General features: G+C 66.2%; 62 protein-coding genes (1 of these 62 cut by a window edge). 19 read left to right on the forward strand and 43 right to left on the reverse strand.

The window, feature by feature from the left end; genetic code table 11:
• Positions 1-441 precede the first annotated feature (441 nt).
• Positions 442-846: a helix-turn-helix transcriptional regulator gene (locus HFP15_RS22045; protein ID WP_168518621.1), complete on the forward strand. Its 405-nt coding sequence runs from the start codon at positions 442-444 to the stop codon at positions 844-846.
• Positions 847-875: 29 nt separating this feature from the next.
• Here HFP15_RS22045 and HFP15_RS22050 read toward each other — a convergent pair whose 3' ends face one another.
• The 12 genes from HFP15_RS22050 to HFP15_RS22105 all read right to left on the reverse strand — a co-directional run bounded on the left by HFP15_RS22050 (position 876) and on the right by HFP15_RS22105 (position 11,435).
• Positions 876-3,710: an AfsR/SARP family transcriptional regulator gene (locus HFP15_RS22050; protein ID WP_168518622.1), complete on the reverse strand. Its 2,835-nt coding sequence runs from the start codon at positions 3,708-3,710 to the stop codon at positions 876-878.
• Positions 3,707-4,141, reverse strand: coding sequence for a TadE/TadG family type IV pilus assembly protein (locus HFP15_RS22055; RefSeq protein ID WP_168518623.1), 435 nt, complete (start codon positions 4,139-4,141; stop codon positions 3,707-3,709). Before HFP15_RS22055 ends, HFP15_RS22050 begins: the two co-directional genes overlap by 4 nt.
• Entirely contained in the window at positions 4,138-4,587 is a 450-nt protein-coding gene (locus HFP15_RS22060) for a TadE/TadG family type IV pilus assembly protein (protein WP_168518624.1), read from the reverse strand. The genes HFP15_RS22055 and HFP15_RS22060 overlap by 4 nt, the downstream gene beginning before the upstream one ends.
• Positions 4,584-5,021, reverse strand: a complete 438-nt coding sequence (locus tag HFP15_RS43545) for a TadE/TadG family type IV pilus assembly protein (protein ID WP_312871685.1) — start codon at positions 5,019-5,021, stop codon at positions 4,584-4,586. The genes HFP15_RS22060 and HFP15_RS43545 overlap by 4 nt, the downstream gene beginning before the upstream one ends.
• Entirely contained in the window at positions 5,018-5,209 is a 192-nt protein-coding gene (locus HFP15_RS22070; RefSeq protein ID WP_168518625.1) for a hypothetical protein, read from the reverse strand. The genes HFP15_RS43545 and HFP15_RS22070 overlap by 4 nt, the downstream gene beginning before the upstream one ends.
• Before the next feature lie 22 nt (positions 5,210-5,231).
• Positions 5,232-6,128, reverse strand: coding sequence for a type II secretion system F family protein (locus HFP15_RS22075; RefSeq protein WP_168518731.1), 897 nt, complete (start codon positions 6,126-6,128; stop codon positions 5,232-5,234).
• Entirely contained in the window at positions 6,128-7,024 is an 897-nt protein-coding gene (locus HFP15_RS22080) for a type II secretion system F family protein (RefSeq protein ID WP_168518626.1), read from the reverse strand. Before HFP15_RS22080 ends, HFP15_RS22075 begins: the two co-directional genes overlap by 1 nt.
• Positions 7,021-8,451, reverse strand: a complete 1,431-nt coding sequence (locus tag HFP15_RS22085) for a TadA family conjugal transfer-associated ATPase (protein WP_210717692.1) — start codon at positions 8,449-8,451, stop codon at positions 7,021-7,023. Before HFP15_RS22085 ends, HFP15_RS22080 begins: the two co-directional genes overlap by 4 nt.
• On the reverse strand, positions 8,448-9,245 hold the full coding sequence (locus HFP15_RS22090) for a CpaE/TadZ family protein (RefSeq protein WP_210717693.1): 798 nt from the start codon (positions 9,243-9,245) through the stop codon (positions 8,448-8,450). The genes HFP15_RS22085 and HFP15_RS22090 overlap by 4 nt, the downstream gene beginning before the upstream one ends.
• Positions 9,245-9,748: a hypothetical protein gene (locus HFP15_RS22095; protein ID WP_210717694.1), complete on the reverse strand. Its 504-nt coding sequence runs from the start codon at positions 9,746-9,748 to the stop codon at positions 9,245-9,247. Before HFP15_RS22095 ends, HFP15_RS22090 begins: the two co-directional genes overlap by 1 nt.
• Positions 9,749-10,059: 311 nt before the next feature.
• Positions 10,060-11,034 carry a hypothetical protein gene (locus HFP15_RS42220; protein WP_210717695.1) on the reverse strand — a complete coding sequence of 325 codons (975 nt, stop codon included), beginning with the start codon at positions 11,032-11,034 and terminating at the stop codon, positions 10,060-10,062.
• A gap of 26 nt (positions 11,035-11,060) precedes the next feature.
• Complete coding sequence (locus HFP15_RS22105; RefSeq protein WP_168518733.1) at positions 11,061-11,435, reverse strand: hypothetical protein; 375 nt, start codon at positions 11,433-11,435, stop codon at positions 11,061-11,063.
• A 460-nt stretch (positions 11,436-11,895) separates the two neighbouring features.
• Between HFP15_RS22105 and HFP15_RS22110 the strand changes: the two genes are divergently transcribed.
• Positions 11,896-12,582, forward strand: a complete 687-nt coding sequence (locus tag HFP15_RS22110) for a prepilin peptidase (protein WP_168518629.1) — start codon at positions 11,896-11,898, stop codon at positions 12,580-12,582.
• A 24-nt stretch (positions 12,583-12,606) separates the two neighbouring features.
• Here HFP15_RS22110 and HFP15_RS22115 read toward each other — a convergent pair whose 3' ends face one another.
• The 4 genes from HFP15_RS22115 to HFP15_RS22130 all read right to left on the reverse strand — a co-directional run bounded on the left by HFP15_RS22115 (position 12,607) and on the right by HFP15_RS22130 (position 14,738).
• Positions 12,607-13,047 (reverse strand): NUDIX domain-containing protein, encoded by a 441-nt coding sequence (locus HFP15_RS22115; RefSeq protein ID WP_168518630.1) that lies wholly within the window; start codon positions 13,045-13,047, stop codon positions 12,607-12,609.
• Between the two features lie 91 nt (positions 13,048-13,138).
• The gene (locus HFP15_RS22120) at positions 13,139-13,861 is read right to left on the reverse strand and encodes a 7-carboxy-7-deazaguanine synthase QueE (protein WP_168518631.1); all 723 of its coding nucleotides are present in this window, start codon (positions 13,859-13,861) and stop codon (positions 13,139-13,141) included.
• Complete coding sequence (gene queD, locus HFP15_RS22125) at positions 13,858-14,238, reverse strand: 6-carboxytetrahydropterin synthase QueD (protein ID WP_168518632.1); 381 nt, start codon at positions 14,236-14,238, stop codon at positions 13,858-13,860. Before queD ends, HFP15_RS22120 begins: the two co-directional genes overlap by 4 nt.
• A complete protein-coding gene (locus tag HFP15_RS22130) occupies positions 14,235-14,738 on the reverse strand; it encodes a hypothetical protein (RefSeq protein WP_168518633.1) in 504 nt (167 codons plus the stop codon). Before HFP15_RS22130 ends, queD begins: the two co-directional genes overlap by 4 nt.
• Positions 14,739-15,033: 295 nt before the next feature.
• Between HFP15_RS22130 and HFP15_RS22135 the strand changes: the two genes are divergently transcribed.
• Both HFP15_RS22135 and HFP15_RS22140 read left to right on the forward strand, forming a co-directional pair.
• Positions 15,034-16,302 carry a helix-turn-helix transcriptional regulator gene (locus HFP15_RS22135; protein WP_168518634.1) on the forward strand — a complete coding sequence of 423 codons (1,269 nt, stop codon included), beginning with the start codon at positions 15,034-15,036 and terminating at the stop codon, positions 16,300-16,302.
• A 35-nt stretch (positions 16,303-16,337) separates the two neighbouring features.
• Positions 16,338-17,036, forward strand: coding sequence for a 2'-5' RNA ligase family protein (locus tag HFP15_RS22140; RefSeq protein ID WP_168518635.1), 699 nt, complete (start codon positions 16,338-16,340; stop codon positions 17,034-17,036).
• 256 nt (positions 17,037-17,292) lie between these two features.
• Here HFP15_RS22140 and HFP15_RS22145 read toward each other — a convergent pair whose 3' ends face one another.
• The 15 genes from HFP15_RS22145 to HFP15_RS22215 form a co-directional block, all read right to left on the reverse strand.
• Positions 17,293-17,988, reverse strand: coding sequence for a class I SAM-dependent methyltransferase (locus tag HFP15_RS22145; protein ID WP_168518636.1), 696 nt, complete (start codon positions 17,986-17,988; stop codon positions 17,293-17,295).
• Positions 17,972-19,063, reverse strand: coding sequence for a Gfo/Idh/MocA family protein (locus tag HFP15_RS22150; protein ID WP_168518637.1), 1,092 nt, complete (start codon positions 19,061-19,063; stop codon positions 17,972-17,974). The genes HFP15_RS22145 and HFP15_RS22150 overlap by 17 nt, the downstream gene beginning before the upstream one ends.
• On the reverse strand, positions 19,060-20,235 hold the full coding sequence (locus HFP15_RS22155; protein WP_168518638.1) for a DegT/DnrJ/EryC1/StrS family aminotransferase: 1,176 nt from the start codon (positions 20,233-20,235) through the stop codon (positions 19,060-19,062). The genes HFP15_RS22150 and HFP15_RS22155 overlap by 4 nt, the downstream gene beginning before the upstream one ends.
• Before the next feature lie 32 nt (positions 20,236-20,267).
• On the reverse strand, positions 20,268-20,903 hold the full coding sequence (locus tag HFP15_RS22160; RefSeq protein WP_312871686.1) for a PIG-L deacetylase family protein: 636 nt from the start codon (positions 20,901-20,903) through the stop codon (positions 20,268-20,270).
• The gene (locus tag HFP15_RS22165; RefSeq protein WP_210717697.1) at positions 20,900-21,751 is read right to left on the reverse strand and encodes a 5'-3' exonuclease; all 852 of its coding nucleotides are present in this window, start codon (positions 21,749-21,751) and stop codon (positions 20,900-20,902) included. The genes HFP15_RS22160 and HFP15_RS22165 overlap by 4 nt, the downstream gene beginning before the upstream one ends.
• The gene (locus HFP15_RS22170; RefSeq protein WP_312871687.1) at positions 21,751-22,875 is read right to left on the reverse strand and encodes a glycosyltransferase family 4 protein; all 1,125 of its coding nucleotides are present in this window, start codon (positions 22,873-22,875) and stop codon (positions 21,751-21,753) included. Before HFP15_RS22170 ends, HFP15_RS22165 begins: the two co-directional genes overlap by 1 nt.
• Positions 22,868-23,452 (reverse strand): phosphoribosyltransferase, encoded by a 585-nt coding sequence (locus tag HFP15_RS22175; RefSeq protein WP_168518639.1) that lies wholly within the window; start codon positions 23,450-23,452, stop codon positions 22,868-22,870. Before HFP15_RS22175 ends, HFP15_RS22170 begins: the two co-directional genes overlap by 8 nt.
• Positions 23,449-24,429, reverse strand: coding sequence for a radical SAM protein (locus HFP15_RS22180; RefSeq protein ID WP_168518640.1), 981 nt, complete (start codon positions 24,427-24,429; stop codon positions 23,449-23,451). Before HFP15_RS22180 ends, HFP15_RS22175 begins: the two co-directional genes overlap by 4 nt.
• Entirely contained in the window at positions 24,426-25,442 is a 1,017-nt protein-coding gene (locus HFP15_RS22185) for a glycosyltransferase family 2 protein (protein ID WP_168518641.1), read from the reverse strand. Before HFP15_RS22185 ends, HFP15_RS22180 begins: the two co-directional genes overlap by 4 nt.
• Positions 25,439-25,894 (reverse strand): DUF6884 domain-containing protein, encoded by a 456-nt coding sequence (locus tag HFP15_RS22190; RefSeq protein ID WP_246271938.1) that lies wholly within the window; start codon positions 25,892-25,894, stop codon positions 25,439-25,441. Before HFP15_RS22190 ends, HFP15_RS22185 begins: the two co-directional genes overlap by 4 nt.
• Entirely contained in the window at positions 25,891-26,481 is a 591-nt protein-coding gene (locus HFP15_RS22195; protein ID WP_312871704.1) for a formylglycine-generating enzyme family protein, read from the reverse strand. The genes HFP15_RS22190 and HFP15_RS22195 overlap by 4 nt, the downstream gene beginning before the upstream one ends.
• Complete coding sequence (locus HFP15_RS44180) at positions 26,444-26,779, reverse strand: RNA-dependent RNA polymerase family protein (protein ID WP_376768887.1); 336 nt, start codon at positions 26,777-26,779, stop codon at positions 26,444-26,446. Before HFP15_RS44180 ends, HFP15_RS22195 begins: the two co-directional genes overlap by 38 nt.
• A gap of 645 nt (positions 26,780-27,424) precedes the next feature.
• A complete protein-coding gene (queC, locus tag HFP15_RS22205) occupies positions 27,425-28,192 on the reverse strand; it encodes a 7-cyano-7-deazaguanine synthase QueC (protein WP_168518643.1) in 768 nt (255 codons plus the stop codon).
• Between the two features lie 862 nt (positions 28,193-29,054).
• Positions 29,055-29,639, reverse strand: coding sequence for a hypothetical protein (locus tag HFP15_RS22210; protein WP_168518644.1), 585 nt, complete (start codon positions 29,637-29,639; stop codon positions 29,055-29,057).
• Positions 29,640-29,818: 179 nt separating this feature from the next.
• On the reverse strand, positions 29,819-29,971 hold the full coding sequence (locus HFP15_RS22215) for a hypothetical protein (protein WP_168518645.1): 153 nt from the start codon (positions 29,969-29,971) through the stop codon (positions 29,819-29,821).
• Here HFP15_RS22215 and HFP15_RS22220 point away from each other — a divergent pair.
• From HFP15_RS22220 to HFP15_RS22235, 4 genes are all read left to right on the forward strand, one after another.
• The gene (locus tag HFP15_RS22220) at positions 29,951-30,667 is read left to right on the forward strand and encodes a hypothetical protein (RefSeq protein ID WP_168518646.1); all 717 of its coding nucleotides are present in this window, start codon (positions 29,951-29,953) and stop codon (positions 30,665-30,667) included. The genes HFP15_RS22215 and HFP15_RS22220 overlap by 21 nt on opposite strands.
• A gap of 257 nt (positions 30,668-30,924) precedes the next feature.
• Positions 30,925-32,100 carry a helix-turn-helix domain-containing protein gene (locus HFP15_RS22225; RefSeq protein ID WP_168518647.1) on the forward strand — a complete coding sequence of 392 codons (1,176 nt, stop codon included), beginning with the start codon at positions 30,925-30,927 and terminating at the stop codon, positions 32,098-32,100.
• A gap of 14 nt (positions 32,101-32,114) precedes the next feature.
• Positions 32,115-32,846 (forward strand): 5-formyltetrahydrofolate cyclo-ligase, encoded by a 732-nt coding sequence (locus tag HFP15_RS22230; protein WP_312871688.1) that lies wholly within the window; start codon positions 32,115-32,117, stop codon positions 32,844-32,846.
• 28 nt (positions 32,847-32,874) lie between these two features.
• Positions 32,875-33,444 (forward strand): kinase, encoded by a 570-nt coding sequence (locus HFP15_RS22235; protein WP_210717712.1) that lies wholly within the window; start codon positions 32,875-32,877, stop codon positions 33,442-33,444.
• Positions 33,445-33,661: 217 nt separating this feature from the next.
• Here the strand turns inward: HFP15_RS22235 and HFP15_RS22240 are convergent, their stop codons facing one another.
• From HFP15_RS22240 to istA, 4 genes are all read right to left on the reverse strand, one after another.
• Positions 33,662-33,928, reverse strand: a complete 267-nt coding sequence (locus HFP15_RS22240; RefSeq protein WP_168518648.1) for an arginase family protein — start codon at positions 33,926-33,928, stop codon at positions 33,662-33,664.
• A 559-nt stretch (positions 33,929-34,487) separates the two neighbouring features.
• Entirely contained in the window at positions 34,488-34,970 is a 483-nt protein-coding gene (locus HFP15_RS22245) for a hypothetical protein (protein WP_168518649.1), read from the reverse strand.
• Between the two features lie 184 nt (positions 34,971-35,154).
• Positions 35,155-35,985 (reverse strand): IS21-like element helper ATPase IstB, encoded by an 831-nt coding sequence (gene istB / locus HFP15_RS22250; protein WP_168518650.1) that lies wholly within the window; start codon positions 35,983-35,985, stop codon positions 35,155-35,157.
• Positions 35,982-37,238, reverse strand: coding sequence for an IS21 family transposase (gene istA, locus HFP15_RS22255; RefSeq protein WP_168518651.1), 1,257 nt, complete (start codon positions 37,236-37,238; stop codon positions 35,982-35,984). The genes istB and istA overlap by 4 nt, the downstream gene beginning before the upstream one ends.
• Positions 37,239-37,996: 758 nt before the next feature.
• On the opposite strand from istA, the gene HFP15_RS22260 reads away from it, so the two are divergent.
• The 4 genes from HFP15_RS22260 (at position 37,997) to HFP15_RS22275 (ending at position 40,880) form a co-directional block, all read left to right on the forward strand.
• Positions 37,997-38,869 (forward strand): helix-turn-helix domain-containing protein, encoded by an 873-nt coding sequence (locus tag HFP15_RS22260; RefSeq protein WP_168518740.1) that lies wholly within the window; start codon positions 37,997-37,999, stop codon positions 38,867-38,869.
• Positions 38,866-39,258, forward strand: a complete 393-nt coding sequence (locus tag HFP15_RS22265) for a DUF397 domain-containing protein (RefSeq protein WP_168518652.1) — start codon at positions 38,866-38,868, stop codon at positions 39,256-39,258. The genes HFP15_RS22260 and HFP15_RS22265 overlap by 4 nt, the downstream gene beginning before the upstream one ends.
• A 117-nt stretch (positions 39,259-39,375) precedes the next feature.
• Positions 39,376-40,233, forward strand: a complete 858-nt coding sequence (locus HFP15_RS22270) for an alpha/beta hydrolase (RefSeq protein WP_246271939.1) — start codon at positions 39,376-39,378, stop codon at positions 40,231-40,233.
• Positions 40,230-40,880 carry an acyltransferase gene (locus HFP15_RS22275; RefSeq protein ID WP_168518653.1) on the forward strand — a complete coding sequence of 217 codons (651 nt, stop codon included), beginning with the start codon at positions 40,230-40,232 and terminating at the stop codon, positions 40,878-40,880. Before HFP15_RS22270 ends, HFP15_RS22275 begins: the two co-directional genes overlap by 4 nt.
• Positions 40,881-40,908: 28 nt before the next feature.
• Here HFP15_RS22275 and HFP15_RS22280 read toward each other — a convergent pair whose 3' ends face one another.
• Both HFP15_RS22280 and HFP15_RS22285 read right to left on the reverse strand, forming a co-directional pair.
• Positions 40,909-41,655, reverse strand: coding sequence for a glycosyltransferase family 25 protein (locus HFP15_RS22280; RefSeq protein ID WP_312871689.1), 747 nt, complete (start codon positions 41,653-41,655; stop codon positions 40,909-40,911).
• The gene (locus tag HFP15_RS22285) at positions 41,652-42,872 is read right to left on the reverse strand and encodes a hypothetical protein (protein ID WP_168518654.1); all 1,221 of its coding nucleotides are present in this window, start codon (positions 42,870-42,872) and stop codon (positions 41,652-41,654) included. The genes HFP15_RS22280 and HFP15_RS22285 overlap by 4 nt, the downstream gene beginning before the upstream one ends.
• A 195-nt stretch (positions 42,873-43,067) precedes the next feature.
• Here HFP15_RS22285 and HFP15_RS22290 point away from each other — a divergent pair, with 195 nt between their 5' ends.
• From HFP15_RS22290 to fxlM, 6 genes are all read left to right on the forward strand, one after another.
• Complete coding sequence (locus HFP15_RS22290) at positions 43,068-44,249, forward strand: radical SAM family protein (RefSeq protein ID WP_210717699.1); 1,182 nt, start codon at positions 43,068-43,070, stop codon at positions 44,247-44,249.
• A complete protein-coding gene (locus tag HFP15_RS22295; RefSeq protein WP_168518655.1) occupies positions 44,246-44,863 on the forward strand; it encodes a 3'-5' exonuclease in 618 nt (205 codons plus the stop codon). Before HFP15_RS22290 ends, HFP15_RS22295 begins: the two co-directional genes overlap by 4 nt.
• 47 nt (positions 44,864-44,910) lie before the next feature.
• Positions 44,911-45,567: a dTMP kinase gene (gene tmk / locus HFP15_RS22300; protein WP_168518656.1), complete on the forward strand. Its 657-nt coding sequence runs from the start codon at positions 44,911-44,913 to the stop codon at positions 45,565-45,567.
• On the forward strand, positions 45,564-46,466 hold the full coding sequence (locus tag HFP15_RS22305) for an aldo/keto reductase (protein WP_312871690.1): 903 nt from the start codon (positions 45,564-45,566) through the stop codon (positions 46,464-46,466). Before tmk ends, HFP15_RS22305 begins: the two co-directional genes overlap by 4 nt.
• Positions 46,463-46,852, forward strand: a complete 390-nt coding sequence (locus HFP15_RS22310) for a hypothetical protein (RefSeq protein ID WP_168518657.1) — start codon at positions 46,463-46,465, stop codon at positions 46,850-46,852. The genes HFP15_RS22305 and HFP15_RS22310 overlap by 4 nt, the downstream gene beginning before the upstream one ends.
• Before the next feature lie 63 nt (positions 46,853-46,915).
• Positions 46,916-48,160 (forward strand): methyltransferase, FxLD system, encoded by a 1,245-nt coding sequence (gene fxlM, locus HFP15_RS22315; RefSeq protein WP_168518658.1) that lies wholly within the window; start codon positions 46,916-46,918, stop codon positions 48,158-48,160.
• Positions 48,161-48,492: 332 nt separating this feature from the next.
• On the opposite strand, the gene HFP15_RS22320 is transcribed toward fxlM, so the two are convergent.
• The 4 genes from HFP15_RS22320 to HFP15_RS22335 form a co-directional block, all read right to left on the reverse strand.
• Positions 48,493-49,287: a DUF2637 domain-containing protein gene (locus tag HFP15_RS22320; RefSeq protein WP_168518659.1), complete on the reverse strand. Its 795-nt coding sequence runs from the start codon at positions 49,285-49,287 to the stop codon at positions 48,493-48,495.
• Positions 49,287-49,658, reverse strand: a complete 372-nt coding sequence (locus tag HFP15_RS22325) for a helix-turn-helix domain containing protein (protein ID WP_312871691.1) — start codon at positions 49,656-49,658, stop codon at positions 49,287-49,289. Before HFP15_RS22325 ends, HFP15_RS22320 begins: the two co-directional genes overlap by 1 nt.
• A 107-nt stretch (positions 49,659-49,765) precedes the next feature.
• Positions 49,766-52,285 carry a heavy metal translocating P-type ATPase gene (locus tag HFP15_RS22330; RefSeq protein WP_168518660.1) on the reverse strand — a complete coding sequence of 840 codons (2,520 nt, stop codon included), beginning with the start codon at positions 52,283-52,285 and terminating at the stop codon, positions 49,766-49,768.
• Positions 52,282-52,503 carry a heavy-metal-associated domain-containing protein gene (locus HFP15_RS22335; RefSeq protein ID WP_168518661.1) on the reverse strand — a complete coding sequence of 74 codons (222 nt, stop codon included), beginning with the start codon at positions 52,501-52,503 and terminating at the stop codon, positions 52,282-52,284. The genes HFP15_RS22330 and HFP15_RS22335 overlap by 4 nt, the downstream gene beginning before the upstream one ends.
• Before the next feature lie 93 nt (positions 52,504-52,596).
• Here HFP15_RS22335 and HFP15_RS22340 point away from each other — a divergent pair, with 93 nt between their 5' ends.
• Positions 52,597-53,028: a MerR family transcriptional regulator gene (locus HFP15_RS22340; protein WP_210717700.1), complete on the forward strand. Its 432-nt coding sequence runs from the start codon at positions 52,597-52,599 to the stop codon at positions 53,026-53,028.
• Positions 53,029-53,130: 102 nt separating this feature from the next.
• Here the strand turns inward: HFP15_RS22340 and merB are convergent, their stop codons facing one another.
• Positions 53,131-53,775, reverse strand: coding sequence for an organomercurial lyase MerB (gene merB / locus HFP15_RS22345; protein ID WP_168518662.1), 645 nt, complete (start codon positions 53,773-53,775; stop codon positions 53,131-53,133).
• Positions 53,776-53,804: 29 nt separating this feature from the next.
• Positions 53,805-53,986 carry the final stretch of a mercury(II) reductase gene (gene merA, locus HFP15_RS22350; RefSeq protein WP_168518663.1) on the reverse strand. It continues 1,234 nt past the right edge of the window, so the window shows 182 of its 1,416 coding nt (coding positions 1,235-1,416); its start codon lies off the right edge, out of view; its stop codon occupies positions 53,805-53,807.

Below are 53,986 nucleotides of genomic sequence, written 5' to 3' on the forward strand. Positions count from 1 at the left end.
GAAACGCTGGACGATGCGGTGGAAACCCGCGCTGAACGCGTTCGAGATCGCCTTCGACGGCCGTCTGGCCGCCGGACGCAAGTAGTTCCCCTTCAACCCGAGTTACACCGCTCGTTTGACAGACCCCAGCGAGACAGCCAGGAACCAAGCAGGTTGCACAAGATCGACATGTCACACGCGGTGAGACCCTACAGTTGACTACGGAGAGTTACATTATGTGATCTGTGCTGCTCTGATCAGGTGGACTTGGTCACTGGGTTGGTGCGAGACCGTGTGGCCGAACGATCATCGGCTTACGTCGAGGTGACTATGGAGGGCAGAAGGGGGTGCCGCTGACACCACGATTGGCGTTGGCGGTATGGAAAACTGCCTCGCGCCTCACGAGGATACCGGGGACCTACGGGGAAAGGAAACCAGGGCATGGGGAGTGGCCCAGACGAGGTGCTCAAATGGTTCGATGCCGTGAATTGGCAGCAGGGGGAATGGGTTCCGGAGATCGTAGTCGCTCTCTGGGATGGCGAGAAGCGATTTCTTGATTTGTTGAAGGAGATCAGAGAGAGCGATACGCAGCACCGGTGGTCGACGCGGACCCGCCCACTAACGAAACAGAGCCTGGCCCGAACCTTGGATGCCATGCAACGAGATGAGCTGGTGTTGCGGCGCGAGGACAATTCCTCGGCGCCTCGGGCGGTTTATTACCAAATCTCACCGCTGCTTCGAGAATTCCTGGACCAGCGAGCGAGGCCGGCTGCGGAGTGGATCGACGACCACCAAGACCTGATCGAGCGGATTCGCGAGCGCAGGTTCCTGCCGGACGGCGATCGTCGCGATACCGACGACCCATGAACGGTGTGATCAGCTATGCCGACTCTGGGTTAGCTGGCAACGCGGTGCTGACGGGCCTGCAGGGCTCGGGCGAGGGTCAGTGTGTTCGGGTCAGGGCGCACGCCGATCTCGGCGAGCGTGGTGGTGAGCAGTTGGACTGTGCGGCTAATGGCATCGGTGAGTCCGAGTTGGGCTTGTACCCGCATGATGTCGCGGTAGATGTCTTCGTTCTCCGGGTTCAACAGCCTGGCGTGTTCGAGCAGTTGGAGTTGCCGCTGCGGGTCGTGTCCGCGGTAGTGGGCAGCCATGCCTGCCAGGGCGTCGACTACGGCGCGGTGGGCGGCTTCTCGCGGCCCGTCGAGCCAGAGCGCGGACATGCCGTCGGCGACCTCCCCACGGTAGGTGGCAGCGATGCGTGACCAGGCGAGCATCCGTTGCTCGTCGGTGGCTGCGATGTGGCGCTCGTGCTCGGCCTGGTGCAGGCGCCAGTAGTCCACCTCCACGAGGTCTGGAGTGAGCGCAACTTGCTCATCGTGCTGGTCGATTAGATCGACCACCTGTCCGTTGGTGGCCTGGGACAGCACTTTGCGGATCTGGGACAAGGACGCGTAGAAGGCGTTGAAGGGTCGGCGTCCCCTGGCCTCGGGCCAGAGCGCTTCCCGCACGGCCTCTCGGGTCGTCCCGGTGGGGTGCAATGCGAGGAAGACCAGTAGCGCCTTGTGCTTGGGTGCGAGCATCGAGGTGAGGTCGTGGTCCTCCCCGCTGGGGCTATGCCAGGTCATGGTGACTGAGCCGAAGATCGAGAGCGTCAACGGACATTCGGGAGGTTCGTCCGACTGCTTGGCTACGCCGATCAGCTCGGGAACCTCGGACGAGTCGGCTATGTCGGGCGGTTCGTCGGTGGCCGTAACCAACGAGCGTGGTGGCGAAACCGCGGCATTCGTGCCCTGCTCTGCTGGGTCTTCGGCGTTGTAGGGAATGTCGTGCTTGGGTGCGGCTGTCTCGTCGTCGAGGCCGTTCTCAGGTTCGGTGCCGGGTTGGCTGCCTTGGCCGTTGCCGCCGTGTTCGTCGACCGGGTCAGCGTTCGCTCCTGGTGGGGCGTCGGCAGCCGGCACTGGTTCCTCGATGAGTTCGGGGTCGTCGTGGTCGGGTTCGGCTGGGGTGTCCTCCGCTGCCATGTGCGAGCCAGGCTCGGTATCGGCGAGCAGCGTGAGCAGATCACGGGTGTCGGTGGCGCCGAGGCTGAACAGGCGGCTGTCGCGCAGGTCCTGGATGGTTGGGCTGGCGGCGGCCACGATGCCGTCGGCGCGGACACGCACGGTGGCCCCGGCAGGCCAGTGGCCGAGCAGGATGCCGGCCGTGCCGGTGGCGGAGCCGGTGTCGAGAACGGATTGCAGCTCGGCGTGCGGGCGGTCGGCTCGGGCGACCAGGACCGTGTGCAGGCTCGTGTCCTCGGATGCGGTGTCAACCGGCGCGGCTCGCGCGGCGAGTTCGGTGACCGCGGTGTCGAGATCGTCGGTTATGCGCAGCCGTGGAGAGTCGGGCAGGTCGGCTCCCATCAGCGCCTGTGCATCGTCGGCAGGGATGACGACAGTGGCGCGGGTGGTGGCCAGCAAGTGCACGAGCAGGGAACGGGCGGTGGCTTGAGCGCCCGCTCCGGTCAGGCCCAGTCCGTGCACGGCGGCGAGGTCGAGGGCGCGGGCGCGCTCATCGCGCACGCCGATCTCCACGGTCGTGCTGCCTGCTTCCTCGGCATCGAACGTGCTGGGAGCCTGCGGGGCGTCGTCGATGGTGACCGGATCGGCGCCGTCGTCGCCACCCCGGTCGGCCTCGTCGAGGCGCGCCTCGTCGTAGGCCAGCCGGAGTGCGTGCACGGCCGGCGCTGGTGCAGGTGGTGGCGTGCGGTCGCCGCTGCCGGGCGTGTAGGTCCGCATCCGCCGTCGGCGGCGGGTGACCATGGCGAGTGTGACCGCGCTGGCCAGGGCTGCGGCGACCAGGCCGCCGCTCCACAATGAGATCGCGGTGCCCGAGGTCGTGGTCACCGGTGCCGATGGCTGGTGTCGCTCCGGTGCCGCTTCGGGTGCTTGATGGTGCGGGGCAGGAACAGGTGCGGGAGGCTCGGCACGTGCGGGAGGTTGCGGTGTAGCCGGTGCCGGTGGGGGCGCCGTTGGCCGGGGAATAGCGTCGCCCGGCAGTTGCAGCACCCAGCCGGGCCGGATCAGGTGCGGATCGGTGAGGGCGCGCCCATCGGGTTGAAGACGCCCTTCGTTGAGGTGGAACAGTTCTGGCCAGCGGTTGCCGTCGCCCAGTTCGCGTTGGGCGATGCGATACAAGCTCTCGTAGATTCCGCCCTGCGGAGGCTGCACGACCACGGTGCCCTGCTCGGACGCCGTGGACTGCTGGGTTGTGGGAGCCGGTCCGCCAAGGCGTTCGGTCGGTCCTGCATCAAGCTGTGTGCTCACGGCGATGGAGACGGGGCGCACCGGGTGCAACGGATCTCCCGTAGCCGCTGGGACGCGTGGGTGAAGCAGGCCGAGAACCGCAGCGGCGACCAAGACGCCGGCCACAGCGTGCATGGGGCCGATCGCCGGGGGCCGCACGCCGCGTACGGCGTCGGGCACGCAGCGGGCCACGTCGAAGGCAAAGACGAGCCAGGTCGGCCACGCAATGCACGCGAGGATGTTTAGCAGCAGGGTGACCGACAACGGGTTGAGCAGTGTGGCCTCGATCTCATCACCTGTGGGGATGTGATCCGGCAGGGGCCACCCGATGAAGGTGATCAGTCCCCACGGCACCCCGATCAGCAGGGCGGCGAGTGCGACGATGGCTGCTAGGGCGGCAAGCAGGCGCAGGATGCGGGCCGCCGTGCGCGCGAGAAGGGTCATCCGCTGCCTCCGAGCGCTCCTTGGTCTGGGTGGGCTTGCCCGTCTCCGGAGACGGTGATGTCGGTGATGCCCACTGCGTTGAGCAGCTGGGTGCGTTGATGGCCGTCGACGTGCACGCGCACCAGGTCCCCGGTGGTGCTGACTGTGCCGGTGACGCCGACGGAGGCCAGGTAGCGTTCGGCGGTGGCCTGCGCGGCTGAGGGATTCAGCCGGGCTGGGCCGCCGCTGCGGTACGCGGTCAGGTCGAGTTCCTGCGCACCCGCGCGGGCGGCTTCCTGCGCCTGGCCAATGGCTCGCGTCTTCGCGGCCAGTGCAAGCCCGCCGTCGAGCACCAAACCCGCGAATAGCAGGCACGCGGTCGCGATGATCACGACGAACGCGGTGACTCGCCCCTGTTCGTCGGCGGTCAACCCACGCCAGCGGCGCCTCATGCCCCCGCACCTCCCGTCTGGGTGCCGCGCCACTGATCCACGACCGAGGAAGCTGTGGACTCGGCCGTCGTGGCGCCGGGAACCCCCAGCAGCGTCAAGTCCGACAGGCCGATGTCGCAGGTCACCGTGACCATGACGGTGCTCCCCGGTTGCAGGCGGCCGAGTTGGGCGGTGACGGTCAGGCTGCGGCAGCTGACGCCGGCTTGAGCGAGCGCGGCTTCGGCGGTGCTGCGAGCGTCGGCGTTGGCCTGAGTGCTGCTCCGGGCCAGTGTCGCCGCGCGGACGGCTTGGTGGGCGGCGTCGTCGACGCGCAACCGCGAGTCGGCCAGGCGTCCGCAGAAGACCACGAACAGCAGCAGGATGATCAGCAGCGGAGCCAACAGGGTCAGCTCGGTGGCCACCGAGCCCTGTTCGTCACGGCGCAATCGCCGCAGCAGGGCGATCATCCGCCTACCTCCGGGGTCACGAAGCGCTCGGTCGGTCCCGCCGCTCGGGCTCGGACCGGGAGATGGAGGAAGGGGACGACAGTCGCCGCTTCACCGGATATGTCCACAGTGGATTGCTCGGGGCCACGGACGACCGCGGCCTGTGGGTTGCGCAGTGGCCCATTCCCGAGCTGGGTTAGGACACTGTCGGCCTGCGTGTGTCCGCCCGCGTTGCTGCCGCCTTGGACCCGTGCGGCCGAGAGTGCTTGCGACGCTGCGGCTTGCGCGATGTGCTGGGCGTGCGCCCAGACGGCGAACTGCGCAATGACGAGCAGGAGCAACAGCAGGGCTGGCACCGCAAGCACCAGTTCTGCGGTGACGGAGCCCTGTTCATCGCGGCGGAGCCGGCGCAGCCGATCACGGGCTCGCCGGGACCCACTTCGGGCAGCAATCACATGGTGCCCCCGATCTCGTTTGCCTTGCGGGTGACGGCGGCGACGATGATCGCGATCACGGCCAGCGCCGCGGCGACCAGCAGTGCGGTCACTAGGACGGTCTCGGTGGAATAGCCGCGCTCGTCCGCCCGGATCTCTGCAATGCGGGCGCGGACGGTGACGACGATGACGGTCAGGTAGCTCAACATGCGATGGTCTCCTCCTTGCCGGTCACAAACTGCCGAGCACTGTCGACAGCGCTGGGTAGGCGATGAACACCAGGAAGCCCGCGAACAGGCAGATGACCGGCAGTGACATCCGCTCGGTGGCGGCCTGGGCCTCGCCTTCGGCCTCGGTCAGCTCGTGAGTGCGCATCGCCGAGGCTTTGGCCGCCAACGACGCGCGGACCTTGGCGCCTTCGGTCCCGGCCAGCGAGACCGAGGAGGACAGCTCGACCAGCTCGCGGATATCAAGTTCCTCGCCCAGCTGACGCAGCGTGTCCCACGGGGTGGTGCGAGTAAGCCGCGCAGTCGTGAGGGCACGGCGGATGCGCGCGAAGGCCCAGCCCTGGCCGATATTGGCCGCGTCAGTGAGTGCCCCGTCGACGCCAGCCCCGCCAGCCAGCGACACCCGCACCAGATTCAGGTACGCGCCCAGAGCGTGCCGGAAACTGGCCCGCTTACGGACGGCCTGCTGACGCACATCCAAGTCCGGCAGGAGGAAGCCGCCGACGGCACAGCCGAGGCCGAGCACGAACGGCACCTGCCACGGAAAAGACACGCCAGCGGCCCACAGCAGTGCCTGCACCAGGCTCGGCAGCAACAGCCCGGCCACGGCGAGCACGGCCTTCTCCGCGAGCAGGGTCTCCGACGAGCGTCCGAGCACCAACAGGTCGCGCTGCTGGCGGGCAGTGGGAAGCCCCAGCGCGGCCAGCGGGCGCACCGCTGGGCGGCCCCATTTCGCCGCCCAACCGCCGGAGTCCACAGCGGTGATCGTGGGTCGTGCCGCCGGGGCGCTGCGGGTGGCCGCGAGCGCGCTGGCCAGCGACGGGCGCGGCGGCAGCAGCCACACCAGCAACGCCCAGAGCCCGAGCCCGGTACCAGCCCCGAGTAGGAGGCTCGTGGTGATCACGACCGCACCCCCTGACCAGCGGTCGGAGCGGCGCCAGCCAGATGGGTCAAGAACCTCTCGGGCTCGCCCATGCGCGCGATGCGGGCCAACCACCAAAACGCGATTCCGAACAGCGCGCCGACCAGCAGCAACATGATTTGACCGAACGCCCCGTCGTAGGGGGCCAGGTAGCCGCGGTTCAGGAGCACCAAGCCGGCGGCGAAGATCAGCGTCGTGGTGACGATGACCCGGACGCTCGTGCGGGTGCGTGCCCGACCGGACTCCACGCGCAGCCGCATCGAGACCTGCTCGCGTGCCTCGGTCGCCAGCTCGCCCAGCAGGTCGGCCAACTGCCGAGCCTGGTGCTGAGAGGCCAGCACCAAGGCGCTGATGACCAGGTCCGCTGTCGGGTCGTTGAGGTCGTCGGCCAGCCCTTCCAGCGCGTCGGCGAGCTTGTCGCCCCGCTCGATACGCACCGACAGTTCGCCGATGTCGTCGCGGATTGCCACGGGCGCGGTGTCAACGGTGGCCTGGATCGCCTGTTCCAGCCCGGCCGCGGCCGACAGCGTGTCCCGCAGCATCTCGGTCCAGGCCGCGACTGCCTCGATCCGCGCGACCCGGCGGGCCTGGTCGGTGTCCCGGCCCAGCACGCGGGGCAGTACTCCGATGGCGAGCGCGGTCAGGATGCCGCCGACGACCCAGCCGGTGACCGTACCCACCAGCACGCCCGTAGCCACGCTCAGCGCGATCCAACGCGTCGACGTGGCGTGACGTAGCCGTTCGAACCGCTGCGCCCACCGGCTGGGCATCCTGGCTTGCTCGGGGTCCTGACCGCGCACCCCGAGGATGACTAGGAGCACGCCGAGAGCGAAGCCGACGCCGAGCACGCCGGCCAGGGCGCTGGTGCCAGTCATGGATGCCACCACCCCTCGGTGCGTTCCAGCACGTCCGGGTCGAAGCCGGCCTCGGCCAGGCGCTCGACGGTCTCGGTGCGCAGCGGCACACCAGGCACCGCGCGCCCGCCTGGGCCGGGGCGATAGACCTCGTTGGACACGATCTGCTTGTCGTCAGCGCCCACGACCTCACGAATCGAGGACACGACGCGGGTTTTGTCGTCGCGAGCCTCGGCCAGGTGCACGACGAAATGCACCGCGCTGGCGATCAGCAGGTTGGTCGCCTCCAGCCCCAGCCTTTCGGGACTTTGGGCGGCGTAGGTCGCCAGCTTGGTGAACGCGCCGCGCGAGTCGGAGGCGTGCACGGTGGCCATCGATCCGTCGTTGCCTTGGGTCATGGCGTTGGCCATGGGGATCAGCTCGGCGCCGCGGACCTCGCCGACGATGACCCGGTCCGGGCTCATGCGCAGTGCCCAGCGGACCAGGTCGGCCTGGGAGATCGCTCCTTCCCCTTCCACGTTGGGTTCTCGTGCCTGCAAGGCGACGGTGTCCGGGTGTTGCGGGTCGCGGTCCAGGCCCAGCTCGAAGTTGTCCTCGATGGTGACCAGCCGTTCCTGGGGCGGGATGGCCGAGGCCAGTGCGCGCAGCATGGTCGTCTTGCCGATCGCGGTGCCGCCGACGATCAGGATGTTGAATCGCGCTCGCACCAGCGCCGATAGCAGTGATTCGAGCCCGGCGTCGATCGTGCCGAGCTGTCGGAGCCGGGCGAGTGTGACGCGCTGGAATCGGTGTCGGCGGATCGACACCGAGGGCCGGCCGGTCACTGCCATCACGGCAAACATCCGGGACCCGTCCGGCAGCTCAACGCTGACCCCAGGTGAGCCGCGGTCGAACCGCCGTTCCTCCACGCCTGCGCGGGTGGCCAGGGAGCGCACGAGGTCGATCAGTTCGTCGTCGGAGGCGGCCACCGGCGGCATCTGGGCGCGCTCGCCGTTGGCATAGCGCACGAACACCCGGTCGCAACCGTTGACGTTGATGTTTTCGATGTCTTCGTTGGCCAACAACGGCTGCAGGCCGCCCATGCCAAAGATCTCGTCGAGCACCGACGCGGTGATCTGCCGCTCAAGCTCGTCGGGCACCAGGCCGGCGCCGGTCGGATGGGCCAACTCATCCGTGGCATAGGCATCGGCGGCATCGGCGGCCAGCTTCTCTGCAAGACCGCGCCGGGCTTGGTAGTCCAATGGTGGTCGGCCGTGCTGTTCATCCTCACGGATACGCTCGGCCAGCCCTTCGGAAACCGCGTGGCGTAGCCGTGTGCGCAGCGCTGCCGCACCGGGGTGCTCGCTGCGGAAATCTCCATAACCAGGCTGAGCCCCTGCAGCCTGCTTGGGCGGGGTCGGTAGGTGACGCACCTGAGCGGCGCGGTTCTCGTGGTAGTCGGTCGTCATCGGGGCACCACCCCATTCCCGTGGGACGACGCCTGCGGTGCGAAGTCGGGCGCCGTGGCGTGCGGGTTCTCCGGTTTGTTGTGGGTGTCGATGTGGGCGACGAGGGTGCGGGCGACGCGGCCGGCGGCGCGGCCCAACGGTGACCTGTCCGGCGTGCGGCCCCGCCCCTGTCCACACAGGACCGCTGCGCCTGGGCGGTCGTCGGGCAGCGTGCCCATCACCGGCACACGCAGCTCATGCTCGACCTCGGTGCGGTCGTAGCCGTCGCCGATAAGCACCAGACCGGGGGTTCGGGTCCAGGTCGGCACCTCGCCCAGCAGCGTCGCTACGTGGGACAGTTCGTCGGCGTGAGGACGGGCCATGACCAAGACCGAGTCCGCCCCGCGCAGCAGCGGGAGAGCCGGCGACGAGGCGTCCACTCGACCGACGTCGACCAGCACGGCCGCATCAGGCAGGCCGGCCGCCGCACGTACGGCCCGCACGCCGCGAGTGGTCAGCACACTCAACGCGGCGCGGGCCTGTTCTGCGGCCACCGGGCCAGGAACCACCCGTAGCCCCCCGGGCAGTCGCTGGCTGTGTTCGGCCAGCAGATCCGGGCCGGATTGTCGCCGCGCTGCTGCGGCCAGAGACACCAGACCCGGGGTGGCCGCCAGCCGGTGGCGTGCGGTGAGATCTCCACCCGCCGGGTCGGCTTCGATCACCAATGGGTCGCCGACCGGCCAGCAGGCGGCCAGCGCCAACGCCGCCGTCGTGACCCCGGGCGACCCTTTCACCGAGCAGACTCCGATCAGCATCACTGGCCTCCTGGCGGGACGGCGACCAACGCCAGCTGGCCAGGCGGGATCGCCGCGACCTGCCGTGCGTTGACGGTGGGCAGTTGCAGGGAGACGACGGTCGATTGGTCGTTGGTCTGCGGGGCGACGCTGGTGACCACCGCCGACCACGGGCCGCTGGAGGGCGTGCTCTGCGTTGATCCAGTGCTCGAACTGGCCCCGGCGCCGGACGTGACGATCACGGACACCGTGGTGCCAGGCGCGATGTCCGGCGGCACTTGGCCGGCTTTCACCGCCACAGCCACCGTTCCTTGTCCGGGCGGCGGGACCTGCGGGTGCCCCAGCGCTGAACGAGGCAGCAGTGTGCCGCTGGGCAGGGAATAGGCCACCGGTTGCCCGAGCACCGAGGATGCTTGGCTCGCAGGGACCACGTCGGTGCCTGAATCCGCGGACAACGGCACCTGCCGCAGATCTTGTGGGGTCAGTACGTGGCCGACGGTGACCGGGCGTGCCAGGCTCAGCATGGGTTCGCGTTGGCCGACCTGCAGGACCGTGACTACTGTTCCTGCGGCGCAGACCACGATCAGGAGCACGCCCAGGACCAGGTACGGTACCCGGCGTCGTCGCCCCGTTCCTGCGGCGACGCGGGAGGGCATTCCTGGTTTGCGGCCCGCCCAGGACCGTGGAGCGGTGGGCGGCCCCTGCTGAGGTTCGTGGGTCGATGTGGGTGTGGACATCCGGCGCCTCCAGGCAATGAGGTACCCACCACCCCATTCCGCGCAGGAATAGGGTGTTCCGTGGACGAATTTTCTGCTGTGTCTACAGTGGACTGTCGCTAGTTCGGCGCGTTGTTGAGCGCCTGCGATTCCGCCACTGCGAACGTTGCGTTCGACGTCGTTGTCAGGTCCGGGAAGGTGCCGCCTCGTCCGGCTCCGGACCACGTCACCGTCCAATGCACGGTGGCGTTCACCGGGTAGGTGTTGTTCGGTTGTCCTTGCGAGGTCTCGCGGTAGGTGTAGCCGCAGTCCGGGGAAGCCGCTCTCGGGTTAGCGCCTGACGGGAACGGACTGCCTGCACCAGGGCAGGTGATCGTGGAGCCATCTCCCATCGACCATGTCACTGACTGCGGGGTCGCGGTCGCCGTCACGGAGACCCCAGGTACCGAAGCGGTCGCGGTCTGCGGTTCCCACTGGCCCCGTTCCATCCACAACCAGGTCGGCAGGTTCACCAGCTGTGTCTGCGCCGGGGACGCGTGGATCTGCGGCGAGGGAAGGTGTAGCTGGTTGTATGCCTGCTGAGCGAGTTGTTCCGGCGACGGCGCAGGCTGCGCTCCATCGGGAATCCAGATCGGCGGTCGGTACAGCGCATCGGCGAATCCCTGACCCGAGCACTGGTACATGTACCACGCACCTGGTTGCCCCGAGGACGGCTGCTGTTGCTGGGCAACCCGAACCCGCGCCGCCGACGGCGCAGCCCGGTACACCGCCGGTGTCACCGTGATCGCCCCGCTATCGCTCGGCGGGTGGTATGCGATCGTGGTCGTGCCCTGACTCGGCGGCTGATAGTCGCTGCGCACGTACCGGCAATCCGCCAGGTTCGGATCGCCCAGGATCTGATCCCCCTGCGGCCGTGGAGGAGCTGAGCCATCACTGTCGGAACCCGGCTGCTGCGGACGGGCCGGTGGGCGTCTCGGCTGGCCGCCTTGTCCCGCCCCAAGCTGGCACCCTTGGTAGTTCACCTGACCGCAGTCGACGCCGCCCCAGATGTCCGCCAGCGCCGTGCCGGAACCACCAATGACCAATGTGGACACTGAGCCGAGGATGATCGCTGCACGCCTTAGCACGAGCCCACCCCCTGGACTGCGAACTGGTTCACCCGCCACGTCCCGTCGGCCTGCTTCTTGACCTCGGCAACGATGGCGCGTCGCCCACCCGGGGCGTCGTTGATCGGATCGTTGGTGCCCTCCCGGACCTTCGACGTGCCGCTGGAGTCACCGCAGTCCGAGATCATCACCGTCTCCGGCGCATTCTGCGGCTCTGCGGATGTGACCTGTGGGTAGTTCTTTGGGGTCCCGCGGCTGACGACGTGGTTGAAGTGGTCGGTGTAGATGCTGCGAGTGATCGTCGTGAGCGCGTTCGCTGTGGCGTACTGAGCCAGCTCCGGGGCCTGCCAGTTCGAGGTCTCCCCGGCCCGAGCCATCGACTGCCACATGCCCACGTACGCCGTCGTGGCTTGCTCCTTCGCCGCGTCGGCCGGTGAAGGAACTGACGACGGCGGGGGCGTTGCGCCCGCGCTCTGCGGCGGGCTCGCTGGTGAGGCGGGAGCCGAAGGGGTATGCGAGCTGCAGGCGACCGCCGCGACGGCGCAAACGATTACCCCAGCCGACAGAGCCGCGGACGAGACGGACTGACTACGCATACGACCCCCAGTACGGTGGGTTTCCTCCGCTGTGCGTGATCGAGGCACCCCACCACGTGTACAGCCGGTTGCCTCGGTCACATCAACCGGACCAAGGGGAAAAATCACGGTCTATGGCCATTGAGGGCGGAAATTCACTCGTTTGGCCCAGCGATTAGATGCATAAGGCTCTTGCAATACATCCAACGGGCCATTGCGTAACTACGCTCTGCAATAGCCTCTAGCAACGGTGCGTGTTGCTACCGTGCCCGGAGTGTTCACTCATGCGCCAGATGTCCCCGACCTCGCGATCGTGGCTGGCGGCACCCTACTCGGCGCCGTGATCTCCTTCGCTGTCTGGCATCGGGAAGCGCTGACGCGGCGATGGCAACCGGCGGCGCAACTGGCTCTCACTGGGGTGCTCTTGCTGATGCTCACGTGGCGGCACGGTGCGACCCCGGAGCTATTGATCCCCGTTGGATTCACGGTCGCGGCAGTGCCTCTAGCTCTACTCGACCTGCACACGGGCAGGCTGCCGAACTGGCTTCTCCTCGTGGCCTGCCTGCTCACCCTCACCGGAGCGCTCATCGCGACGCTCGCCTACCTACACACGAAGCCCTTGGTTGGACTTCTGTTGGGAGCTGCAGTGTTCGGTGGCTTCTACACAGCGTTGTACGTGTTCTTGCCGGGGCATATGGGTGGAGGCGACCTCAAACTGTCCGTGATCGCGGGTGCTGCGCTGGGCTGGCAGAGCTGGTCTTGGGCTGTGAGTGCTTCCCTTCCAGCAGAGGGTGTACGGCTGCTCGTCCAGTTCGTAGGGGTACTGCTGTTGATCTGGCTCCTGAACGCGGTTTCCTACCTCGTCGCGAGAGCAGTGACGGGCCGACGAGTGTCTGCGGTGCTTCGACACGGCCCGTTTCTGGCGCTCGGTACGGTCTTGGCGGTTCTACTCCAACCGTAGGGCGAGGGGTCTGGAACGACCCTATTACCCGCTGGTTTTAGCGGTCGCGATCCACGGTGCCCATACACGATTCTCCATGAGTGGATCACGAAGTTGCTCAGCGATCGGCCGTGGTCGAATATCGACGCTGTCGATGTTTCCCCACCAAAACCATTTCAACTCGGTGTCACCTTGGATTGTGTCTTGTACTGGGTGTGCGAGATTAACGTCGAACAGGAATCGCACTTCGTGGTGAGGAGGTTTGGATTCCGGCTCCATGCATTCGAGGATGACGACGAAACTGTAATCGTGAACTGGTAATCTGAGTGATTCGCGGAGAGTTCGCAGCAGTGAGTCCTCTATGGGCTCGCCGGGTGCCACGTTGCCGCCTGGCAAGGTCCAGTAATCCTGCTCTCTGTGGCGACACAGCAGTACCTGTTGGTCGTAGCAGATTACGCCGTTGCTCACGACGTCGATGGCAGTCATGCGTCATCCTCCCTGGTAACGCGCTTTAGCGAGGGCGAAGTGGGCTCATCGTAGTCTCGTGGTCCTCCTCGGTTTTCTGTTGGACATGGGCTCAACGACCGCGCTGATCCCCCCAAAGGAGGATGTGCAGTCTTGTGGAGAGGTTCCAGTTCCTGCGAACTGCTTCGTCTGCCAACCATGGCATACGGTCTAGAACGGTTTCGCGGGTTGTACCTTCCGGCATGACCCACAGTGGAGTGAGGTCGAATTCCTCTTCGTATCGGGCTATTTCACTCAGTTCCTCTTTGTGGGAAACGACGAATTTGAAAATCGCTTTTCCTGAAGCGGTGAATACTCGAAGCGCTCCAGGGTTAATCCGGGTGCTCTGCGCTACTTTCTTGCCTGCGAATGTTGCCGTTTTGGGTGACACGTTGAATTGGGTGACCGAGTCCAGGAGTTCTGGGCCGGGAATTACCGTGCCGTTGGTCTCTATCTCGATGCGACGTCCGTCCTCGACGAGTGATCGGACGAGCGGAACGAGCGCTTGCTGCTGAAGCATCGGCTCGCCGCCGGTGATGACGACGAGTTTGGCCGGTTGGCTCATGACCCAGAGACGCAACTCGTTGGTGGCGATCCTGCGGCTTTCGTGCCTTGAATTGAACCGAGTCCAGTCCCACGTGTATGGCGTGTCGCAGCCAGGGCACGACAGATTGCATCGCGAGAGCCGGATGAAGAGCGCCAGCTTCCCGGTTGAGGAGCCTTCGCCCTGGAGCGTGGGGCCGAAGTACTCCGCCACGAGCAATGGACGCGCGACTGGGTCGGCTGCTGTGGTCATGATCGCGGCACCTGGTACTCGGCCCAACTGGTCGGGCTCTCGTGGACCCGCACCATCTCCAAGCTCGCGGGGATCGTTGGTTCTACGTGTTCCCTAAACCATTCGGCGATGTGGCGGGCTAGGTTCTCGCTGGTTGGCTCGACGTCGATAACTTTGTTGAGGTGTCGGTGATCCAGCGTGGCGTCCAGATAGTTACGTAGCGGGCGTAGCTCGCCGAAGTCGGTGACGAATCCCGGAGACGCTAACTTCGCCGCCGAGAGCACGACCTCGACCGTGTAGGTGTGTCCGTGGAGGCGGGAGCATTTGTGCTCCGGCGGCAGACTGGGAAGACAGTGGGCAGCGTCGAACGTGAAGCTCTTGCCGATTCGGTAGCTCATCGAATCATCCCGTTCCTGTTTTGGATACCAGCGGTGTCGGCAAGCAGCGCGGCGCCGAGGCGCATTTGCCGGGTACGAGCTGCTAGAGCCGATGGTGGGCGGACGGTTACCGGGCTTTGCCGCGCGACTGGAACGTGCAGTGACCGCGGCGCTGGCGCCGATGTCGTCGGCGCCTGTGGGTGGTCGGGGTGAGGAAGGTCGAGCAGCGCCCGGAGTGCCTGCTTCGCCTCACCCACGTAGACCCACACGGCCAACTCGGGCGCGAAGACGTCTGTGACGGATGCGGTGAGCACTCGTGCGCTCACGACGTCGTCGATGCCGCGGATCACGACGAGGTCGACCCAATCTCCCCAGTCATAGGTACCGACGATGACCGTTGGCTGACGAGGCCCATTGCAGTACCGCAGGGTAAAGCCGTCGCGAGTGACAGCCATCAGCAACTCATCGACCTCCGCACCGGCGGGGTCGTCGACAGGATTGTCTTGGCTGTGGGGGTCCATGAGGTGGCGGTACCGTCGCGAATCGATTGCAGGAGGTGCAGGTTGCGGCGAGGCGTCGGGGGATTCCAAGCGGTCGGGGGACCGCCTCGCCGCAACCGAGCTGCAGTCAACCGATCCGAGGAGCCCTCTACCAGAGCAGACTCGCTGCATGAATGCTGCACCGCTGCTGCACGCGCCGAGCTGACCTGCACCGATGCCGTGGCCATGACCACTACAATCACCTGATCGGACAGAGACGTAGCCCGAGATGGTTACGTCTTCGCCGGACATACTTGGGAACGCACTCGGGGGTGGCATGGCGCGTCAGCAACGTGGATTGGCCGCACGCCGTGCCGGCCTGGGCTACACCCAAGAGCGCTTCGCGGAAGCGGTCGGGGTCGAGCGCAGCACCGTCTGGCGCTGGGAAAACGGCGCGGTTGCTCCCCTGCCTGAGCACTGTCCACGTATCCGGGCCGTGCTCGGGCTGACGCCCGCCCAGCTCGATGAGCTTCTGCGCGAGACTGCCGCTGATCGTGGGTCAGCTCCCGGCCAACTGTCGGAGCACCGAGCCGTCTCGCCGGCTTTGTCGTGGGATGACCCGGACGAGGTGTTGCTGCATCTTCACGAGTTGCAGGAGTCGAACATCGGTGACGGCCAGGTGCGGCTTCTGGAAGACCAGGTGCATCGCACCGTCGCCGAGTACGAGCAGCGCGGCCCCGCCGAACTCGGACCACCCACCGCCCGCTTGCGCAGGCGGGTCCACCAGCTGCTGGGCGGCCGTCAGCTCCTGCGAACCCGCTACCGGCTGCACCGGGCCGCGGCGCAACTTTCCGGGCTGCTGGGCTACATGGCCGTTAACACTGGCCGGTTCCGGCTCGCGAGCGCGTACTGTGCGGAAGCCCTGCACCTCGCTACCGAGATCGAAGACATTGACCTGCAGGTGTGGGTATGGGGCACCCGTTCACTGGGCGCGTACTACCAAGCCGACTACGCCCGCGCCCACGGTCACGCAGCGCGGGGTTGGGCACTGGCGCCCAACAGCCCCCAGAGCATTCGCCTCCTGGCCAACGGCGAGGCTCGGGCTCTCGGTCAACTTGGTGATCGTGCGGGTGCCGATGCGGCCGTCGGACAAGCCTTGGCGTTGATCGATCGGTATGACATCGACCCAGGGCTCACGCCGTGTATTTCCTTCGAGCCGTACGGCTACGCTCGGGTGGCTGCGAACGCGGCCACCGCCTACGTCCCGCTGGGCGATACCGCACGCGTGTTGCATTACACCGGCGACGTCGATCCCGCCGTGGAGCAGGCGGATTCCGACTGGAGTCGGGCTTTGGTTCGGCTCGACATCGCCACGGCCGTGCTCCGGCAGGACGATGCGGACCTGGAGCAGGCCCTTGCGCTGGGGCGGGAGGCGTTGCGCGTGTGCGCTGACCACCCGATCCGATCAGTCTGGCAGCGTGCCACCACGTTGCACGGGCTCACCCAACGCTGGGCCAGCGAGCCTCGGGTCATCGAGTTCGCCGACCAACTCCGCACCTGGCGCGGTCGTCCCCAGGTCCAGGCGATCTCCGGCGGAACCCGTTGACGGCTGTTCATCGGAGACCGGTAGGTGTGTACCGCATGGGCACCTCGTACAGCTCGACCTTCCCCGCCGCGCCGCCAGCTGACCCTGACGACCCCGCCAGCGTCGCCCAGAACGACCAAGCTGCGTTCGAGCAGGTCGAGCAGATGCTGTGCCACTGGGACCGTCCCCATCGGCGCTCGTACCACTGGATGGTCACGCTGGACCAGGAGCCTCGTGCTATCGAGTTGAGCCAACGTTGCCAAGCGATCCTTCCCGACGATGGCTTGGACCTCATCCCGCCGGAAAATCTGCACCTGACCGTGCGGCGCTTCGGGTATGTCGATGAAATTCCCGTCGGCAAGCTCGACACCGCCGTCGCCACCGTCAGCGAGCACTGCCAGGGGAGCAGTCCCTTCCGCCTCCACCTGCTGCCTCTAGCCGGCTCACCCGGTGCCCTTCGATTCAGCGTCGCCCCGTGGTCCCCGCTGCTGTCCCTGCACCGAGCGGTGTCCGCGGCCTCGGGCTACGACGAGGTCGACCCACTGACCCTGTACCGGCCGCACGTGGGCGTTGCCTACAGCAGCCAGGTCCAGGCACCAGGCCCCTTCGTCGCGGCTGCTCGCGACGCCCGGTCGTTGCCGTCAGCCGAGATCGCCGTCACCGAGCTGCGGCTGGTCGAGCTGTACCGCACCGACCACCAGTACCGATGGCGTGTTCTCGAAAGCCTCTCGTTCGCTGGCGAGGTGATGCGCTGAGAATCTTCCTGCTCAGCGCGGGCCGGCGCGTTGGCATCGGGGCTTACCAGTGGTTCCCGGCTGCGGCGATCAGCTCATCGAGCCTGGCCAAGCAGTTCCGGCTCTGGGCGTGTCCTGCCGCAGGTGGGGCAGGCGGTAGTTCCAACCGAACGATGTGATCTCGACCCGGCGGCGTGCGGTGGGGACCTCGCCTGCAGTGGGCTCGGCTGACGCAGCGAACAGCGGTGATCTTCCTGTCCGTCTGGGAGTCCTGTTGTTAACGGCGTAGGTGCGAGCGCCACAACGTGAGGACATTGGGCACTTGCGTCCCCAAACGGATCAGGTCGCCGTGCTTGCTGAGGTCGGCCAGGACGCGCTCGTGGTCCAAGACCGGGTGGAGGTCAGCAGGGCCGTAGCGATGGTCCGGGTCGTGGGGGGCCAGGTTGAGGCAGACGTAGTCGGCTGCGGTGAACAGCAGCTCGATCAGGCCCGGCGGGTCGTCAGCGTGCCCGAGAACGTCGATGGCGTAGGCGAGCTGATGCCGCTGGCCAGGGAGGTGGTCAAGAGGGCGGATGAGGTGGGCTGCGTCGAGATCGCGGTTCAGCCGCCAGCGTGCGTAGTCCAAGCACGGGTTGTCGAGGTCGTAGCCGTGCACGTCAAGATCGGCCTGCAGCAGGGCTTGGGTGTCCAGCGCGATCCCGCACCCGACGTCCGCGACGTCGGTGATGTCGTGTTCGTGCGCGAATTCCAGGAGGAAGACGAAGAACGGGTCCTTGACGCCCATGTAGTGGAAGTGCGTCAAGTCGTAGAGGTACCCCACGCTCTGCTCATAGAAAGCGGCCCCAAGGCGAGCCCATTCGGCATCGAGAAACGCGCGCAATGTGGTGAAGTCCGTTAGTTCGGGGCGAAATCTGGTGCCGAGGTAGGTGGCCAGCCGGTTCCACGCCGTGGAGATGTCAGCGTAGGCCCGCACACCGCTCCTCTCGCAGCAGGCGTAGCTCGGCGGGATGTCCGCTGGTGCGCGCAAATTCGATGGCTTCGATGACCTCGACGACGTGGTGGGCTCGGTGGCCGCTTGGGCATTCCGAGGCGTCGTTCCGGATGGAGTCGACGAGGTCCAGCACGCCGAGCCCGCGGCCGGCGGAAGCGACGGCGTCATCTTGCGGGAGTTCCTGCCAGGTCTGCTCACCGCGGCGGCGGTAGCGCACGGAGCCGTCGTGGAAGTTGGGGTCGGGCAACACGAGCGAGCCGTCGGTGCCGTAGATCTCCAGGTGCGGTCGCGCGGTCGCGGCGATGTCGAAGCTCGTGGTCACAGTGATGAGTGCTTGGCTGCGGGATCGTAGGAACGCGACCACGTGGGTCGGGGTGTCGGTTCGGAAGATGTCGCCAGCGTGGGGGCCGGTACGGATGGTGCGTTCGCTCCGGGTCGAGGTTGCACTGGCTTCGACGTACTCGATTGGGCCGAGTAGGTAGGTCAGCATGGCCAGGTAGTACGGCCCCATGTCCCCCAGCGGGCCGGCACCGGAGGCGTAGAACGGTTGCGGTGTCGGATGCCAGCTTTCGGGTCCCGGTGCCAACAGCGCCGCATCGGCAGCAACGGGCGTGCCGACGGCGCCGGTTGCGAGTGCATGGTGAGCGGCGCGCGCTGATGGCGCGAGCACGGTGTCGGGTGCGGCCCCCACGAGCAGCCCTTTGTCGGATGCGGCGCGAAGAAGCCGCTCGGACTCGGCGGCAGTGAGCCCGAGCGGCTTTTCGACATAGACGTGCGCTCCGGCGTCGAGCGCGTCGTGGGCCAGGTCGACGTGGGTGGCAGGCGGGGTGAGGATCACGGCAACATCGATGTTGGTGGTGGCGAGGATGTCGCCGGGAGCGCCGACTTCGGGGATGCCGTGACGCTCAGCGAAACTCTTTGCCGCGCTGAGATCGATATCCGCGCAGGCGACGACGGTGAGATCTGCCGCGTGCTGAAGCGTGGTGAGGTATTCCTGGGCGACCTGGCCGCATCCGATGATCGCGCATCGCAAGGGTGGTTGGTGACGGCTGGTCATGCGGTCTCGCTTTCGTCTTCGTCCAGACGGAGGGCGGAGGTGATCAGGTCCAGGAACGCCGGATGTCGGGGTTCATCGAGCACGGGGACTTGGATGTCGAGGTAGCAGGCCAGGTCGACGGCGCCGCCGGTGGCTGCTGTCGGCGTGCTGGGCCAGTTTTCGGCCAGGTGCGGGTCTCCAGGGCCTGGCCACCAGTGGCGGACGCCAGACCGGAACAACTGGTCGGCGACGCGGCTGGCGTGCCGGGACGTGGGCAGCCAGACGCCCACGAGCGATCCGTTGGATGCGTCGGCGCCGAGATTCGGCGACGCCCCGAGCAGGGTGGGAAGAACGCTGCGGGCTGCCGGCACATTCTGGAGCCGGTTGACCAGCTCTTCTTGTAGTGGACGGAGCATCTGCCGCAGGTCATCGAGGTGGCTGAGCTGGGGCAGAGCACTCGCTGCGGTGATCTCGCTCATTCGGTCGTTGCCTCGGCCGTGGGCATTTTCGGGAAGCGCGAGGCGGGTGTTCCCGCCGACAGCCCTCATCGCGTGGAGCAGCTGGCTGTCGTCGGCGGCGATAACGCCGCCTTCCCCGGTGGCGACGAGCTTGTGGGTTTCCGTCGAGAACACTGCGGCTAATCCGTGGCGCCCTACCGGCTGCTTGTCCAGTGTTGCACCCCAGGCTTGCGCGCAGTCCTCGATGAGCGTGACGCCGCGCTGGGCGAGTTCATCGGCGATGCGGTGGGTGTCCGGGGCCGGGCGGCCCCGCATGTGCGCCAGGATCACCGCGGTAGTGCCCTCGTCGAGCAGGGGCTCGATCTGTTCCCAGTGCGGCGTGAGGTCGCCGGTCGCGGGAGCGATGACCGGCGTTCGCCCGCTGCGGATGACGGCCGTGGGTACCGAGATCCAGCAGACCTCGGGGATGACGACACGTTCCGCGACTTCGCGTTGGGGAAGGCAGCGCAGGAGGAGTTCGAGCGCGGCGCTGGCAGAGGAGGTGGCGATCGCGCCCTGGCGGCTGAGGTGACCGGCGACCTGCTGCTCGAATTCGCGGACGTGGTCTCCGGCAATGGCTCCGAGTGCTCCGGATGAGACGACCTTCGTGATGCGTTCAAGCTGGTCGACTGCGGTCAGGGTGCTGTATTGATAGACGGTTTCGTCGAGAACGTGCGTCTGCGCAACGGTGTCCATGGTGATATCCCCAGAGGTTGCTGTGTGGTGAATCAGAGCGTGGTGGCTGCTGGGACGCGGCCGAGAACGGGCAGCGGGGCGAAGTTCTCGCCGTAGCGGGCGCCGATACGGCTGCCCCACAGCCGGCCCAGGGTTTCGGCCATGGGGCCAAAGTGCTCGGCGATGGGCTGGGAGGCGTGCGCGGCGAGCGCCTGCATCTTGATGTCCCAGGTGTCGGTGACGTCGATGATGCTGTGCGCGGCGACCGGACCGTGACCGGTGAGCCCGTTGTATGTATCGCCGGTATAGACCCGGCGCGGGAAGCCGGTCGCGATCACGATCTCGGGCAGCGCTGCGGTTAGCGTGGAAGCCACGTGCCGGTGATCGGGGTGGACGTCGTCGAGCGGGTGCGTGATAACGACCTCGGGACGAGTCGCGTCGAGCAGGTCGTGCAGCGCGTTCGCGTTGACGGTCGGGTACGGCTGATAACGGGCGCCCAGCACGTTGGCGGCTGCGGCGGCTTCCGAGTTGCGGATAGCGTCGGCATGTTCGGGTACCGCGACGGTGACGGCAGCGCCGGCCTGCGCGAGGCGGGCGAGCGTTCCGCCGGCCCACAGCTCGGCGTCGTCGGGGTGGGCCATGACCGTCAGCACGGACGCAGGGCTGGTTGCGGCATTGGGCTCTGTCACCACAGCTCCAGCTTCTCGATCACCTCGGCGGGCTTGGGCAACTCAGCACTGGGATCGCCGGTGGGGGTTATCGGCAGCGGCAGGTTGGTGCGCATGCGCACGAGGTCGCGCCAGGCCAAGACCTGCTGCCACTGTTGCTGGACGAGCAGGCCCTTGGCGCCGGTGAGTCGTCCGGAGGCGGGCAGGTCGTCGAGGATGAGCCCTCCGGCGAGCAGCCGTGCGGCGGTCGCCGCGCCGATGCCGCGCACGCCGGGGATGTTGTCGGCCGGATCGCCCTTGAGCGCGCAGAAGCACGGCCATTGCGTTGGTCGTACGTCATAGCGAGCCGCGACCTCGGCGGGTCCTATGTGCCTCTTCCCGGGGTGCATCGCTGTGTTAAGCACGCGCACTTGCTCATCGAGCAGCTGGTAGTAGTCACGGTCTGTGGAGAAGATCCACGTAGGCCGGCTGTGCCGGCGCGCGAGGCTGATGAGGGTGGCGATCACGTCGTCGGCTTCGGCGGTCTCGATCTCGATCCAGTCCAGGCCGTAGAGGTCGAGCCCGCGCTGGACCACTGGGATCGCTTCCAGCGCTTTGCGCGCACCGTCGTCGAGCGCCCGGTTGGCTTTGTAGTCGGCGTCGGCGTCTTGGCGTTCGGCAGAGCCGTTCTCGCCGTCGAAGACGACGATCACCTCGGGGGCCGAGGGAAGCTCGTCGCGGATCGCGACCCGCAGCAGGGCAAAGAAGCCGAAGGGGGCGGTGAGGTCGCGGGTCTTGTCTCGGGAGCGAATCTCGGCAGGAAACCCGAAGGCCGCTCTCCAGAGCAGGTTGTGGCCGTCGACCAGCAACAATGGGGCTTGAGCAGGCATCACCGCACCGCCTTCACGAACAACTCGGCGACTGTGGTGGGCCGGAAGTCCCGCGATCGGTAGTACGCAGCCCTGGACAGGTGTCGGTAGCGTAGCGGATCACCCAGCACCTCCTCGGAAGCCTTCCAGAGGGCGTGTTCCCCGCGTGCTCTGGGGATGACCACGCCGCCGGCCTCGGGGCCAGCGCCGACGAGGGACGGCAGATGGTCGACGTCGAAGCAGACCACGGGCGTGCCCACGGACATCGCCTCCAGCGCGACGAGGCCGAAGGACTCCCGCAGGGAGGGCACGATCACCACGGCTGCCTCAGCAAGCCAGGCGGGCACGCGTGCCCAGCTGATCCCGCCTGAGCGCAGGTGCACCCAAGGGCTGTGCGCTGCGGCGCAGGCACAGCGGGACCACTCGCTGCCTTGGGCTCCGGGTGCGGTCTCGAACCCGGCGTCCGCGACTACGACTTCGGCCGGGCGTTTGAGCAACCGCGCCTCATTGACCAGGCCCGGGATGTTTTTCTCTGGCCCGAGACGACCCAGTACGCGGATCGGTGCTCGCCTGCGCAGTGACTCCCGAGCTGCTTCGTCCGGGTATGGATGGTCGTGCAGCACGCCATTGGGGACGACGGACCAGCCGTCGGTGTCGTAGCCCCGGTCCTGTGCCTGGCCGAGCACTGTGCTCGACGGGGCGACGACGTGCTCAACGCTGGCCAAGGCTACGGCCAGGTCTTCGTCGTGCCCGATGACGTGGGTGGCGAGAACCGACCGCGCCCGATGCTGGACGGCCACGCTGCCCAGCCCCCACAGGGCGTCGACGTACACGGCGATGTCGACGGCGTGCGCGTCGAACGCGGCTGTGATCTCGCGGTGCAGCCGCTCGCCCGCCTCGTGGATGGCCCGGCGCAGCGCGTCGTCGTCGCATGGGAACGAAATGGCAAGGGTGCGCAGCCGGATGACATCGGGGTCGGGTTGTGGTTGCTCGGCTGCGGTGAGGATGACCGCGCGGTGCCCGAGTTGGCGCAGGCCCTTCGCCAGGGCCGCGGTGGCGCGTTCCATGCCGGCCGGCGCGTTGGGTGTGTAGGAGGCGAGCAGGAAGGCCACGGTCAGCCGACGTTGTTCGGGTGCTTCAGTCACGAGTGATCACCTGGTTCGGGGGCGGAAGCGGGGTCGTCGCTTGACCTGCGGGAACGTCTTCCCACGGGAAGACAACCCAGTCAGCGACGTCCCAGCAGTAGAGGTCGGGTGGCGTGGGTGCCCCGCGGTTGCGGCATAGGGCGCAGGTGACGAATCGGGCTGGAGGTGTGGACCAGGACTGGAGGGCATCGAGGACCGTAGTGAAGGTGGCGCCGGTGCCACAGATGTCGTCGACCACAAGAACGGTTCCCGCGAGCCGGTCGGGCTGCCAGGAACTGAGATCGCAGGTCACGGTGCCGGTTGCCGGGCTGTACGGCGCGTCGGTGGCGTTGTGGCTGGCTCGGACGATGTGAGCTTGCAAGCCCAGCCGCCCGGCGATGTGGTGGGCAGGAGTGGTGCCCCCGTGTGCGATACCGATCACGGTGCTGACCTCGTCCTGGTGCGTGCTGATCGTGAGGTCGCGGGCTGCGGCGGCCAGCAGGTCGCATGCCTGCAGCATCACGGAGCTTTGCAGCTGCCACAGGCGATGGTGCTCGAAGACGCGGCCTGGCGCGGACGAGGCGATGTTGATGCTCATGCCGAACCATCCCTTCCGGTCAGCGCCAGGTCGGAGGGACTACTCAAGGAATGCAGGGTGGTGATGCCTTCGGCCACAGAGTCGTTGCGCCACACGCGCCCGTCGGCCCTGACGACCGTGAAGCCCCCTGCGTCGTCCCGGGTACGCAGCCTGACAGTGACGGCATCGGGAATGTCGAGGCCAGCCACTGTGGCGCGGGCCTGCTCATCGGTGAGCTGTTCGGCTCCGGCTAGCGCGGCGCCCTCCCCAATGGGCAGCATTTGCAGGAAGGTCACACCGTGGACGCCGAGGTCTGCGGCGAGGTCGACCATGCGTTGCGCGATCCCGCGGGTGGAGGTCATCAAGACGGTTTGTAGTTGCGTGGGGATGGCGTGGGCGACGGCGGAGCGGGTGCCAGCGACGGCGCGGCGGAAACTCCCTGATCCGCGCCAATGGTCATGGGATTCCGCGTCGGGACCATCGAGGCTGACCCGCACGGCATCGACCTGCCCGGCCAGTGCTTCGGCGCGCCGTTGCAAGTGCCAGCCGTTGGTGGTCACGCTGACGACGCACCCGTAGCTGGTCAGCGTGGCCGCGAGTTCGCCGAGATCGCGCAGCAGCAAGGGCTCGCCCCCGGAAATGTCGACGGCCAGGACGCCGGACTCGCCGAGCAGGGCGGCGATCCGCCCGCGATCTTTTCGCGCGAGTTCTGGAACGGTCTTGTCGTCCAGGCAGTGCGGGCAAGCGAGGTTGCAGCGCACCAGTGGGGACCAGCACACGCTGACCGGAACGTGGCGGTCGAGATCGCTTGGATGGATCGTGGGCCAGGTCGCGACGTTGCTGGCGGACAGCCTGGCGCGCCCCATGGCAATCAGTTCATTGGTACGGTGCGTCAGCCCAGTCAGGGGATCATGGACGTACCGGGTTTCACTGCATGCACCGGTAGCGAAGACTCGGGATAGCGCAGCGGCGGTCGTGCTGTAGTGCAGGGATGTCATCTCAAGACCTCGCAGGAGTGCAACAGAGTGTTCATCGAGGCGGAAAACGCGGTGAGGCGCATAGACGGAGCCGGTGCGTTGAGTAGGGCTCGGTAGTGCGCAAGCGTGCCCACCCAGCCGCGTAGCTTGTGCTGCCATTGCTCGGCGGCGTCGGGCGGATCGAGGTGGAATCCGACTGCTTGGCGCAGTGGGATCACCAGAAGCCCGGCGGCGATGAGGCAGGCGCCGAGGTAGGTGTCCTCCATGCCCCAGCCGATCCGGCCGAATTCGGCGTCAAACCCGCCGATGTCCACGACGGCGGCACGTGGGGCGGCTAGCAGCGCAGTGACGACCATGCGGGGCAGGTCCCAGTCGTAATAGGTGCGGCCGTAACCGAGGTCGCGGAAGTCGCGGGTGTGCTCCAGCGGTCGCCCGTCGACGGGTTCGTGCAGGGTGATGCCGCTGTAGAGCAAGCGGGTATGTGCGGGTGGCCGCCACGTGACCCGGTGGTCGGCAGCGAGTTCGGGTCCGGTGGCAGGCCAAGCCGCGCGATGAGGAAGGTTATGCCGAAACCCAGTCAGCACAGCGTGGTCGGTGGCTCGGGCCGCTAGGTCCGCCACGGTGTGCGGCGGGAGTGCCATGTCGGCGTCGACGTAAAGCACAGTCTCGCCTTGGGCCACGAACGTGCCGAGGTTGCGGGCGGTGGCTGCGCCGTGCCGCGCGGGAAGGCGGATACCCGTCGTGACAACCGGATGGGTGGCGATGATCTTCGCAGTGGTGTCGGTAGAGGCATCGTCGACGACGATCACCTCGAACTGCCGGCCGTAAGTCTGGGCATCGAGTGCGTCGAGGACGTCCGGCAGGCAGTAGGCGACGTTATGTGCGGGCAGGATCACCGACAAGCGGCGTCCGCCGAGATACCCGTGCGGAACGGTTTGGTGCCAAGGGATTCCGGTTTTCAGCTCGAACTCTCGTGTGTGGCCTGCGTGGTCGTTTCCCTGGTTTGCCAAGGAATTCTTGAGCGAGGTATTCACGTCCACCCCCAGGTGTCGAGGACTCGCGCGGCGCGATGCCAATCCCGTGGAGCGGAGATCCAGCACAGGCGGATGGAGTCGAGCCGTCGCACCACTGGTTCCAGGGCCAGCAGGTATAGGGGCTCGACGACGGCCAGCACGTGCGTCACAGCAGCCAACTCACCAGCTAGATTCGGAGCAATGCGTTGGCGCAAGATGTAGGCGTCGGCAATATCAGTCAGGCGGCGGTCGTAGGGCATGATCGGTGAGTCGGCGTTGAGCAAGCCGTGGAGTGCTGACACGATCCGAATCCGCTGGCGCAATCGAACGTTGGCTCCGAGACGATCCCGAAGCCCTGGTATGCACCCGCCCTCGTAGAGGTCCAAGGCGGGCATCGGCGTCGAGGTCGACTTCTTCCGGCGTGAGCAGCCAGCGAGGATCAAGCCGTGCTCAGCGGGAACAGATGTCGTCATGGCTCACGCACCACCCGGAAGCCGATGCCGGGTGACCGAAGTTCAGCGGGTGCCGAGTTGAGGAACGTGCACCGCGCGTACAACGGAGGAGACGCGTAGGAACCGCCGCGGATCACGAAACCGTCTCCCATGGTGGGGCTGGCGGTCCACTCCCAGACATTCCCTGCCACGTCGAGCATCCCGTGCGGCGTGGCTCCCTCCGGATGTGCCGCGACGTCGGTCGTGTTCTCGTAGCCGGAGTTCCGGAGGTTCGCCAATTCGGGACTCCAGGGCGTGCTTCCCCATGGCCATACTCGTCGTTCAGCTCCGGAGGCCATCCACTCCCACTCCACCGAACGGGGCAGCCTTCCTCCGAGTCGGCGAGCCATATGGCCGGCGGTGGGATGGTCAACACAGGTGGTCGGATGGTGTACGCGAGAGCCACCGTCTAGGTGTGCCTGCGTGATCGGCGTCCGACTCCACAACAGCGTGGGCACGGCGATCGGCCGTGCCTCGTCACCGAACAGGCATGTGCCACCCGGGATCTCGATCCAGTCGATGTTCATCGCGTTACCCATCGATGAGGAAGAGGTCTTCGGCATTGGCATTGCGTCGTAGCCGGCTCTTGTCCGCGTTGGGCTCCAGCCGCACAGCGGCCATGGCGTCACTGATGCACCAGAACGCTTCCTCTGCGCCCGCCAACGTCTCGGCGAAAGCGCAGTAGTTGTCAGCGAAACGCACTACACGAAGACCAGGCAGCTTCTTGTCTACTTGCGACAGACGGAGGTTGATCAGCAGTGGTGCCAGCCCTGAGCCTGGAACCACGGGACTGGGCAATCCTGCGAGAACAGTCCGGAGTAGACGAAGGAAAGAGCCGTCATGGACGTACTCGGCGAACCAGTCCACGGCCTCGTCGACACCGACACCTTCGGAAACCCTTGCTGCGTCGATATCGGCGACACATCGGTACCCGCCGGCCAATTGACCCGCCGCCTGGCGAAGCGCGGTGTTGCGGTTTCGGCGGGGCCGGTAGCCGGAGACCCAGTCAGCGAACGCCCCGCGCCTCCAAGATCGGCTCCACTGCGTTCCGCACTGCCCGGTGTACGAGGCGATCGAGCACCGTGGGGATCGCGGTCGGCATGGACTTCCCGGAATAGGTGGGAATTGTTACCTCTCGAAGCGGGCCGGGGCGCCACCTGCCCGCAGCGATTTGGGCGGCGAGATCTGGGAGCCCTGCTGCGGCCCACTGACGAAGATCGCGCCACGTCATCCCATCGGCCCCAGGGCTCGAAGACCGCCGCCCGCACTGACGCAATGCCCGGCGGAGATGTTTCTCGCTCAACAGCGGCATCAACGAGTGCGACCGCGGACCAGCAGGATCACCTGCTGGTGCCGCCTGCTCCCCATGCGCTACGCTCGGCCTCGCCTGAGTGGCAGGAACGATCCCACCACCCCGCGAGAATGATGCGCAGCCCAGCACACGCGCATCGGGACGGGAAAGACGGCCCCACTCAGGTCTTTCCGAACGGTTTGGCTCTGCTTCGGTCATCATCATTTGCACCCCACGGCATAGGTCGTAGGGTCGGTCACGCCTGCGTCATGGAACGCCTCTCGGCGCTCAGTGCATGTGCCGCACATGCCGCAGTGCTCCGCGCCGCCGCGGTAGCACGACCAGGTCTGCTCGAACGGAACACCGAGCGCGGCACCAAGCCGAACGATGTCGGTCTTGGAGCTGGCCAGAAACGGCACCACCAGCTGGAAGTCGTTGGCAAGAAACCCTTCGTTCGCCAAGCGCGCAGTTCGGGCGAAGCTCGTTGTAAAGCTCTCCCGGCAGTCCGGATAGATCGGGTGATCACCAGCGTGAGCGCCGAAAGCGACCGCGTCAGCTTGCGTGACGACCGCCAGAGCCACCCCGATATCGAGCATGATCGTGTTGCGGTTGGGAACCACGGTGGCCCGCATCGTCGTGTCGGTGTAATGACCATCCGGAACCTCTACATCGGAGTCGGTCAATGCTGATCCCTGGAGCACGCGCCCAAGCGCGGAGAGATCGACAACCTCGTGCCGTGTTCCCAAGGCATGTGCAGTCGCCGCCGCGAAGCGCAGTTCGACTCGATGACGCTGGCCGTAGTCGAAAGACAACAGGGTCAGCTGGGTTCCGCGAGCGTGGAGCCAATAGCAAAGCACGGTCGAATCAAGGCCGCCGGAGGCGATCACGACCGCATGGCGAGGATGGCGGTGAATTCCAGGTTTGCCCGGAGCTGCCACGCTCTCGATTTGTTGTGAGTGCGAGGAAGAAGTGTCAATTCTGGCGCTCATTCTCCGGATTCCTTGCTCGGTGGTGCGCGGTGGAGGTGAAGGCTGTCGGGGCGCGCTTCACCTCCACCGCGGACTGTGGGTGCGCTGCAGCTACGAGGAGGACAGCGGGCGCGGCGGCGCGGTGGTTCAGGAGACCTACGACGCCAAGTGGTCCTGCCGGGTGCGCGCTGCCGGTTCGGACGGCACTACGGCTGACCGGAGCGCCCGACGGAGGCGGCCGACATCAAGCGGGCGCACGTAGACGGGGCCGTGCTCGGGAAACTCGACCCACACATTCCCGTTTGGGAGCGCGCGGACAGCGATGTACGCGCGTCGTCCACGTCCATCCTGGCATGGGACGAGGTCGTGCACGGCTGCGTTCTCGCTACGCGCGAGCGACCGGCAGCGGGTAGACAGCAGGCGTCTCATCAGCACCGGCTCCTCCCGATCGCTCTATGCGCGGAGGGCGGCGAGCTTCCGCCGCTCGGGCGGTGCGGGACGGCGCGCGGTGCGAGCCGACGGTCTACGCAACGGGATCGTGGTGCGTTTTCGCCCACGAATCGCTGAGGGAGCGTCACGATGTCTCCTCGTAAGCAGCGAGCCCCTTATTCACAGGTCGGAGCACCGCGTGATCACCGTGCGGTCACCATCCGTTTCGGTGGGGCGCTCAGTTGGCAGTCAACCGGCGAGGTGCACGATGAACCAGAGCAGAATCGCTGCACAGATGCTGCATGGTTGCTGCACGCGAAGTCGTGACCTGTGAAGATGCTGTCGAGATCAAACAGATTCGGTCGACCGCGAGGGGCGATCACGTGCCAGGTAAGCGCCATCGGCTCGCGCGTCAGTGTTATGCCATGGGCATGACCCAGGAACAGCTTGCCGTTCAGCGCTGGTGTGGGTTGAGCGCGCGGAGTTTGGCGGCGAAGTCTGGGTCTGGTCGCACAGGCTCGCGTTCGCCGGTCGCGAGGTCGAGGTAACCCCAGTCGCCCCTGGCGCCCTGCCCACAGACCATGAGGCTCACCGTACGGCCGGGATCATGGATCGCGGTCACCTCGTGGTAGACGGCCTTCGGAACATCGTTGACACAGCCGGCGGTGTGCTCGACGCCGCGTTCGCGGTGGATCGTGCCGTTCTCCGGGCTGTAGCGGTCCTCGTTGTAGCCACCGAGCAGGACGTGCGCGGTGAAGTGCCACGGGTGCGAGTGAGGTTGGGAGACTTCGCCACCGCGCAGGTCGGGCAGGTTCCAGATGTTCAACTTCAGGGTGCTGTCGCGCGTGTTCCGCAGGACCAGCTCCGCCTTGTAGGCGTCGCCGCAGTCGTTGGGCACCAGAGTCCAGTCGGGCGCGTGGGTGAACCGCTCCCACGTCAGCGGCGCAAGATCGGGAACGTCCGTCGCGAACCCTTCGGCTGCAGCCTCGAACATCGCCTCATCGAGAGTGAGGTCGGGAGCGATCGTTGTCGTCTTCATGCGTTCCAGACTGGCGCGGATCTCGCTACCAACCAACGGTTTCATGGTTTCCGTCCAAACAGGAAGGAGAAAACTGCCGGTGACCTGCGGCTCGTCGGCTCGATTTCATGCCCGTTCTGGTGACGCAACCCCTCGGCGGACGCCTCACGATCCGCCGGGTTCTCCAGGGGGCCTCAGTTTCAGGCGTCGATCTTGGCTGCGCGCTGCAGCTGGGCGAGCAGTTCACCCAACTCGCGGTGGGTGGCGATACTGGCTCCGGTGCGGGTCAGCGTGTCCGAGCTGCGCTGATCCTTCCGCGCTACAGTGCGCTGGTGAGCCTTTTTCGCCGTCATCGCGAGTCGTCGAGCGTCGCCCTGGCCGACGTGCTGCGCCTGGTCGCCGACGCGGAGCGCCCGCTGTCCGGGCCGGCTGCGGTCGCGCTTGCCGAACAGGTCCAGGAAGCAATCGGCGAAGCCAGCGGCGCGCGACGGGTGGACGACACGGTGCTCACGCTGATGATCCCCGTTGGTCAAGCCTGCGAGACGCTGAAGCTCGGCGGGTGGCGGCACGAGAGCGCGGAGCAGGCCCGCCCACAGGAATGCCGGCGCGCCGTGGAGCGGTTCGAGGGCGAGCTGGCCGCAGTCCGCGTCGCGCTGCTGGCCCACGATCCCGCAGCCGACGATGATTCCCATCCGGCCGTGACCGCCCTGTACGTCGAGCTGGCCAGCCGCCGACGCGCGCTCCAACCGGACGCCGACGACCCGATCGCGGCCACCCGCGCGCTGGTCGCCCGCTGCCGCCAGTCGCCCGTCGAGACCGAACCGGCCGGGTTCGGCGCGCTGGTCACGCGCGTGACCGAGGCCGGGGACCGGCTGACGGCGGCGTGGCCGACCACGCCGGTCCGGCCGAGCTTGGACATGTACCTGACCTTCGCCGACGCCGTACAGGCATTCGAGTGCGTCGTCGAGCAGGTGCGCGGCGAGCTAGTCGCGCTCCACCCACGGCTGCATGCCTGGCCCGCGCGGCTCGCCGCGCCCGCCGACCGCTAACCAAAGGTGACCTGTCCCTGGCCCACCTCGCCGAGGAATACAGCGTCGGCCGCTCCACCATCCACATCTCAGCGCACCGGAACCGGTTGACCAGGAATAACGGCCCTGGTCGGCGGCTCATGACAGCGCCCCTACCGGACCACCCATGGACCTGTACCGCCTTCTAGGCTCCGGATGGCCATGTCGTCGAGCAGTCCTTGAACTGCGAAAATTCGGCCAGGATCATGGAGCCACACTGGTCGATTGGGGGCGCGTGCATGTCCGGCAAGCGGGTGCGCCTCGCGCGGCAGCGCCGTGCGATGGGGATGACCCAAGAACAGCTCGCCGCCGCGATCGGCGAAAGAACCGACCGGTCGACGATCTATCGGTGGGAGTCCGGAGAGATCACCCCTCCGCCGCGCAAGCAACCCCGGCTTGCCCGCGCACTCGGCGTCTCACCTACCGAGTTGATCGACCTCCTCACGCCGGAAGCCGGGCCGGACGAGCCACGGAGGAAGGGTCGCGTCGGACACGCCCTTCGTTCCCCGAGCAGCACGGACTCGGCGACCGTGGAGGGCTTGTGGGAGGAAGTCCGCGGCCTGGACAAGCGGTATGACCGGTTGCCGTCGACATCCCTGCTGGCTGATACCGGCCAGGCCCTCGGCCAGATCGGATTCTTGGCCCGCAACGGCGGGGATGGAGCCCTGCAGCGCGACCTCTTCGCGGCCGAGGCTACTGCGGCGACGCTGATGGGGCAGCTTGTGTGGGACGCCTCCCAGCGGCGGGACCACCGGACAGCGCGGCAGTACTTCGATCAAGCGACGGCTGCGGCCCGCGAGATCGGCAGCCCGGCTTCTGAGGGGCATGCGCTGCTGCGTACGAGCTATCTTGCGCTCTACGGTGAGCGCGATCCCATCGAGGGGCTGCGACTGACGGAGCAGACTGCCGAGGTCACGCGCTCGGCCAGCAACGTCCTGACTGGGCTGGCGCAGCTGCACTCGGCCGAGGCCCACGCCATGCTCGGCGACGCGCGGTGGTGCGAGTCAGCTCTGGCCGCCGCGGAGTGCAGTTTCAGTAACGTCCGGGCCACCGACGATGCCGCGCATCTGTACTCCGAGACCCAGTTCGACCGACTGGCCGGCTCCTGCTACCTGTTCTTGGGGGACTACCGCCGCGCCCAACGCATCCTCGACACAGCTGCCCAAGCCATGACTGCGCAGAGCAAATCCCGCGCGATCGTGCTCGGCAACCTCAGCCTCGCCTACGTGCACCAGCGTGACCTCGATGCGGCTGCAACGAGTCTGCACGACGCCATCGATGTCCTGGAGGCCACCCGGGGCGGTGGCGGCTTGAACATCGTCTCCGATGCCGTACGTAAGCTCCGCCGTTGGCGTGGCGAGCCTGTCGTCCAGGACATCTACGATCGGGTGCTCTCCCTGATGACCACGGTGTGACGAGGAGCCGCACAGTGACCACGACCGATGTGGACGCGCGCAAGGACACCATCCGTCGGCAGGTGTGGAACCTGCTAGACCAGCAGGGTGTTGTGGCCGGAGACGGCAGTGCGCACGGGCGCATCCCGAACTTCATCGGAGCTGAGGCCGCCGCCGATCAACTCGCCGCACTGCCAACGTGGGAGGCCGCCAGCGTGATCAAGGCCGTGCCGGACAAAGCGCAGCTCCCAGCCCGCGCCCGTGCCTTGCGTGAGGGCAAGGTGGTCTACATGGCCGCGCCCAAACTCGCGCCACCGCAGCCGTTCTATCTGCTCGACCCCGCAAAGCTGTCCGTCCCCGCCGAGGACGCGGCCTCCAGTCGCACTGCGCCGTCGGTAGCACGCAACGTCGGCTTGGAGGAGCTGCGACCGGTCGACTTGATCGTATGCGGCAGCGTCGCCGTCAATCGCCATGGCGTGCGCCTCGGCAAGGGCGCCGGTTATTCGGACATCGAAGTCGCGCTGCTCGCACAGGCCGGCCTGATCGGTCCCGCCACAACCATCGTCACAACCGTGCACCCTCTCCAGGTGATCGACGAAGACATACCCGAAACGAGCCACGACTTCAGCGTTGACTTGATCGTCACGACCGACGAGGTCATCACCTGCGCACCGCAGCGCCGTCCCAGCGGACTCGACTGGGAGGAGCTGAGTGCCGACCAGATAGCGGCAATGCCGGTCCTCCAGGCCCTGCAGAGCAACCGTTGAGGATTCCGTGACCGACGAACATGAGTCGATGTCGCCGGTGAGCCCAGTGGGTACCGAGGGCACTCGCCTGCTCGTACTCCGTGGCCCCTCGGGCTCGGGAAAGTCCTCGACTGCGCGTAGGCTACGCGCTCACCTTGGCCGCAGTGTGGCGCTGATCGAACAGGATTACCTGCGCCGCATTGTGTTGAAGGAAAAGGATGTTCCCGATGGTCACAACATCGCGTTGATAGACCAGACGGTGCGGTTTGCGTTGGACCGTGGATGGAACGTGATCCTTGAGGGCATTATGCATGCCGAGCGCTACACGGACATGCTTGACGGGTTGCGTCAAGATCATGCTGGGGACACCGCGTTCTATTACTTCGATGTGGCATGGGATGAGACGCTGCGCCGCCACCCAACACGGCCCCAGGCCGCTGATTTCGGCGTCGACGAGATGCGCGGATGGTATCGAGCGGCGGACCAGCTCGGTTTCGCTGAAGAGCGGATCATTCCCCAGGCGGCAACGCTGGATGGGACCGTTCGCCGCATTCTGAGCGAGGTATTCGGTGAAACTACAGACAACCCAGAATCAGCTAGCGTCCGCAGCGCCCGCTGATTCAGCGTCTCAGGTTAGCGCTCGCTCAGCTGACGCCATCCGCGGCAGCTCGTCTGACCGAACTGATCGCGTGCCAGCCGGGTTACCGCCGAGGGCAATGGAGATTGCCGCCAACAAAGCAACCACGACCAACAACCCGAGAATGAAGCGCAACGGTGCTCCCATGCTGCAGTAGCTTGCCGAAGCTGGCCTTCTGAGGTGTCGCACGGGAATCTCCTTACATATTCCACTTCTTGCGCATCCGCTGGAGCAGATGCTCCAGCTCGGTCGGTGTCATGGGTGGTTGCCAACTTCCCGCTCCTCGTCGCGGTGCTTGGCCCGGCTCCGGTTGCTGAACGGCCACCTGAGCGGCGCGTGCCTTTTCGGCTTCGATGTCGAGGGCGTCCATGTCGACCGTCGGCCAGATCGGCTCTGTAGCAAGGACTGCGGGCAGTTCCTCGGTAGGCGTGTCCAACAGTGTCCGCTCGAAGGCAAAGAACCGCACGGTTGGTGCCTCCATCGCTTCTGCGCTGTGTCGTCCACTGTGGTCAGATAGGAATGCGCCTACGATCGGATTTCCCGCGCTATCACGAAGATCATGTCGTCCCACAGTGGCTGGGCATTGATCGTGCCCGGTATTTCTCAGGCGCTCGTGCTAATGAACGTGTCTGCGGATAGTCGGCGTGGGGTGTCTTCCGCTTGGTTTTCCGCAAGCAGTTCCTTGCAGTCCTCGCACACCGGCTGAGTCGGTCCGGTCTCATTGGCAGCAGGCGGGACAAGATAGTCGTTGGCGCACAGCGAAAGCATGACGATCCGGTGCTGGCCCAGCGGCGGCATGGAAAGGTACGGCATCGTGACTGGCCTGTTGGAAATCGTTCGTGGGTAGTGCCTCCTTCGGCCCCCGAGCACACTCGGACATGTCGTCGTCGGGGCAACTTCGTCAAAAGGGGTGATCATGAGACGGGGACCTTCTTCGTAAGATTGATTTGGGAGCCGGATGTGGTGCCGTTTTTTGTGCCTGACAAAGCGATTCCGGTCATCCGGAACGTGTGTTGAGCCCTTGCTTAATGCCACTGGGCGAGCACCTTGCGGGCGATGGCGACGACGGCTGACCAGGGCGGCAAAACGTGCCCCTGCTCGGGACGATTTGTCCAATGCTGGGAATCTGCGGGGTGGGGCACCACGACATACCCGCCGCGCGGAACGGCGCGTACCTTCGCGTCCCGCAGGTCCGGGGGCAGCTCAAGGCTGGTGCGTCGGCACGGCTCGGTGAGGAAGGTCCACCATCGGTCGTCGACATCGGTGCTCACCGGACCGCTCATTAGGCTCGTGGCCAGTTCGGCGGCGACGGGCTCGGCCAACCGCGCGGGAACAATGAGTGCGTCGAGTACATCGCCGGTATGCACCACGAGACGGTGCCCGGCACTGTCGAGGCTGGCTGGCCAACCCAGGTGGCGGTAGAACTCGGCGGCGGCGGAAAGATCAAGCGGCGCACGTGAACCTGTCGGGGTCGAGCTGTGGCCATCTCGGTGGAACGTTGTTGCCATGGCGATGCTCCGATCCTTCGCTCGGGGACTGCTGTCGGGACTGGCGTGTGTTTTGCGCGGGGTTTGGCCACACAGCACCGTTTGGTGCGAATAGGGGCTGGGTGTGAGGCGGACCTGTGTTGATGCCGAGTTGGGGTGGACCCTTTTGTGCCGAGCCGGGGTGGACCCCTGTTTGGCGGGCAGTTTAGTCGTTGTCCTGGTTGTGGCGTTCGCCTTGGTGGAGCAGGTCACGGCGTCCGTGGGTGCGGTAGGAGTTTCCGGATAGGGTGAGGACTTCGGCGTGGTGGACGAGGCGGTCGATCATGGCTGCTGCGACGACGTCGTCGCCGAAGGTTTCTCCCCAACGCCCGAAGGGCAGGTTCGAGGTGACCATGATGGAGCCTTGTTCGTAGCGGGAAGCGACGAGTTGGAAGAACAGGTTCGCGGCGTCGGTGTCGAAGGGGATGTAGCCGATCTCGTCGACGATGATCAGTTTGTAGCGGCGGATTTTCTTCAGCTCGGTTTCGAGTGCTCCGGCGTGGTGCGCGGTGGCCAGGCGAGTGATCCAGTTGTTCGCCGTGTCGAACAAGACGCTGTAGCCGGCGTGCGCGGCTTTGACACCGAGCCCGATCGCGAGGTGGGTTTTTCCGATCCCGGGTGGGCCGAGCAGGATCACGTTCTCGGTTTTCGCGACGAAGGTGCTGGTCGCCAGGTGTGCGAGCAGGTCTTTGCGCAGCGAGGGTAGATGGTCGAGGTTGAAGTCCTCGAGGGTTTTGACCTGGGGGAAGTGCGCGGTCCGGATTCGCATGGTGGTGCCCGCGGACTCCCGGTCAGCGACCTGGCGTTCGAGCACTGCGGCCAAGTATTCCTCGTGGGCCCAGTTCTCGTCTCGGGCGCGGTTGGCGAGGTCTTCCCAGACGCGCCCGATCGTGGGTGTTTTTAGTGCCCGGGCCAGATACGCGAGCTTGGAGGAGATCTGCTCGCTGGTCTTGTGAGATGCTGCTGGCTTCGTGGTCGTGGTTTTCGTGGACGTCATTGTGCCTCCCTGGTGTGTTCGGTTTCGGTTGTGTGGAACTCGACGCCGAACCGGGCGTCGTAGTCGGTGAGCGCGCGCATCTGGACCGGGTGCCCATCGGCGTGGGTGCGGGTGCCGGCGGTCTTGTGCTGCTGGTAGTGCGCCCGCAGTTTCGCCGCGGTCTCGACATGTTTCGGGCTGGTCACTGTTGCGTGGGTCTGCCAGGACCGCGGGTGGCTGCCCGCGGGCTGCCCGTCGCAGCCGATCACGACCTCGACAAGCGATGCGTGGATATCAACGAAGCGGCCGATAAACCGGGGATCGGCGGAGTAGTCGTTCCCGTCGACGCGGACGTAGTAGTCACGACCCAGCCGCACCCGCGACGACAACCCCGTGGCCGGTGGTGTCCTCGGCAGCGCGAGCATCGCCTGCTGATCGGTCTCGGCCCGATCGATCGGGCGCGCACCGATAGCACGAACGTGGCGCCGGTTGGCCCGAGCCAGCCACTCGATGAGCTGGGTGGTGAAATCGGCCGGGCTGGTGAAACTGCGGCCCGGCAGGAACGAGGTCTCCAGATACCGGTTCGCGCGTTCGACGATGCCCTTGGTCTCCGGGTCCTTCGGTGGGGCCAGCCGGATCCGGGTTGCCAGTGTCCCGGCGAACGCGGCCGCGACCACGGTGGGCTTGCCCGTCCCGCCGATCGCGGCCTCACGATCCCAGAGCAGCGTTTTCGGGCACCCACCGAAACGGGTCAACAGTTCCCACATGCCCGCGGTGAGATCACCGCCCTGGCGGGAGGGCAGCATGAGCGCTTCGATCCGGCGGGAGAACCCCGACACCATTACCAGCACAGGAAGCACCCGCTCCTGACCATCCCCAACCCGGACTCGGGTCCCGGGGAACCACAGATCGCACTGGATCACCTCCCCGGGGCAATAGGAGAGCCGGTCTGCGGGATCCACACCCCGATACTCCGGACGCAGCTTCGCGACCCTGTCCCGCAACACCGACGACGAGTGCTCCCACCCGACACGCTCGGCGATCACCGTCGCTGGCATCGACGGGAACTGCGCCAGAAGCTCCCGGATCCTCGGCTCAAACGCATCCACCATCGACCCGCGCGGACCTCTGGTCCGCTCCGGCGGCCCCGAAGCCCGCAACGCCCGCCGCACCGTGTTCCGACCAACACCCAGATCACGCACGATCTGCTTGATCGGCACCCCCTCAGCCCGATGCAACCGCCGAATCTCCGCCCACACATCCACTGAAATCACCCTCCCAGCCTCGACCAGGGGGTCCAACCCAGTTCGGCACTAGGGGGTCCGTTCTAACTCGGCATCAACAGACCTGGCCTGCGGGGAGTGGGAGGCTGCGAAGGCATGAGCTGCGCGCGAGCCAGCGCCGCGTCGCGCAGAGCCGAACGGAGTTGTCCGACTTCCGCTGGGGTGAAAGTGAGCCGGCCGGCCCGGGAGGCGGTGATCGTGACACCGTCCGGGGCCACCCCGACCAGTGCGCGTGCCTTGTGACCTCGTTCGTCGCGGCAGCGCACGATCCATTCGTCTGAGCCTCGCCAGCCCAAGCGCTCCAGCAGACTCAGGACGGTGTTCGCCCACGTGTGCTTGCTCACGGCAGGTCACGCACCTTCGGGCCACGGTGGAACCCAGTGGGCAGGCGGCGGTCGGGGTCAACGCCTGCCCACCGGGAGTTCGTGGGTGCCGTGGTCGCGGCGTCGCCGCGTCGCGCTCGGGCGATCCGGCGCCGCTCGCTGGCCCAGCTCGACCGCGGTAGGCCCGCAATCGGCAGCCCGGTCGCTGTGACCAGCACAAACACACCAAGCACCACTGAGATCACCTTTACGATCCGTCGGCTACTCTTCGGACTACTCGACTTGGTCCAAATAACCTCGTGAGTACTATCAAGCTAAGATGAGAGTACTCATGACGGAATACGCCGATCGTGTGTACTTGCTGGTGTCAGGCTGTGATACTGAGATCAGCGCACTGGTTACTCAGCACAGGTGGGAGCGCCACTGATGGGACATGCGCCGGTTTCGAGCACGGTGCAAGCACTCGAACTGGGCCTGCGGCTTCGCGAGCGCCGGGAGCAGTTGGGCTTGACCTTGACCGCGGTCGGTAAGGAGACAGGAATCGGTGGCAACAACCTGTCCTCGATCGAGATCTCCAAGCGTCGGCTTACTGCGACCAAGCTGACCGAGCTGGCGAAGGTCTACGGGCTGTCCGACGACCAGCTTGCCGAGTTGGAGATGCTGCGTAGCCAGACCGAGCGCCGTGAATGGTGGGATGACTACGCTCGGTTGTATTCGGAGGAGTTCCTGCGCTTCATTGGACTGGAAGCCGGCGCGGCGACCGTGCGCGAGTACGCAGCCGAGACCATCCCTGGCCTGTTGCAAACCGCCGACTACGCACGGGCCATGATCCGAGGTGGTTCGCCCTACATCAAGCCCGTCGATGTGGGACCGAGGGTTGAGTCCCGGCTTGCCCGGCAGGCGCGGCTCGATGACCCCGACCCGATCGACCTCACCGTGGTCATCGGGCAAACGGCACTGCGGCAGGAGGTCGGCAGCCGCGAGGTCATGGCCCACCAGCTTGCCCGCCTGGCCAAGCTCAGCGAGGAACGCCGCGAGCACATCAAGATCCATGTCATGCCCTACAGCGCTGGCGCCCACCCCGTGATCGGCGGCGGGCTCAAGATCCTCTCTTTCAACTCGCAACTACTGCCGGACATGGTCTGGCAAGAAGCCGTCACCACCGGCTCTCTGATCGACAAGCCTCACGTGGTCCGCGAGCTGAGTGCCAGCCTCGACGAGGCGGCCGACCGTGCGCTGGACCTCGACGACTCGCTTGAGATCATTCACCAGGTCCGTAAGGAGATGGAGACGCAATGAACACCCACACCTGGTCCCTCAGCCCGGCCACCGGCTGGTTCAAAAGCTCGTTCAGCAACCCTTCGCAAGACTGCGTCGAGGTCAAATTAGAAGGTGACGTCGTTCGTCTCCGCGATAGCAAGGACCAGGGCACCGGGCCAGTCATCACCGTCCCCGCTCAGCACTGGCCGGGCTTCATCGCCGAAGCACTCGGCCGCGACGAAGCGGGGAGCAACCGAGCGGTACGCATCCATCCTGCTGCGGATGGCAGCGTGCGACTGTACGCACTCGACTGCGATGTCACGCTGGGCTACACCAGCTCAGAATGGGAGGCGTTTGTCGCTGGCGCCCAGGCCGGTCAGTTCGATCACTCCCGAGCGACGCCTTCGGATGCCCTGACCAGCATCTGATCAAGACTCATCGCAGCTCAGCCGCCGGTCATCGATCGGAAGGCCGGTATGACGCGCGGAGCGCGCAGGGGGAACGAAGGCATGGACAGGGACGTCACCTCGCCCGATGCTCGGCGCATGAGCGAGGCCGAGAAGGTCGGCAAGGTGGGTGCGCATGGCGCGCCGACATCGCGAGGGAGTCGAAGCATGCACCAGGCCGAGTTGGTGTCTCTCGATGGCGTGCCACTGGAGGCCGTCGTCCACTCGCCGCAAGGCCAATCCTCCCGCGGTGTGGTGATCCAGGCGCACGGGATCAACGCGGACATGAGCGAGGGCGGAATGTTCGTGCGGCTGGCTGGTCGTCTGGCCGACAGCGGTTTCGCTGTCTTGCGCTTTTCATTTCGCGGTCATGGCAACTCAGGTGGGACCCAGCGCGGGGCGACGATCGCCGGGGAGATGCTGGACCTGCAGGCGGCCGTTGAGTTCATGACTGCGAGACACGAAGGGCCAGTGACACTGGTGGCGTCGAGCTTCGGCGCCGTGGCTACATCGCTGTCCTTGCCATGGCTTGATGACCGGCTGAGCCAGATCGTGCTGTGGAACCCCGTGCTCGACCTGACACACACGTTTGTCGATCCACAACTCCCGTGGGGCAAGGAGAACTACAGCCCAGAGCAGCAACGCCTATTGCATACCCAGGGTTTTCTCGTAGTGGACGACGAATTCGAGCTGGGCCGGGTGCTGTTCGAGGAGTTCCAGCACTATCGGCCACGGGACTACTTTGTGGCCAGCTCTGTTCCGGGGCTTGTGGTGCATGGTGACCGAGACAGTGCAGTGTCGTACGAGATCGCACGGTCGAGTGCCGCCGCCAGGCGGAACTGCGATTTCTACACGGTCTCTGGGTCTGACCATGGCTTCGATACACGCGCCCGCGAGGACGAGGCCATCGAAGTCTCGATCGATTGGCTGACAAGCAATGCGTTGGGCACGCAGTGAACATCGACTCCCTGTACGCGGCGGTCCAGATCGCTGACAGCAGCATCGTGGGTGAACACTGCACGCTCGGCTTTCCCAAGGAAGCACGGGTACGTGCTGAACAGCAGCAGCCAGGAACCCAGAACGCGGGCGAGCCGACGGTTGTCGGCAAGCGGTGCCTGCTGGCCAACCAGGTGGTGCTCTACGAGGGTGTCCAGGTCGGTCATGACTGCTTGCTCGAAGATCGTGTCCGCGTCGGCTACAACAGCAGGATCGGTGACCGAAGCCGCATTGTCTACGGAGCGTACGTGTGTGACCGGGTCACGATCGGAGCTGACGCGCGGGTCGCCGGGTTCGTCTGCGACGGCACGGTCATTGGGGACCGTTCCACCGTGATGGGCGAGCTGGTGCACGAATACGCCCGACCGCACCAGGGGTGGTGGGACGTCGACGAGGACTCTCCCGTGGTCGAGCCGGACTCCGTCGTCGGCTACGGCTCCCGGGTTGTGGGCGGCGTGACGATCGGGCCACGCAGCTACGTCGCAGCAGGCGCGATCGTGACCAGGAACGTGCCACCCGAGCACGTCGTCACGGGCGTGAACGTCCACACGCCAGCTCATCAGTGGACGGGCCGGCGCCTTCAGGACCTGATTCGACAGTGGTCGTGAGCGAATCTCCTGGACTCTCAGGTGCTCCTCATCGTGATGTGACGAAGGCTGAGTCCTCCGTGTCGCTGCCGGCCTCCTCCTTGGGGCGTTGGCGCACCAGAGGTGGCTCGCAGGCGAACGCTGTGAGCTGACGGGGAAATCTGGCTCGGAGGTCTGGCCGCGGATGATCGATGTATAGAGACGGAAGGAACTCGTCTATCGGGACGATGGCGTGTTCCAGATGCGTGTCGAGCAGGACGTCCAGCGCTGGCCTCGTGAGCAGGTAGCCGTAGGTGCAATGGCTATATCCAGGAACGACGAATCCGGGAAGCGACGCGTGGTGGTCCGGTTCCAATGGATACCTGCCGAGGTAGAGCAGGTCGAAGTGTCGTATGTGTCGGACCAGACGCTCCAGCGCACGAATAAGTTCTTCGAGGAACGCAGGGCCGAGCACGGCGTCGTCTTCCAAGATGAGGATGTAGGGCTCGCTGCAGGTGTTGGCTGCGTGGCGCCAGCAAGCCAGGTGTGCCAGGGTGCAGCCGATCTCGCCGTACTTCAGCGGCCTACTCCACCACGGGTTGTCGGACGCTATCGGCCAAGGGAACAGCTTGTGCCCCGTCCTTTCCAGGTCGGCACGGGATAGTTCACGGCCATCGAATGGGCCATTCCAGTCCGAGGTGAACGTGACTGGTAGATCTGGTGGCAGGGCGCGGGCGATTTCGGCACGGCGATCGGCACGCCGAGGCAGGTTAATGACATAGCTCCGGATGTCGCGGGCGGTGACCAACGTGTTCACCTTGCGGCCTGCATCGCGGTGTAGCGGTTGGTGTTGTCGATGACCGTGGTGAAGGGCTCGTTGTTGCGGCGAGTGAGCAGCAGGAGGGGATTGACCATGGTCAGGTCGGATACGTCGGTGATGCCGCCGACCCGGCGAGCCTCGGTGATGAGCACGAAGTCGTCCTGATCGACATGGTCGGCGACGTAGCGGGCGCTGCGTGCACCGCGTTCTCCTTCGAGGAAGCAGTGCGCCGCACCTAGGACACCCAGAGTCAAGCACCCGCCCAGGAGGAAGACCGTGGTGCCCTGGGCGAGTGTGAGTCGCGTGAACACAGCGAGGTCTTCGAGCAGTTCCTGCCGTTCAGTCCAGCGCGGGCCAAGCGTCAGACCGGAGAGCGTGGGGACCACCAGTGGGTCGTCTTCGCCGAGTGGGTGCGGCTCGAAGTAGAACGGCAGTTGGGGCAGGAACTCCCGGTACTTGGCATTCCATGGCGGCCCGCCAACCACGACAAGGGCGTCGGCTTGCGTGTTGTAGTACTCGGAGGGCGCGAAGTCTCGAATCGTCACCGTCGGAGCGATCTGCGCGAATCTCGTCCGGAGATAGATCAGGCTGTCGAGATCGGCGAACTTGGCATACCGCAGGTAATTGCGGTCTGCCGGCGAGGCGTAGTAGGGGCGCTCGTTGTCGGGGATTTCCGAGCACACGATGTCCACGCGTGATCCATCAGCGAGGCGCCAGAACTCCAGGAACGCTTCCGAACTCTTGGCGGTCGATTCGCGATCGGGGCTGCCGGGTACTGGAGCGGGGCTCGGCCGCTGCCTCGTTGACGCCGGCTGCGCCTGGTCCGCGGCTATCAGGTGGTAGGCAAGCGTGTCCAGGGCGCGGTCGGCATGTCGACGCACGGTCTTCGCGGCGCATTTCAGCAGTCGTGCCAGCGATTCCTGACGTTCAGTCAGCGTGGCGTAGCGATGCTCCGGTACGAGGTTGAGGTCGACCTCCACGTACAGGCGCTCGTCGTCAGCGAGTTGATCGACGGCGCGGCGAAGGATCGAGACGACCAGGGTGACTTCGCTTGGCGAGCTTGGCTCGGTGTCCGTGCCGCGGGTCAGATGTGCGCGAACCGGCTCGGAGAGCGCGTTGAGCACGGAGGTGGGGCGGGCCAGGCCGTGTCCTTGCCGCAGACGTTTGAGGCTGTCTTTGACCTGGTCCGCGGACAGTGAAGGACTGGACACCACCTGTCCAGGATATGTCCAGTGGATCGTCACGTGGCCAGCGACCCGGACGGTGGATGGCCTAGTCGATCACGTCTGCGGGCAGCAGGCTCTTCAGCAGGGCCGACCAAGAGATCTTAGGGACGTTGACGTAGTCAACGGACTGTGATCCCTGCTGGTCGTTGGTGCAGCTGGTCGTGCCTTCCTGCCGGAGACTCATTGGAGGAGCACGTGACACCCGTACCTCTGCTCACGGCCGACCAGCTCGCCAAATTACCGGCGCGCGCCCGCGATGTTGTCGAGTATCGCAAGTCGGGGCTGTCGCTGAACCATATACAGGGTTGCCCCGCTGACTGCTCGTACTGCATCCGCCACACCTATGGCATTTGGGACATGCGGGAGCCGCGAGCCTTGATGTCGGACGCCGAGGCGGTTGAGCAGCTGGTCAACCACCGATACTTTCAACCGCACGTCACGCCGATTCAGGTGTTCAACCGGGCAACTGATCCTTTCGTGCCCAAGGTCAAGGCCCACACCTTCGCCGTGCTCGAAGACCTCGACCGCCGCGGGCTCGGTAACCATGTCCTCGTGATCACCCGGTATCGAGTCACACCCGAGGACTGCGCACGCCTCAACGCACTCACCAGCATCAAGGTCACTTTGCTGTTCACCTACTCGGGCATCGCCGATCGGCGGCTGGAGCCCTTCCCTAGTGAGGTAGCCGAGACCTCGCTACGTACGGCTGCAGCGCTAGCCCGCTCCTACCGAACAGTCTTCTACTGGCGTCCTCTCGTCCCGGGCATCAACGACACATCGGAGCATCTGGCGAAGGCTGTCGAGTTGAGCCGGATCGCACATGCCACCGTGTTCACCGGGTTGTTCTACAGGGACGAGATCGCCCAGTACTACAGGGACAACGGCCTTCCCGAGCCCTACGATGAGACCGCCCGACGCAAGATCGTTCCCGAGGCCCTGGAGCGACGCATCCTGGACGCCTTCGCTGACAGCAACGGCGGCCCGCTGTTTCGCAAGACCTCCTGCGCGGTGTCCTTCGTCCACGAGCTGCCGGACTACAACGGGCACTACGGTATTCGAAGCGAGCTGTGCGACATCTGCCCACTTCAACAAGTGAAGCTGTGCGCCCAAGCCCATCGCGTTCCGGCTGAGGACACCCTGCGGTCGATCGCCACCCGGCTCCCCGAAGCGCAAGAGCTTCGCGTGATTGACATATCCGAGCAAGCAGCCATCGTCGCCGGGCTGGATGATGAGCAGCCCCGCTACTACCTGCAGCACGCGCTCGGATTCCAAATCCACGACCAACGGCACCCACACCGCTCGCGGCGACACGGACGCGCCGACATCGGCTGGGACACCACCGACGCGACGAAGGCATCGACGTGACCACCACCCACTCCTGGACCACACAGCGCTATCTCGTCGTCGACGTCGAAGGTAACGGCGCACGTCCCCCTGACCTGGTGGAGTTGGCGATGGTTCCGATCACCAGCGGAACCATCGGCACTCCCATCTCCTGGCTGGTGCGGCCAAGCAGCCCGATCACATGGCAGGCCCGCAAGGTGCACGGCATCACCAACGACCAGGTCGCCGACCTGACCACCTTCGATGCCGTTCGCGACTCGGTCACCAGCCACGTCGCCGACGAAGTGGTAGTTGTCGGCCACAACGTGCGAGTCGATCTCGACGTGCTCCGTCGGAAGCTGCCTAGCTGGCAGCCGCACGCCGTTCTAGACACTTTGCGGCTCGCCCGAGCACTTCTGCCCGACCTGCCCTCGCGCAAGCTCGGTGCCCTCGTCGATCACCTCGATCTAGCCACCGAGCTGCCCGCCGGGCTGCAACCGCACCGGGCAACCTACGACGCGCTGGTCACCGCCCGCCTGTTCGCGGTGCTCGCCACCCGCGACGACGGCAGCCCGCGTGATGTCGCCGAGCTGAATGATCTAGGTGGCCTGCCCCAGCCTGACACCACCGCCGAGGCCCAACCCGGGCTCTTTTAGACCCCATCAACTCGACCTGCCGCTCACCTCTCTCTGCGAGGTCACGCATGCACCAGCCACGAGGCTTCTTCATCTGCGTTGACGGCCCCTGCGGCGTCGGCAAGACCACCACGGTCCAGGCCCTCGGCGACCGGCTCCGCGCCGCCGGACTGCCAACCCATCTCACCGCAGAGCCCACCAGCCAGGACATTGGCGCGCTTGCTCGCGCTCGCGTGCACACCGACACATCGGGCCACGCGCTGGCGTGCCTGTTCGCGGCTGATCGCTACGAACGTCTGCACACCGAGATTCGCCCGCACGTGGCTGCGGGCGACATCGTCGTCAGCGATCGCTATGTCGCCGCCGGCCTGGTGATGCAACGGCTTGACGGCGTCGACCTTGACTTCCTCTGTGCTATCAACGCGTCCGTCGACCCACCGGACCTCGCAGTCATCCTTACGGCCGATCCAGCGCTCATCGCGCAGCGCCTCCGACAGCGCGGTCCCCACAACCGGTACCAGCACAGTCCCGACATCAGCGCCGAAGAAACAGCCCTCTACCTCGACGCTGCTCACAGCCTCAGCGCGGCCGGAGTCCAAGTACTGCGGCTGGAGACCAGCCTCTACCCACCGGACACGCTCGCCACCATGATCCACACCCGTATCGAGGCTCTTCGGCAGGAACGGCTCGACAGCGCGCTACCGCAGAAGGAGCCGACCCCGTGAACCACCCCACTGCATCATCGAGCGGTTTCCGAATCGGCCGAGACCTTCCCGTGCACCGTCTCGGCTACGGCAGCATGCAACTCACCGGCCCCGGTCACTGGTACCACCCCGCCAACCCCGATCAAGCCAAGCATCTCCTGCGCCGCGCGGTCGATCACGGCGTGAATCACATCGACACCGCCGACGCCTACGGCCCGGAAACCGCCGAACACCTCATTCGCAAAGCCCTTCACCCGTACCCGGATGACCTCGTGATTGCCACCAAAGGCGGACTCACGCGACAGGGACCGAACCAATGGGCGCCCGTCGGCCGACCCGAATACCTCCGACAATGCGTCGAGATGAGCCTGCGACGCCTCGGTCTGGAGCGAATCGACCTGTATTACCTCCACCGCATCGACCCCAGTGTGCCGCTCGATGCCCAGCTCGGCGTCCTCGCCGACATGCAGACGGAAGGAAAGATCAGACATCTAGGTCTGTCTAAAGTGGACATCGATCAGATTCGTCAAGCCACGGAGCTGATTGCCATCGCTGCGGTGCAGAACAAGTACCACTTGGGGGACCAAGCCCACGACAGCGTTATTCGTCACTGCGAGGAAACCCAGACAGCGTTCGTCCCGTACGCCCCACTGGGAGCCGGTCAACTGGCCAAACAACAGACCACTCTCGACGACCTCGCACGGCGCTACCGCGCAACCAGGACGCAGCTGGCTCTCGCGTGGCTGCTGCAACGCTCCTCGGTGATCCTGCCCATCCCCGGCACCAGTTCCGAGGCCCATCTTGATGACAATCTTGCGGCTACCGACATCAGCCTGGAAATGGATGATGCAGATTTGCTGACTGCGGGCTTTGCGCAGCCAACCAGCCAGAGCCAACGACCAACAGCGAGCCTGTCGTGACTTCGCTCCAACTCGATGACCTGCTGACCGAGCTGCGTCGCCGGCACTGGACCCTCTTCCGCTGGGGTGAGGCAAATGCACCGACGCTTATTGCCGCAGTGCAGCAGTGGGACGCATGCGCGGACGTGCTCATCCTGCGCTCCGAGGACGACGCCACAGCGTTCCGCGTGCCGGACGCGCAGGGCTCCAACGTCCTTGTGCCAGAGAAGGTCTCGTACCAGTACCACGCGAGCGCGCTCTGGACGTTGCGAGCGATCTTGTCGCTACCGACGCCGGACTCAACTGCCGCCCCGACGACAATCGAGACGCCGCACGCCAAGTGCCGCGTTCCCGAAGGGTTGCCGCGCCCGATAGTGATCCGGCCGTTGTCACCGCACCCCAAGTAGGAAAGAAGCCGACTCCGCCTTGCCCAGCCATTTACCGCATTACCACGTTGACGAAGGGTTCGAATGAACGCCGCCACCTCCACTGACACCTCGCCCGAGTCGCTGCGGGACGCCATGATCGCGCGGATCAAGGACGCGGGATACACGCTGAGCCGATCCGTCGAGGGGGCAATGCGGGCGGTCGAGCGCCATCCGTTCGTGCCCGGTGCCGGGCTCGCCGATGCGTACGCGAGTGACATCGTGGTCACCAAGCGGGGACCGCAGAACGAGGTATTGAGTTGCCTGTCCGACCCATCGATTGTGGCCCTGCAACTGGGGCAGCTCGACGTTCGGCCGGGGCACCGAGTGCTCGAAATCGGCGCAGGCACGGGATACAACGCAGCGTTGCTCGCGTACCTGGCCGATCCGCACGGACATGTCACCACGGTCGATGTTGACACCGACGTTGTCGCCGAAGCCCGGCGGCTTCTCGCGTCCGCGAAGGTCGACAACGTCGACGTGGTGCGTGGCGATGGCGCACTCGGCTACCCAAATGGTGCTCCGTACGATCGGATCGTCGCTACAGTCGGTGCCTACGGCATACCGGACAGCTGGCTGTCTCAACTCGCACCTGGTGGCAGGTTGGTTGTACCGCTCCGCATTGGCGGGAGTGTTTCCCGCTCGATCACGTTCGAGCGCAGTAAGAACGGCGGGTGGCACAGCGTTGACCACCAGATGTGCGGCTTTGTGCCGCTTCGCGACGGCATCGCCGACGACCCGCGGCACACCATCACCCTGACCGCCGACAAGGCGGTCACCCTCCATCTCAACCAAGAGCACACCGTCGACCCTGCGCGGCTAGCCGGCGTGTTCGACCAACCACGGACCGAGGCATGGACCGGCGTGACCTTCGGACCGATGAAGTCGATGGAGTGGATGTACCTGTGGCTCGCGTGCACCCAGGACAGTGGCCTATGCCGCGTGACCGTCGAGCAAAGCGCGGTGGACTCCGGCCTGGTGAACCCGATGTTCCAATGGGGCGCCATGGCCGTGGTGGGCGACCGTGAACTCGCCTACCTGACCTGGCGAGCCGCGGAAGGTGCCAGGGATCGCCGCGAGCGTGCGGAGATCGGCGTCATCGGACATGGCCCAACCGGAACCGTGCTCGCCGATCAAGTCGCTGAGGAGATCCAGACCTGGAGCGAGAAGTTCCGAGACCGCCACGTCCGATTCGAGATCCCCACTGGCGGCATCGATTCCTCGGACCCTCGGGGCGGCCGGTTCTTCCTCGATCGACCCCACAACCCCATCACCGTCATCTGGCAATGACCGACACATCGACAAGATCACTACATCACGGCCAATTCATTGGGGCTACAAGGAAACGGCCGCACCCCTGGGACCCGATTGAAGCGGGACGGAGCACCATGGCTATCAAGATCGTGCACGTGGACCGCGGGCAAGAGGTCCGATTCGGCGACCGTACCGCCGCCGAGCGGTATGCCGAACGGTACGGCGGCGGGCTCACGAAATGGCAGGTCGTGACGGTCCCAAGGCCAAGGCCGGTGACCGGCAGGAGTCGCTGCTGATCCACAGCGGCACCGCGCGCCGGTGCACTCTTCACCGGCTTCGCCAGTGCAGTAGTCGTCGCACTCCCGGGTTCATGCCGCCCCCGCCAACACACCCGTTCCTGGTTGACGGTCTTGTCGGATGCGGCGGGTCAGGGACCGGGCTCGGCGGGAGCCGATGCTGAGGTGTCGGCGCAGCGTGTCGGCCGAGATCGGACGCTGGTACATGTTCCAGTGCTCGGCATCCAGCCGGTATGCCTCCTCGCGTAGAGGATCATCGTCGGCGTCATGATGCTCGCCTGATGAGCCTGAATCCTCGTTCTTGGCGCTGTGACCAGGCATCTTGTTCCACACCGTGCGCGGCGCTGGCACATCATCAGCCGCTACCGCGATTTCGGTCGGTGGAGGTACCTGGCTCGGAACCGCCGAGGGCGTGACCGCAGGCTCGGGGTCGCTGCACTCAGTACCGGCGTGGGAACGGTGGCGTTTCAGAGCTTGGTTGAGCAGTTCGACCGACAACAGCAGCGCCAGCGGTGGGCAGGCCGCCACGGCGATAGCGAAGGCGTTCAGCTCGGGTGCGGAGGCCACGTTGGCGCAAAGCGACAATCCGATACCCAGACTGAACGACAGCCATGCCTTCCACTGTCCTGCGGCACGGCGATAATGGCTAGTTTTCCACAGCTCGACCGTTGCCATCGTCAAGAGCCCGTCCACAATGAGTGGCCAGAGGGTGGCAGTGGTTTCGTCGGCACCGAACCGCAGGGCGAACTGCCGGCCGTGCCGATAGGAGACGTAAGCAGCGCCCACGGCAACGAGCAATGTGCAGGCGCACTGCAGACGGAGTGATCGATCAGGAGAAGGGCGCGACGTGATTGGCCTGGTGGTCATCAGGCTTCACCCGCCCGAGGCTGTCCATGGCTGTCCCGCATGGCGACCCCGCGCTCGTGCAGCCGCTGGCGCACGGTGTCGGCGGCGACGTCCATGCGCGCGGCGATCCGGGCCAGCGACCACCCCTGGCTATAGAGCCGGACTGCGTCGTCGATCTGCTCGTCGGTCAGGCCACGGCGGCGCATGGCCACGCCCTGGCGATGCAATACCGCGCTGACGGTGCGGCGTTCGATGCCGAACTGATCGCCCAGCTCGTAGACGGTCGCACCGGCCTCGTAGCTCTTGATCAGTTGCTGTACCTGGTCGTCATCGAGCTGTCGTGAGACGGCGCCAACGGGCGTGACCTGGACTTCTGGACCTTCAACCAGCACGTCGTGGTGGTTCGTATGCTTTAGCGTTAGGTCCACAGGAAGAACTCAGGAAGCCCCTCTAGGTGGTTTGACCTGCACTGATGCGAGACAAAGGGTCTCTTGTGGTGTCAGTTGGATCGTGTCGGTGTGCGAACCTCCTTTGGCGCCTGGCGGCCAGCAGAATCGGCCATTCCTGTATTTCCTCCCTGCGCTGGTTCTTCTGCGGTGACGGCCTTGCCGACGCTGCCGATGGCGTTGGTGAGCAGCTTTGGGCGGGTGCCGATGGAGTTAATGAAGATGGCCGTGACCGAGGCGACCATGGCCAGCATGGCCCAGATCGGCGAGATCAGGCCGGTGGTGGCGATGGGGATGCCGATGCCGTTGAACGTGAACGCCAGGGCAACATTGCCCCGGGTGCGCCCGTAGGAGTGAGTGCTGACCTCGTGGGCATCCAGGATCGTGCTGACGTCTTCGCGCAGGAGCACTATGTCGGCGGATTCCACGGCGATGTCGGTACCACCACCGGCTGCGATACCGACGTCGGCCTGCATCAGCGCGGGCGCGTCGTTGATCCCGTCGCCGGCCATGGCCACCCGAGTGCCGTCGGCCTGCAGTTCGCGCACGATGTCAGCCTTGCCCTGCGGACGCACTCCCGCGCGCACCTGCTCGATACCGAGCTGGCCGGTGATGTGCCGGGCAGCGCGCTCGTTGTCCCCGGTGACCAGTACCGGTTCCATGCCGCGCTCGCGCATGGCGGCCACTGCCTCGGCGGCATCGCCACGCGGCTGGTCGCCGAGGGCGATCACTCCGCGGGCGTGCTGGTCGACACTGATAGCGATGACGGTGTGCCCGGCCGATTCGAGGCGGTCGATCCGCTCGGCGAGTGCGGAGAGATCGATGCCGGACTCGGTTAGCAGGCTCGGGCGGCCGGCGAGTACGGCGTGTCCGCCCACAGTGGCCTGCACACCGCCGCCGGTGATCGAGTCGAACCCGGTAACCTCGGTGAGCGGGAGGTTCTGCTGCTGCGCGGCGTCCACGACCGCCCGCGCCAGGGGGTGTTCGGAGTGGCTTTCCGCCGTGGCGGCCAGACTCAGCAGCCGGTCGGTGTCGCCGTCTGTGGCCTCGACGGCACGGACGACCGGTTTGCCGACGGTGAGCGTGCCGGTCTTGTCCAGCACAATGCGACGGACCAGCCGGAAGGTCTGGAACGCCTCCCCGGTGCGCATCACGATGCCACGATCGGCGGCGGTACCGGTGCCCCGCACGATGGCCAGCGGCGCGGCGATCCCGACCGCGCAGGGATAGCCCATTACCAGCACGGACAGCGCGGCAAACACCGCGTGCCGTACATCCACGACCCCGGTGATGGCCCAACTTGCGGCCAACCAAACGAGGAGGGATGCCGCAGAGAGGGACAGCACGGTGGGGGTGTAGACCCGCAGCACCCGGTCGACCACGTGCAGGATTCCCGGCTTGAGTGCCCGCGAGTCCTCCACGTGCCGGACGACCTGGGATAGGAAGCCTTCGGCGCCGGTGGCGGTGACCTCGATGAACAGACTGCCCGTGCCATTGATCGCCCCGCCGACGACCTCGTCGCCCGGGCCGCGCTCTGCGGGCACGGGCTCGCCGGTCACCAGCGAGAAGTCCACCGCTGAGGCGCCGGAGGCGATCCGGCCGTCCAGCGGGATGCGCTCCCCGGGGCGCACCCGGACGTGCTGTCCCACCGCGATGTCCTCGACGGGTACCTCGTGCTCGGTGCCGTCGTCGAACTGCACCCGGGCCAGGTCGGGTTGCAGATCCAGCAGCTTCTTGATCGCCTGGCTGGAGCGGGTTTTGACCAGCAGCGACAGCCACTCGGAGAAGATGTGGTAAGTCGCCACCACGACCGAGACGGTGAAGAACTCCTCGGTCGGGTAGCCCGGCAGTAGCCCGGTCAACCCGATCGCCCCGCCGACTAGGCCGGCGAACGCGGCGGATTCCTGCAACACGTGCTGGTTGAGGATGCCCCGGCGCAGCGACTGGTAGGCCATCCGCAGGATGTGGGCCGCGACCCCGAACACAGTGGCCACCGCTAACCCGGCGGTGACCCAGCCGGTGACCGGCGGCTCCAGCACCCCACCGATGCGCAGCGCTAATGCGACCGCTCCGGGGCCCATCACCGCCAGGCCAAAGCCGACCGCCCGGACGTGGCCAGCGCGCCGGGCCACGGTGAACACCAACGCGAACGCGGCCACCAGCAGCGCGCCACAGAGGATGTTCCACCAGCCCTCGGCGATCTGGGGCATCGCCACCAGGGCCAACCCGAGCGCGACGAACAGCCGCCTGCCCTCGCGCACCAGATCACGTTCTTCATCCTCGAACGCCCGCAGCTTGCGCGGGTCATACAGGTCATAGCCGACGTCGCGCAGGTTGCCCAGAATCCGTTCCGGCGTGACCCGCTCGGTCTCATAGTCCACGAGCACTTGCTCGTGGGTCAGGCTCACCGCGACGTGGCCGACACCGTCCAGTCGGCCGAGGGTCTTTTCGATCGTGCCGGTGCACAGCGAGCAGTGCAGACCCGTGATCTTCGCTCGAATCCGCCGATGCCCTGGCTGCGAGCTCGGCTCGGACTCCCACAACGGGGACCGTTCCTCGGTGACCGCAGTCATGACGTGCCCCCCTCGACAACCTCGAAGCCCGCGCCGGTGATCCGCTCGACCAGTACCGGGCGACCGGGCCACTCCGCACCCACGCGAACCTCGACCCGGCCGGTCGTGTGATCGGCCGTGACCTGCCGCACGCCCTCCAGCCGGCGCAGCATTGCGGCGATGCGCTCGGCACAGCCGTCGCAGGCCATGCCGGTCACCTGCAACACGATCGCGTCCATCGCCAGCTCCATTCCCACGCTGAACTGCTGTTTCTTGGTTACGGAGCCACGCTAGAACCTTGCCGTCGGGGTAAGGTCAAGGATGAGGGTTCGATGAAGGAGGCCGTTGTGGGCCTGACTGTGGGTGCCGCGGCCAAGGCCGCGGGAGTGAGCGCGAAAGCCGTGCGGCTGTGGGAATCCAAAGGACTTCTTCCGCCTGCAGAACGCACGGCGGCTGGGTACCGCCTGTTCACCGATGCCGATGTTGGCGTGTTGCGGTTCATTCGCCAGGCCAAGACGCTTGGGCTCCAGTTGTCGGAGATCAAGGACATTCTTGATCTGCAACGCGGCGGCGCCACCCCGTGCACGCGGGTCACCGAACTGCTCGATGGCCGCATCGCCGAGATCGATCGCACCCTTGCTGATCTTCGCGCCCTACGCCGCTCGTTGACTTCGGTCCGCCGTGCCGCCCGCGACGGCCAGCGTCGCGGTGAGCACGCCGTCGTCTGCCAGATCATCGAGCGATCCCCCGACGCAGGCCGGTGATCGCCACTGCACGGTGGGTGCACACCACTACGGTGAGTGCCGTCGTCGGATGCGTCGGCCCATCGCACCTCAACCGCCGTCTTGTAGTCCTGGCCTCGCGGGTTAGCAGCGGCTCTCGGTGCTGGTGTGCTGGCACGACGCGGCGGTGACATCGCTGCCGAAGTCGTATGCCTCGGCGACCGGCAGCACCGAGGCATCTGGGTGGTCGGCCCGCCACGGGCGCGCGGCGTCCTGGCTGGCGAAGAAGTGCACGTGGTTGCAGAAGGCCGTGCGGACCGAGGCGAGGTCGTCGGGGGTGACTAGTGAAACCACCGCCGTGGGTGGGTCGATGCTGGTGACTCCGGTGTCGTCGATGGTCAAGTGAATGCGCGCGCCGGTGGTGCGGCAGGGCGAGGTGACGTGGGCAGGGCGGCCGAGCAGTCGTGGATAGACCAGGGTGTCCATGGCACACCAGGTGTAGAGCACGAGCCCGTCGATCTCGAAGCGGTGTGGGGTCGGCCGCAGGGTGAGGCCCGCGCCGACGATCCGGCCCGCCTCGTCGTATTCGATGTCCGGCGTGCTCGCCAGAGCACGGCGAACCTCCCGCACCGGTTGGCCGTGGGCGGCGGCCAGGTCCTCGATGGTGACCGGTTCGCCGCGGGCGAGCAGGCGCAGCAGCGTGAGTGCGCGCCATCCTCCGGTCACGTCGGTTTCGGGGCGGAAGACGGAGTCCAGTGTGGACGTAATCTGTTCGCGTTCGGTGCTCACGATGGTGGCCTTTCTGCGGTGTGTTGGGGTTATGCGGCGCAGCAGGAGAGTTTGGTGACGTCGCGGGTGAAGGTTTGCGCGGCGAGTTTGAGGGATTCGGCCATGGTCAGATAGGGGCACCACAGCTCGCCCATCTCGTAGACACTCATCTGGTTGTGCAGCGCGTAGACGGCGGTGGCAATCACCTCGCCGGCGCCGTCGGCCAGCACAT

This window comes from Amycolatopsis acididurans (genome assembly GCF_012328925.1).
GTDB lineage: Bacteria > Actinomycetota > Actinomycetes > Mycobacteriales > Pseudonocardiaceae > Amycolatopsis_E > Amycolatopsis_E acididurans.

Bases quoted from the DNA above. Each gene is read 5' to 3' on its own strand.
- HFP15_RS22180 (WP_168518640.1), bottom strand. From the start codon at position 24,429: ATGACATCCCTGCACTACAGCACGACCGCCGCTGCGCTATCCCGAGTC.
- HFP15_RS22225 (WP_168518647.1), top strand. From the start codon at position 30,925: ATGTCCGGCAAGCGGGTGCGCCTCGCGCGGCAGCGCCGTGCGATGGGG.
- HFP15_RS22340 (WP_210717700.1), top strand. From the start codon at position 52,597: ATGAAGGAGGCCGTTGTGGGCCTGACTGTGGGTGCCGCGGCCAAGGCC.
- tmk (WP_168518656.1), top strand. From the start codon at position 44,911: ATGCACCAGCCACGAGGCTTCTTCATCTGCGTTGACGGCCCCTGCGGC.
- HFP15_RS22245 (WP_168518649.1), bottom strand. From the start codon at position 34,970: ATGGCAACAACGTTCCACCGAGATGGCCACAGCTCGACCCCGACAGGT.
- HFP15_RS22055 (WP_168518623.1), bottom strand. From the start codon at position 4,141: ATGAGGCGCCGCTGGCGTGGGTTGACCGCCGACGAACAGGGGCGAGTC.
- HFP15_RS22140 (WP_168518635.1), top strand. From the start codon at position 16,338: ATGGGCACCTCGTACAGCTCGACCTTCCCCGCCGCGCCGCCAGCTGAC.
- HFP15_RS22195 (WP_312871704.1), bottom strand. From the start codon at position 26,481: ATGCCAATGCCGAAGACCTCTTCCTCATCGATGGGTAACGCGATGAAC.
- HFP15_RS22150 (WP_168518637.1), bottom strand. From the start codon at position 19,063: ATGACCAGCCGTCACCAACCACCCTTGCGATGCGCGATCATCGGATGC.
- fxlM (WP_168518658.1), top strand. From the start codon at position 46,916: ATGAACGCCGCCACCTCCACTGACACCTCGCCCGAGTCGCTGCGGGAC.
- HFP15_RS22330 (WP_168518660.1), bottom strand. From the start codon at position 52,285: ATGACTGCGGTCACCGAGGAACGGTCCCCGTTGTGGGAGTCCGAGCCG.
- HFP15_RS22215 (WP_168518645.1), bottom strand. From the start codon at position 29,971: ATGACGGCGAAAAAGGCTCACCAGCGCACTGTAGCGCGGAAGGATCAG.
- HFP15_RS22105 (WP_168518733.1), bottom strand. From the start codon at position 11,435: ATGTGGCAGTCGATGGCTCGGGCCGGGGAGACCTCGAACTGGCAGGCC.
- HFP15_RS22050 (WP_168518622.1), bottom strand. From the start codon at position 3,710: ATGACCCTTCTCGCGCGCACGGCGGCCCGCATCCTGCGCCTGCTTGCC.
- queD (WP_168518632.1), bottom strand. From the start codon at position 14,238: ATGAGCTACCGAATCGGCAAGAGCTTCACGTTCGACGCTGCCCACTGT.
- HFP15_RS22095 (WP_210717694.1), bottom strand. From the start codon at position 9,748: ATGCTGAGCCTGGCACGCCCGGTCACCGTCGGCCACGTACTGACCCCA.
- HFP15_RS22060 (WP_168518624.1), bottom strand. From the start codon at position 4,587: ATGATCGCCCTGCTGCGGCGATTGCGCCGTGACGAACAGGGCTCGGTG.
- HFP15_RS22130 (WP_168518633.1), bottom strand. From the start codon at position 14,738: ATGGACCCCCACAGCCAAGACAATCCTGTCGACGACCCCGCCGGTGCG.
- HFP15_RS22335 (WP_168518661.1), bottom strand. From the start codon at position 52,503: ATGGACGCGATCGTGTTGCAGGTGACCGGCATGGCCTGCGACGGCTGT.
- HFP15_RS22115 (WP_168518630.1), bottom strand. From the start codon at position 13,047: ATGACTGCCATCGACGTCGTGAGCAACGGCGTAATCTGCTACGACCAA.
- HFP15_RS22190 (WP_246271938.1), bottom strand. From the start codon at position 25,894: ATGACGACATCTGTTCCCGCTGAGCACGGCTTGATCCTCGCTGGCTGC.
- HFP15_RS22320 (WP_168518659.1), bottom strand. From the start codon at position 49,287: ATGACCACCAGGCCAATCACGTCGCGCCCTTCTCCTGATCGATCACTC.
- HFP15_RS22210 (WP_168518644.1), bottom strand. From the start codon at position 29,639: ATGAAGACGACAACGATCGCTCCCGACCTCACTCTCGATGAGGCGATG.
- HFP15_RS22135 (WP_168518634.1), top strand. From the start codon at position 15,034: ATGGCGCGTCAGCAACGTGGATTGGCCGCACGCCGTGCCGGCCTGGGC.
- HFP15_RS22270 (WP_246271939.1), top strand. From the start codon at position 39,376: ATGAGCGAGGCCGAGAAGGTCGGCAAGGTGGGTGCGCATGGCGCGCCG.
- HFP15_RS22265 (WP_168518652.1), top strand. From the start codon at position 38,866: ATGAACACCCACACCTGGTCCCTCAGCCCGGCCACCGGCTGGTTCAAA.
- HFP15_RS22080 (WP_168518626.1), bottom strand. From the start codon at position 7,024: ATGACTGGCACCAGCGCCCTGGCCGGCGTGCTCGGCGTCGGCTTCGCT.
- HFP15_RS22090 (WP_210717693.1), bottom strand. From the start codon at position 9,245: ATGCTGATCGGAGTCTGCTCGGTGAAAGGGTCGCCCGGGGTCACGACG.
- HFP15_RS22070 (WP_168518625.1), bottom strand. From the start codon at position 5,209: ATGTTGAGCTACCTGACCGTCATCGTCGTCACCGTCCGCGCCCGCATT.
- HFP15_RS22175 (WP_168518639.1), bottom strand. From the start codon at position 23,452: ATGAGCATCAACATCGCCTCGTCCGCGCCAGGCCGCGTCTTCGAGCAC.
- HFP15_RS22235 (WP_210717712.1), top strand. From the start codon at position 32,875: ATGTCGCCGGTGAGCCCAGTGGGTACCGAGGGCACTCGCCTGCTCGTA.
- HFP15_RS22120 (WP_168518631.1), bottom strand. From the start codon at position 13,861: ATGACCACAGCAGCCGACCCAGTCGCGCGTCCATTGCTCGTGGCGGAG.
- HFP15_RS22085 (WP_210717692.1), bottom strand. From the start codon at position 8,451: ATGACGACCGACTACCACGAGAACCGCGCCGCTCAGGTGCGTCACCTA.
- HFP15_RS22260 (WP_168518740.1), top strand. From the start codon at position 37,997: ATGGGACATGCGCCGGTTTCGAGCACGGTGCAAGCACTCGAACTGGGC.
- queC (WP_168518643.1), bottom strand. From the start codon at position 28,192: ATGAGCGCCAGAATTGACACTTCTTCCTCGCACTCACAACAAATCGAG.
- HFP15_RS22165 (WP_210717697.1), bottom strand. From the start codon at position 21,751: ATGCCTGCTCAAGCCCCATTGTTGCTGGTCGACGGCCACAACCTGCTC.
- HFP15_RS22155 (WP_168518638.1), bottom strand. From the start codon at position 20,235: ATGGACACCGTTGCGCAGACGCACGTTCTCGACGAAACCGTCTATCAA.
- istB (WP_168518650.1), bottom strand. From the start codon at position 35,985: ATGACGTCCACGAAAACCACGACCACGAAGCCAGCAGCATCTCACAAG.